Raw genomic sequence first — 57,671 nt, 5'->3', positions numbered from 1 at the left:
GATGGATTTGGAAAAATTAATAATCAGATCATTACGATTGATCCTCAAAATCAATTGATATTTGGTGCTAATGAGGCTGGAAAGTCTACCATTTATCAATTTATTCGTACTATTTTATTTGGTTTTCCTAAAAAACGTGAAATGGTACGTGACTTTACGCCAGTTAATGGAGCCGTTTATGGCGGAAAAATTACTTTTGAGAATCAAATACATGGTCAAGTGGTTGTTGAACGATACAAAGAAAAAAATAAAGGACAAGCAAGTGTTCGATTAGAAGATGGAACTACTGGTTCTGAATCTTTATTAGAACAAATGCTATCTCCTTTAACAAAAGAAACATTTGATCAAATTTTTACGTTCCAACAAGAACAATTAACTGAATTGAATCAGTTAAACGAAACGAAATTACAACATTTATTACTGTCTGTTGGTTTAACAGGTAGTCGAAGATTAACGCGTATGGGAGATAATTTTTTAAAGGAACGTCAAAAATTATTTAAGCCAAGTGGACGTGTTCCAGAAATTAATCAAAAACTACGTCAACTTGAAAAAATTGAAGAACAAATCGCTATTGTTGAAGCTCAAGAAAAAACATATCAACAAAAGCGTCATCAGATGAGTGAATTAACAGAAGAGATTACTGCAATTGAAAAAGAAAAAATATATCAACAAGAATTAGAAAAAACTGTCTTAGAGCAACAAAAACGATTTCCAATGTATATCGAGTGGGAATCGCTTGAAAAAGAATTTTCTGAAGATGGTCATGTTTCTGAAAGAAGACTGGATGAAGTTCGCCAAGAATTGGCTAATTATGACTTCTTATTAAGAAAAGAAAAAGAATTATTAGAAAGTCAAAGTGCTCATTTAGAAACAGAATCACCGGCGTATCAATTTTATTTAGAGAATCAGCGATTATTTGATGACTTATTGGAAGAACAATTGTTAGTAGAGTCTTTAACAGAAAGACGTCAGCTACTAGATCAACAGTTAAAAGAGTATCAAAATAGTAAGCAAACTCTATTTGAGAAATACCGTCTTTCTGAAGAGACATTACCAGTGGAGTTAGCAGAAGATGTAGAACAAGAAATGCTTGCTTTAGCTAAGGAAGAAGAAGAGTTAGTTCGTCAAAAAGTAGTTCTTTCTAATGAAAAAAGCCGTCTAAGCATTCGTCATAAGGACGTTGATTATGCTTTAACAACAGTTGAAAATCAATTAACCCCCTATGAAGGTGGCAAGTCAGAAACAGCTAATATGTCATCTAGTATTAAATGGTTCTCTGGTTTGGCTCTTGCAATTGCTTTGTTATTCTTAATGCTAGCTCTTGTGATTGGGAAGTTTTGGTTATATCTTGTGGTTATTATTTTGGCTGGTGCAGGAGTATACGGTTTTATTTATACTAATAAGTCAAAAAATAACAAAGCACCTTTATCTAAAGAATCGGCTAAAGAAGATTATTTATTACAGCTTAGTATGGCAGATGAAGTTGCCCATTCAATGCATGACATTGATACTCAACTAGCTGAAGTAGATGAAAAAGATGTTCAGCTTCAAGCAAAAAAACAAGACTGGGCGGATCGTTATGGATTCTCAATGAAAGAAACCATGACTTTATGGTTATCTCGTATTCCAATCTATTTACAATTACAGAATATCCAAGAAAAAGAAGAAGAAATGCTTGGTAATTTAGCAGAGATTGACCGTGTCTTGGAGTCGTATAAAGACTCGTTATCTTTTGCTAAACAATGGGTATCTATTGAAAATAAATCAGTTAAAGAGAGTTTCCATGCGCTAAAAGAGTTTGTTAATGAACAACAACGCTATTTAACAGATAAAGCAATGGCTACTAATAACCAACAGTCATTCCAAGAGAAACTTCATGATATTAGAAAAGAAGTAGCTTCTGCTAAGGAAACTGTGTTGTCACTTATCGATTCATCAAAAGTAACCACAGTTGAAGAAGGAAAAGTGTGGCTGAAAAAACAAGAAATGTCAGAGAAAAGTCAAAGTAGAAAAGAAGAACTTGCTTTATCTTTAGAAGATTACTTTGATTTAAATAAACGCTATCAATTAGTTTCTATTAATCAACACTTAATCCGTGTTAAAAATGAAATAGATAGATGTCATGAGAAAATTAACCAAAATCAAGATACCTATCAAGCCTTGAAATACGAACTTCTTCAAATGGAGAAAAATGGTTCTTTAGATCAGCTCTATCAAGAAAAAGAAAATCGTCTATCAGTTATAAAAGACTTATCTGAAAAATGGATGACTTACCGAGTAGCTGAAGAGTTAACGCAGGATGTATTTAGGTATTTGTCAGATCAACAACTACCAGCGTTGCTGGCTACAGTTACTTCTTATTTCAAAATCTTAACAGAAGGTCGTTATATTAAAGTGTTTGTTAGAGAAGGTCAATTAATGGTATTAGATAATAATCAAAGAAAATGGCCGATTATTCAGTTATCTACAGGAACAAAAGATCAACTTTATATTGCCTTTCGTTTAGGTTTTGTTCATCTGCATAACGAAGATTATGATGCGCCGATTATTATTGATGATGGTTGGTTACATTTTGATCACCAAAGAAAAATGGTATTATTCCGCCTCTTAAAAGGATTCAGTCAGCGAACACAAATAATCTGTTTATCTTCGGATGAATCAGTAAGAGCTTACTACGAAGCACAAGATTTATCTTTAGAAAAAATCGGAAAGGACAATCTTGAATGAAAAAATTAAGAGAAATTGCTTTAGATGAAACCTTTGAAATTTTTGTTTTACTAAAAGCAGCCGATGTTAGAGTTGCTAGAAATGGCAAGAAGTTTATTGCTTTTACCTTTCAAGATACTTCTGGAACAATCGATGGCAAGTATTGGGGAGCTTCAGATGACGAAATCGAACGCTTTGTAGCTGGAGAAATTGTTTTATTAGGAGGGAAAAGAGAGGTTTACCAAAACATGCCACAAGTGAAAATTTTAAGTTTGCGTTTGGCTATTGAGGGTGAACCTAATGATCCCACTTTATATATGGAAAAACCTCCTGTTCAAATTGAAGAATTAAAAGAGAAGTTTAATGGTTTTTTATTTGATATTACACAAGCTAAATGGCATCGAATCGTACGTCATATTTTTGGGAAATATCAAAAAGAGTTTTTTGATTTTCCAGCGGCTAAACGGAATCACCATGCATTTGTGGGTGGATTAGCTTATCACACCATTACGATGCTTGAACTAGCCAAAAGTGTTTGTGAGCAATACCCAGAGTTGAATAAATCTCTTCTTTATGCAGGTGTTATCTTACATGATATCGGCAAAGTGAAAGAGTTATCAGGACCGATTGGAACAGAATACACATTGGCTGGTAATTTATTAGGCCATATTGTAATGGTTGATGAAGAAATTACGAAAGCATGTATGGAGTTAAATATTGCTGAAACAGATGAAGAGATTTTGGTGTTAAAACACGTTGTCTTAGCTCATCATGGTTTATTAGAGTATGGTTCTCCTGTTAGACCTAAAATTATGGAAGCAGAGATATTACACCATTTGGATAACCTAGACGCATCTATGCAAATGATGTTAGGTGCTCTTAAACAAGTAGATCCAGGTGAATATACAGAACGAATTTTTGGTTTAGATAATCGAAATTTTTATTTACCTAAAATTTAAAAAAATAAGAGACAATGTTCTCTTATTTTTTTTGCACCAATAACTATATCGTGTTATTGTGTTTGTATAGAGGTGTTTTTATGAACAGAAGGAAGGGTAGGAAGTGAGAGGAAAAAGCATGAAAATAATAGGATTACTAATTATTTGCTATGTTATCTATGTAGCTGTGAGTGTTTACGGATTCAGCTTACACCAAATAAATCAATCAGATAAAGATGTTCAGTCAACAAAGGTAAAATCTTTAGATGACTTATCATCTACTGTTATGATGAATGAGAGTGTTGCTATAACTAGTAAAATAGAAGATGGTTTAGTTTTAAGAGGTGAGTTAATTGATCAGGCTGAAACAACTCTTTCTTTAGCACAATATAAAATATCAGATGATGATAGTGGACTTTACATTATTAAAAAGATTGAAGAAGCAGCTAAGAGAGGCGTTAATGTTCAAATACTAGTTAATGGACTATCCAGTAGCAAACGGCAAATTTCGTATTTAAGTATCTTAGATGAATATGAGAATGTAGAGATAAAAGTAGTTGGTGGTATTAATTTACTTAAACCGTGGGAAATGAATAATGTCCTACATGATAAATTAATACTAGTAGATGACACGTATATGTTGTCTTCAGGACGAAATATTTCTAATCGATTTATGATTCCATCTGACACAGAAAGTGTTACGGAAGATATGGATATTGTCGTTAAAAGTGAAGGGAAACAAACAGAGGACTCATTAATTAGTCAAGGACGAGTCTATTACGATAAGTTGTGGCAAGCTGATTATGCTAAAAATAAGAAGAGATATGATGAATCATCACGTAGTGAAAAACAAAAAATAAAATTAGATAAAATGAACCAAGAAATGATAACCAGTTATGCTGATTTATTGAAAGAGCCTTGTCTAGAAAATATGACTTTTTCTCCTATCTACAATGGTTATATGACATTTAATGAAACTAATTCTATTGTAAAAGAACCGATTGTTTGGAAACAAGTAAGTACTTTAATTAATGAAGCTAATAAGCAAGTGGATTTGATGAGTCCCTATGTTGTTCTTAGTAATAAGATGTTTAATTACTTGGAACCTAATGATAAAAGAGAACTTAATATCATAACAAATTCAGGAGCGAGTAGTCCAAACGTTTTAGCGTTTGGTGGCTACTTAAAACAAAAAAATAAATTATTAAGTCAGGCGAACATTTGGGAATTTCAATCAAAAAACTCGATTCATCAAAAAGCATTACTAGTTGATGAAAAAATTATCGGAGTGGGTTCATTTAATGTTGATTCACGTTCGACTTTCTTTAGTAGTGAGAATATGTTATTAATCAACAGTCCGATGGCAGCTAAGGAATTAGAAAAAGTGATTCATTCATATGAAGACAGGAGTTTAGAAGCAGATAGTTTATTTGGTTATAAAAAATCTGAAAAAAACATTGAAGAACCTTTAAGCACGGCTAAGCGATTATTATTAAAAGTGATAAGTTTCTTTAGTCCTTTTTTTAGAATATTTTTATAAAAAAATAGGCTGCCCTTCTTTAAGGGTAGCCTATTCTTGTTTTAATAATAATTTGTTTGATCCATCTCAAATGCTTCTTGCATATGTTTTGGCGCTTCTTTTCCTTTGACTTCTCGAATAAGTTCTCCTTGAACAATTAAACGGTTAGCTCCTGACACATCACAAGTTACTAAAGTAACCATTTCTTTACCAGGGACGTCATCAATTACCTCTACTCGAGTTGGTTCGACATATTCCTTATAAGTAACTTTGTATTCATAGATGTATTCTAAATCTGTGAGTAGAATACTACTGCCAAGTTCCACATTAACTAAAGGTGCAAATAAAAGACTAGGATCATACATATAGTGACTAGCAAGTGCGTAGTTACCAGTTCCCATACGTTGTTCTTCTTTCATTGTCCCAGCTCCAACAGCTAAAACATAATTGGAGACGCCTTTAAAAATTGGTAGGTTCAATTTGACACTAGGAATGGCAATTCCACCGATAGTATTAAGTCCAGTATCTCGACCTTTAGTTGCCTGTGCAACTAGATTAAAGTCTAATGACTCTACTTGATCAAAATCAAAAGTTGCTTCTTTTTCTTCGTTCTTTTTAACATCTTCTCGTGTGACGTTACTAATAGTATGCTTATTCGTTGTATCTTTAACAAGATAGTTTTTAATTTGATTATTAAAGACGAGAGCTAATCCAATTAGTAGTAGTGCTAGCATTAATAAATTAATAATAAAGTTTTTTATTTTAGTTCCCATACTCTTTTTTTTAGGTCGTCTTTGCTGGGATGATTGGTTCTTCGACTGTCTTTTTTTACTGCTCATAAGAAATCCCTCCTTGTGGCCTTCAAAAATATGATAACATAAAAAAATTGAATATTACATAAGTATGTCTGGAAAACGGTTTAACCTTTAGAAGTGTAATATAAACTTAATTTAAGAAATTGTCTTTTTAGATTCAAAATAATGGAATAAATGGTATAGTTAGAGTAATGAAAAAAATGTTTGTGGATGAGAAAAGAGGTGTGAAGTGTTGCAGGATTATTTGTATGTTCATTTCGATGGGATTAGTAACTCGATTTTAACTAAAGGGATGACCCATGAAGATTATAATCGGTATACAACTAATCGCCCAGAGAATCTTCTTTTGCTAAATCCTTATGAAAAAGAGGGAGAGTACGAACCTCATACTGGATTTCATGTTGTCAGAGGAAGCGAAAACGTGGAGCGATACTTTGCGTTGATGGAAAATAGATCACAAAGTGACATGAAGTGGATTGATTTTAAAGACTATGAGATGTTAAAGCGTTTAACACCTAATGAAATCTCAGAGCTACTTTATTTTGGTCATATGAAAAATCAACTACGTTCACCGTTTTTCTACCAATTACAAAATAGCTTTGCTTTTTTTGAATTAACTAAAAAAACAACTAAAATTTATTATCGTCAAATTGAAGATTTTTATGGTATGTTAGCTAAAAAAATTAGTTTTCTAGCGACACAGCAAGTTAAAGGAAATTCAGGCTTTTTTAAGAAACGTTTGAAAGCTGAAATACCAGAAGTACCTAATGAAATTATCAAGCGACTAAAAGGAACGATGCAAGAAGGTATTGTTTTTAATTTTTCTCAAGTCAATTGGGTAAATGAAGAATATGTTGTTCCAATTCATGTAGTAGAGGATAATTTGAGAAAAGTCGAAAACTACCATTTCAAGCAAGAATATCAAATAGGTACTTTGATTTATTCCAATGTGGCTGGTGTCTGGCGAATTGAAAAAGAAGAATTTGAGTCAATAATGACCTTATAATAAAAAGCCACTTACCTTTTAAATTGACAAGAAGGATGAGTGGTTTTATTATTTTAGAGTAAATAGGTTATTGGTGTTTCTGCTGAAATACAGTATAATAAAGTCTACGAAACTTAGGAGGACTGGGATGAAAGTAACGCTAATTTATGGGGGGAAAAGTGCTGAGCATGATATTTCTATTTTATCGGCCTTTTCAATATTAAAAGCGATTTATTATAATTATTATGAAGTGCAAACTGTTTATATTACTAAAGAGGGTAAATGGCTAAAAGGAAAATTATACAGTCAAGCACCTGAAAATGAAGAAGAATTACACTTAACAATAGAAGATTCAGAAGTCATAGAGCCAAGTGATATTAAGGAAGAAGGAAGTGTTATCTTTCCAGTATTACATGGACCAAATGGGGAAGATGGAACTGTACAAGGATTGTTTGAAGTTCTAAACATGCCTTATGTAGGAGCGGGTGTATTAGCTAGTGCGTGTGCCATGGATAAGATTGTTGCTAAACAATTATTCCAACAAGCTGGTATTCCGCAATTACCATATGTCTCTGTGATTCGAAGAGCTTATCAAGAAGAACCTGAAAAAATTTACTCACAGTGTGAAGGGACGCTTATTTACCCAATGTTTGTTAAACCAGCAAATATGGGTTCAAGTGTTGGTATTAGTAAAGCAGAATCTCGTGCAGAATTAACTAAAGCGATTGAAGAAGCCTTCCGTTATGACCGCCGTGTTATTGTAGAGCAAGGTATTGAAGCACGTGAATTAGAGGTAGCTATTTTAGGAAATGATGAAATTAGAACTACTGAAGCAGGAGAAATCGTTAAAGATGTAGCTTTCTATGACTATGAGTCTAAATACATTGATAATAAAGTAACCTTGCAAGTTCCAGCGATTGTATCTGATGAGTTACATAAAAAAATGCGTGATTATGCTGAAAAAGCCTATATAGCTTTGGATGGCAGTGGGCTAAGTCGTTGTGATTTCTTTGTAACAGCGAATGATGAAATCTTCTTAAATGAAGTTAACACATTACCAGGTTTTACACCTTTTAGTATGTATCCATTGCTGTGGCAACATATGGGAATTAGCTACAGTGATTTGTTAGAAGAGTTAATTCAATTAGCTAAATTTAGATACGATAAAAAGCAACAAATAGAGTTAGGTCAATAAAGTTAAGCTGAACGGATTGTTCAGCTTTTTTATATGATAATGAGAGGATGAAACAAATGAGATTGAAAATAGAAGAAATAGTATCGGCTGTTAATGGTGTTTTACATCAGTTAAAATCAACTAACACAGAAATTACCCAAGTCGAATTTGATACGCGAAAAGTAGTTGAAGGCACTTTATTTGTTCCGTTAAAGGGAAATAGAGATGGCCACGATTTCATTGAAACAGCTTTTGAAAATGGCGCAGCATTAACTTTATCAGACCACATATTAGAAGAAGATGTGCCTTATATATTAGTAGAGGATACACAAAAAGCGTTACAAGATTTAGCTAAATATTACTTAAACAAAATTAATCCTAAAGTAGTTGGTATTACAGGAAGTAACGGGAAAACAACAACAAAAGATATGACAGCAGCAGTTGTGAGTCAGACGTTTAAAACCTATAAAACTCAAGGTAACTATAATAATGAGATAGGTTTACCTTACACTATTTTAAGCATGGATGAAGAGACTGAAGTGGCTGTATTAGAGATGGGAATGGACCGTAAAGGGGATATTGAGCTGTTGTCAAAAATAGGTCAACCAGATATAGCAGCAATTACGATTATTGGGGAATCACATATTGAATACTTAGGCTCTCGTAAGGGAATCGCTGAAGCTAAAATGGAAATTGTTTCAAGTTTGAAAAAAGAAGGAAGTCTGATTGTTCCTAATAATGAACCGTTATTAACACCTTTATTAAAAGATGTGACACAAAAAATTATTCAATTTGGATTGAATGATGAAGCAACTATTAAAGGAACGATTCTGTCTGAATTAAAAACTAAAACAACTTTTGTCACTAATTTATATCCAGATGTTACTTTTAGTATTCCTGTTTTAGGTAAATATAATGTGAATAACGCATTAATTGCTATTTCAGTAGGAAAAGAATTAGGTGTTCCTGTTGAAAAAATTGTATCTGGATTAGCAACTTTTGATTTAACTAAAAATAGAACAGAGTGGTTAGAAACAAAAGAAGGTATGTCAATTTTAAGTGATGTTTATAACGCAAACCCAACAGCGATGAAGTTAGTGCTAGATTCTTTTTCAAAAGTTGAAACAGTTGGTAAGAAAAAGGTAGTTCTTGGAGATATGTTGGAATTAGGTCATGAATCTAACTTGATGCATGAAAGTGTGGCAGCTCATTTAGATCCTAAAAAAATTGCAGATGTTTACTTGTACGGAAGTGAAATGGCGCATTTATATAAAGCGTTAGAAGATAAGTTTGAAAAAGAACATTTACACTTATTTAAAAAGGAAGAAAAAGAATTATTAAAATCAGAATTATCAAATCAATTAGCTGTTACAGATACTGTTTTTCTGAAAGGAAGTAATGGGATGGGATTAAGCGAAATTGTTGAATATTTATTAAATAATCATTAATAAGGCTTGTTCTGTTGAGAATTTATTTATAATATGATAGTATTACACGAATGCTCGTTTTCAATTTTTTTTCATAAATGGCAAATGATGAGAGAGAGTTGATACTGAGGCAGAGTTATTAGGAGGATATCATTTGAAATTTAGTGAATTAAAATTAGACGAAAAATTATTAAAGGCAATTGAAGCAATTGGATTTGAGGAAGCAACCCCTATACAAAGTGAAACAATTCCTTTGGCATTAGAAGGTAAAGACGTTATTGGTCAAGCTCAAACAGGTACTGGTAAAACAGCTGCTTTTGGTTTACCAATGTTAGACAAAATTGACACAACGAAATCGGCAATCCAAGGATTAGTTATTGCTCCAACAAGAGAATTAGCTATTCAAACACAAGAAGAACTTTACCGTTTGGGTAAAGAAAAAAGAATTAAAGTACAAGCTGTTTATGGTGGAGCCGATATTGGTCGTCAGATCAAATCATTAAAAAATAATCCACATATTGTTGTAGGAACACCTGGTAGAATGTTAGATCATATCAACCGTAAAACATTAAAATTAGATAAAGTTGAAACCTTAGTTTTAGATGAAGCAGATGAAATGTTAAACATGGGATTCTTAGAAGATATTGAATCAATTATCTCTAAAGTACCAGAAACAAGACAAACATTATTATTCTCAGCAACTATGCCAGATAGTATTAAACGTATTGGTGTTAAGTTCATGAAAGAACCAGAACACGTTAAAATTAAAGCTCAAGAAATGACAGCTAATTTAATTGATCAATACTTTGTACGTTGTAAAGAATTTGAAAAGTTCGATATTATGACTCGTTTATTCGATGTACAAAATCCAGAACTAACAATTGTATTTGGTCGTACAAAACGTCGTGTTGATGAATTAGCTCGTGGATTAGAGATGCGTGGTTATAAAGCAGAAGGTATTCATGGTGATTTACCTCAACATAAACGTATGAGTATCTTAAAAGCTTTCAAAAATGACGAAATTGATATTTTAGTAGCAACAGACGTAGCTGCTCGTGGATTAGATATTTCAGGAGTTTCTCACGTGTATAACTACGATATCCCTCAAGATCCAGAAAGTTATGTTCACCGTATTGGTCGTACAGGGCGTGCTGGTAAAGAAGGTATGTCAGTAACTTTTGTAACACCAAACGAAATGAGTTACTTAAACGTTATTGAAGATTTAACTAAGAAAAAAATGACACCACTTCGTCCACCTTCTAAAAAAGAAGCAATTGAAGGACAAATTGGGTCAGCTATTACAACAATTAAAGAATCAATGGCTGAAAATGGCTTAGATTCTTATAAAGATGCAGCAAATGAATTATTAGAAACTTATTCAGCAGAAGATTTAGCAGCCTTATTAATTAAGCAAATCGCTAAAGATGATGCGTCAGAAGTTCCTGTAAACATTACACCAGAACGTCCATTACCTAGTCGTGGTGGTAAACGTGGTGGTGGAAACCGTGGCGGAGGTCGCGGAGGAAACCGTGGTGGTAATCGCGGAGGAAACCGTGGCGGTAATCGTGAAGGCAATCGTGGTGGAAACCGTGAAGGCAATCGCGGAGGAAATCGTGAAGGTAACTTCTCTAAAAAAGATAACTACAACAAAAAAAATCGTGATAACAACAAACCAGGTGAAAACCGTAAACGCGGTAATGATAATGGTGGTAAAGATAAATCACGTGGATTCGTTATCCGTAACAACGCAAAATAATAAGTTAAAAGCCAATACGATTCGTATTGGCTTTTTTTATTTATTCATTTTATAATACGAATAAGACATAAAAAGGAGAAAAAAATGATTATTGGAATCGGAATTGATATTGTTGATTTAAGAAGAATAAAAGATATTATAAAAAATAATCCTAAATTTATTGATCGTGTGTTAACAGATAACGAAAAAAAAGTGTTTGAATCATTGGGAGAAAAACGAAAAGTAGAATATTTAGGTGGTCGATTTGCTTGCAAGGAAGCTTTTTCAAAAGCTTATGGAACTGGAATTGGAAAAGTAAGATTACTTGATATTGAGATATTAAATGAGGAAAATGGACGCCCTGTGATTACACAATCACCATTTAATGGGAATGTTCATGTTTCGATTTCACATACAGATGACACAGGGATTGCGCAAATCATTTTAGAAGAGTAAATAAAAAAGTAATGAAATTCAAAGAACTTCATTACTTAAATAGTTGGTTTATGATGATTACTTCGATTATTAACAATCGATATTTTTTTGATGTTTTTTGCTGAAATCATTCGAACTTGGTTATTTTTTTGAAGCTTTATGACAATAGCTTCAGGATTGTTTGCATGTTGATAAATGCGTCCAACCAAAGTTTCAAAACGACTTGTAGCTTTAACTTGAAGATCATCCCTATATTGAATAACCACAATACTTTTTTGTGCTATAGCTTGATTGATTTGTTGAAAAATATGATTAGCTTGTTTTTCTTTCTCAGAATCAGAGTCAATGAAAGAAGATAAAAACCGTTGAGATGATTGAGAAATAAATCGCGTAAATTTCTTGACGCTGTTTTCTGGCTCTGGTTTAATTGATCGGCTGCTACTAACCATGTTTTTGCCTCCCCTTTAATCTTTACTATCTTATTATACGAATGGCTATAGGCATAGTCAAATGATTAATTAAAAAAGTGGTAGTTATTACTTGGATTTTACAAAAAAAGGATGTGAATGACATGTTTAAGGAATTATATCCATCTGATTTTATACAACTTTCCTTTGAAAGGGCTGTTCAAATTTTACCTTTTAAAGTTAATGTGAAGGAAGCAATTGAAGCAATAGGGAAAGATATTATCCTTTTAAAGGATAATGATTATTTTTGTACATGGTCTAATAAAGATAAAGAAAAATATTTATTACATGTTTCAATAGAAGATAATCAACTTCAAGTAAAACAATTTATAGATTTAAAACCAAATAATTTAGAGTTAAAGGGAAGTGAGATATTACTTCAGTTAGCTAAAAAATTTAGAATGACTCAGATTGTTTTAGTAACCAATAAAAAATTTGATGTGGTAGATAAAAAACTGAGGGCTGAAAAATATCGTTATATCTCTGATTTAGGTTATGTTAGACGTGTTGATTACCATACAGGATTAGTTCTAGGTGGTGGAGGTGCTAAAGGAGCTTATCAAATTGGGGTGTGGCGAGCTTTAGAAGAATTATCAATAGAGTATCAGTTAATAAGTGGAACGTCTGTAGGTGCCTTAAATGGAGCTTTGTTACTACAAGGAGATATTGAAGTAGCAGAAGAAATGTGGCGAACGATTACTACTAATAAAATATTAGATGTTCCAGGTATGGAAGAAGGATATTCTATTAATCAATTGATTCAAAATTGGCAAAACTTAACATTGCGAGCTATCCAGAGTGGTGGTGTCGATACTAAACCTTTGTTAGATTTAATTAATAGATTAATGATTCCTGATATTATTTTTGAGAAAAAAACTGATTTTTATCTTGTTGTCACAACAACCCCGAAAATGGAAGAAAAGATAGTTTCTTTAAAAGAGATGACTGTTGATAATCTTCCTTTATGGCTGCTTGCATCTTCTTCTTTTTATCCTGCTATGGCTCCTTGTTTTATTGATGGAAATTACTATATCGATGGTGGTTACCGAAATAATGTACCTAAAGATGTACTGGTTGAGCAGGGGGCAACAGAATTAATAGTAGTTGATGTAAGTGGGCCAGGCTTATCAAAATCCTATAAGTTACCTCAAACTATTGTTGAAACTAAATTGAAAAGTCCATGGAAATTAGGAAGTATGCTTTTATTTGATGGGAATAGAGCGACATGGAATATGGAGCTTGGGTATTTAGAAACTATGAAAGTTTTTGGTCACCTAAAGGGAGTCGAGTATACTTTTTTTAAAACAGCTTTTAAAGAAGACTGTGTTTCTTTAAGTAAAGAGTTTTTTGTCTTTTTGCAAAAAGAACAAATTTTTACTGAGTGGTATAATAAAAAGACGTCATTAAAAATATGGGAATGGTTGATAAAGAATAGTCAAAGACCAGAAACTATTAGCTTATCGCTATTAGAATCATTAGGAAAAGAACTAGGAATCGCACCAACAGAAAGCTATACCTTAGAGAGTTTTTCTGAATTAGTAATAAATAAATGGCATAATAAAGAAGTAGGGGCATTTTCTGATAATATGCTTAAGTCTGTCAGTGAGTGGTTCTCTTTATATTTACAACAAAAGTCCCCTCTTTCAACTAAACAATTGTTAAATTATTATTATGCGTATTTTAAAACTGAGGGCAATAAACACAAAGAAGTTTTCTGGGGAATGATGGAAATTTCTTGGATGACTGGTTTAGAAGCATTGTTTTTAATATTTTTAGAAGAGAGGAATAAATAAAATGGCACAAGAATTTTCATATGAAATTGTAGAAGAAATAGCAGTTTTATCAGAGAACCCAAAAGGATGGACAAAAGAGTTGAATCTGGTTAGTTGGAATGGACGTCCACCTAAATTCGATTTAAGAGATTGGGCTCCAGGACATGAAAAAATGGGTAAGGGAATTACCTTATCAAATGAAGAGTTTGATATTTTAAGAAATACACTAAAACAAATGTAGGTGAAGAAATGAAAAGTATGACTGGATATGGTAAAAGTACTTGTTTAAGAGATAATTATCAGATTGTGGTTGAAATAAAATCAGTGAATCATCGTTTCTTAGATACGGTTATTAGAATGCCAAGAGATTTTAATGCTCTGGAAATGAAGTTGAAAAATTGTGTCAAAACCTATTTAACTCGTGGTCGTGTTGAATGTTTTGTGACAGTAAAAAAAGAAGCAGATGCTTATCAACAAATAGATATTAAGTGGGGCTTGTTAGACCAACTTGTCAAAGAATTAAATGACGCTAAAGATAGTCGTTATTCGGAATTCTCTTTTTCACCAAGTGATATTTTAACTGGTGCTGTTAATCATCCTTCTTTATTTGAAGTAAGTGAAAGTGAAATGACTGATAGTGAGCTTGAAAAAGATTTACTAACGACTTTTGAAGAAGCTGTTATCAATTTAAATGAGAGTCGATTAGAAGAAGGTTCAAAAATTAAAGAGTTATTTGTTACTTATATAGGAGACATCGAATCTGCGGTACAACAGATCTCTCTTCAATCAGAAGTGTTTGAAAAAGAGCATCATGAGAAGTTAGAGAAAAAAGTGATGGACTTAGTTGGAGAAGCAGTAGACGAAACGAGAATACTAACAGAAGTTGCTTTGTTAATTGAACGTGGTGATATCCATGAAGAATTAGATAGATTAGGTATCCATTTAGCTAAAATGGTAACTCTTTTAGCTAAAGAAGATGGAGTTGGGAAGGAAATGGACTTTTTAATTCAAGAGATGAACCGGGAAGTTAATACGATTGGTTCTAAATCAGCAAGTATTAGTATTAAAGAACAAGTTGTTCTCTTAAAAACAATTATCGAAAAAATTAGAGAACAGGTCCAAAATGTTGAATAAAAGAGAATATTTCTTAATATTTTAATCAAAGAGTCCTTGCAAAATTTCTTTCTAGAGTGCATTATAATAGATAAAACTAAAAAAGTATGGAAAGGAAGACACCATGTCAGAACGAGGGTTACTAATCGTATTGTCAGGTCCATCAGGCGTTGGTAAGGGGACAGTGCGTAAAGCAATATTTGAGAGTGAAGGCAATGAGTTTGAATATTCGATTTCAATGACAACTCGAAAAATGAGAGAAGGAGAGCAAGAAGGAGTTGATTACTTCTTTCGTTCAAGAGAGGAATTTGAAGCATTGATTCAAGCGGATAAAATGCTGGAACATGCAGAGTACGTAGGAAATTACTACGGTACACCCTTAGACTATGTCAATCAAACATTAGATGAAGGCAAGGATGTCTTTTTGGAAATAGAAGTTCAGGGAGCAATGAAAGTTAAAGAGAAAGTTCCTGATGGTGTATTCATTTTCTTAACACCACCTGATTTTGATGAATTAAAATCACGTATCGTTAATCGTGGAACAGATGATATGTCAGTTATTGACGAACGAATGAAAGTGGCTCGTGAAGAAGTTGAAATGATGCGTCATTATGATTATGCTGTAGTTAATGATAAAGTAGAACTAGCAGTAGATCGTATCAAAAAAATAATCGAAAGCGAGCATTACCGAGTTGATCGTGTAATCGAACGCTACGAGAAAATGTTAAAGGAGTTTTAATTATGTTACATCCATCAATTGATAAATTATTAGAACAAGTAGATTCAAAATATTCACTAGTTATTTTATCTAGTAAACGTGCTCATGAGTTAGACTTAGGAGCTCAACCAATGATTGAAGAGAACAAGTTTGTCTCTGTAAAAAATGTTGGACGTGGATTAGAAGAAATTGCTAATGGAGATGTGGTAATCGACCCAAATCCAGAATTAAAACGTGAGTTAGCTCGTCGTCAAGAAGAAGAAAAAAAAGCATTAAAACGTCGTGAACACCAAGAATTAGAAGCACGCGTTCAAATGGACCGTAAGATGTAATAAAAAAAGATTGTGGTATGAGTTGAAAACTTATATCGCAATCTTTTTTTTCAAGAATAAAAAGAAATTGTTTCAGAAGTTACGCTATTAAATAATGTTGTAAAGGAGTTAATCCGTTAATAGTTAAAGGTTTATTTTAGTCTATAGTTTAAACTTCTGATATACTGATGATTCATTTAAAAAAAGAGAGTAGGCGAATGTATTGGCTAATGAGCTATTTGATGAATTAGCAAAACGCTATGATTCAGACAAACAAATCTTTTTGGCGAGTATTATTCAAAAAGAAGTTGAAGCAGAGTTAGAAGAGTCACAAGATAAAACATTCTTAGATTATGGGAGTGGCACCGGCTTAGTGAGCCTTGATTTAGCTAGTTATGTGGATGAACTATATTTAGTTGATAGCTCAAAAGAAATGACTGCAATCACAGCGAACAAAATCCAAACCAATCAAATAAAAAACGCAAGTGCTTTATGTCGTGATTTAATAAAAGAAGATTTAACTTTTAAAGTAGACATTATTTTAGTTTCCTTAGTATTGCTACATATTCCAGATACAGATTTTGTCTTAAAACAATTGTATAAACATTTGAATCCAAAAGGGAAATTAATCATTGTTGATTTTGATAAAAATGAAAAGATTACTGACTCTAGAGTTCATAATGGTTTTGACAAACAAGAATTAAAAGAAAAGATGCAAACAACGGGTTTTGTCCATGTTTCCTCAGATACTTTTTATCAAGGTGAAAAGCTATTTATGAAAGAAGATGCTAGTTTGTGTTTAACATTAGGTTATAAATAATAAAACTGAAACATAAGTCTCAAGCTTATGTTTCAGTTTTTTATTGAGAGCTTTTGTGTCAGTAAAAAGTAGTAACAGACAAGACCTCTTTTTTTTAGTACAATTAAGCAGATGAGAAAGGATGAAAGAGATGGCATTTATTGCAGATATTATTGTGGATGTACCAACTATGCAAACGGATCAACCTTTCAGCTACCTTATTCCTGAAGAATTAAAAGAAGTTGTTGCAGTTGGAATGCGTGTAGAAGTTCCTTTTGGAAATGGTAATCGACATATACAAGGGTTTATTGTGGGGTTAAAAGAAGAAACAACAACTCAACCATTAAAACCAATAATCAATGTACTGGATCTTCATCCAGTATTAAATGAAGAATTACTTGAATTAGCTGATGAGATGAAAGAGACAACTTATTCATTTAAAATAACTTGTCTCCAAACTATGTTACCTAGTGTGATGCGTTCTTCCTATAAAAAATTAGTGACCCAAGTTAGTGATGACTTACCTCTTGTTATTAAAGACGATTTATTTTTAGGATTAGGTGAAATCGATTGGGAGGAAGCTAAAGAATCTCCTCATTTTCCAGAACTACTCCGTCTAAGAGCTGAAGGGAAAGTCGATATTCGTTATGAAGTCATGACTAAGAATAAAGTGAAAACAAAACGAGTTATCAAAAAGAACATGATTAATGAGTCTTTACTAATCGAAAAAGAGAGTATACGAAAAAATGCGACACAAAAATTACGTTTAGTAGATTTCTTACTCGAGATTGGGGAAGAAGAGTTTGCTATTTCGGAACTAATAGAGAATTTTGATATTGCTAGAAGCGCTATTAATGATGCTGCTAAAAGTGGTTGGTTAGTGATTGAAGAAAGAGAAGTCTACCGAGACCCTTATGCGTTGAGATCTTTTAAACAAGATTCTGCTTTAGATCTAAACGGAGAGCAAAATGAAGCTTTACAGGCACTTACGGATTCTATGGATGCGGAAGAATCAAAGGTATTTCTTTTAGAAGGTGTAACAGGTAGCGGGAAGACAGAAGTGTACCTACAAGCCATTGCTCATGCCTTAGATAAAAATCAAACGGCTATCATGTTAGTACCAGAAATTTCTTTAACGCCTCAAACAGTAACTAGATTTAAAAAACGTTTTGGAAATGATGTAGCAGTGCTTCATAGTGGGTTGTCTCAAGGTGAAAAATATGATGAATGGCGAAAAATAGAACGTAAAGAAGCTCGAGTAGTTGTTGGAGCAAGATCTGCTATTTTTGCTCCCTTAGATAATATTGGGTTAATTGTGATTGATGAAGAGCATGAAGGTAGTTATAAACAAGACGAGTCTCCAAGATACCATGCTAAAGATTTAGCTATTTGGCGAGGAAACTATCATAATTGTCCTGTATTATTAGGAAGTGCAACACCTTCTTTAGAAGCAAGAGCAAGAGCGCAAAAAAATGTGTATAAGCTGCTAACTTTGAAAGAAAGAGCTGTGGCAAAGGCGAGTTTACCTGATGTTCAAATTATTGATATGAGAGAATCCATGAAGTATTCAACGAGTCAAAATTTTTCACCTCTCCTATTAGAAAAATTACAAGAGAGATTAGTAAAAAAAGAGCAATCTGTTTTAATGTTAAATCGTCGAGGTTATTCTTCTTTTGTCATGTGTCGGGATTGTGGCTTTGTTCTACCTTGTCCAAATTGTGATATTTCACTAACATTACACATGGATACTAAACAAATGAAGTGTCATTATTGTGGTCATGAAGAGCGAATACCGTATCGTTGTTCTGTTTGTGATAGTGATAAGATTAGATATTACGGAACAGGAACTCAAAAAGTTGAGGAAGAGCTACAAACTATTTTACCTGAAGCGCGTGTGATTCGAATGGATGTGGACACCACTAGGCGAAAAGGAAGTCATGAAAAATTACTGACTCAGTTTGGTAGTGGCGAAGCAGATATTTTGTTAGGAACTCAAATGATTGCAAAAGGTCTTGATTTTCCAAATGTGACCTTAGTAGGTGTTTTAAATGCTGATACTGCGTTGAATCTTCCTGATTTTCGTTCAAGTGAAAAAACATTTCAATTATTAACACAAGTAAGTGGACGAGCAGGTCGTGGTGATAAAAAAGGTGAAGTGTTGATTCAGAGTTTTAATCCAAATCATTATGCCATTCAACTGGCCAAGGAACAAAATTTTGAAGGTTTTTATCAACATGAAATGAAATTACGACATAGAGGAAGTTACCCGCCTTATTATTTTACAACACAATTAGTGGTGAGCCATGAAGAAGAACATCAAGCTGCTAAAAAAATGCATGAAATAGTTCACTTTATGAAACAATATTTATCACCTAATGCTATTATGTTAGGTCCAACGCCAAAATCAGTTGCACGAATTAATAAAAGATATTACTATCAAACAGTGATTAAATATAAAAATGAACCGAACTTACCGGAAGCGTTGAAGAGTATCTTAGAAGATTCTCAAAAAGAAATGCGTAATGGTTTAAGAATTAGTATCGACCAAGAACCTCAGCACTTTATATAGAAAGAAGGATAATAATGAGAGAAATAGTGAAGTACCCTCATTTTGCATTACAACAAGCGACTAAAAAAGTAACAGAAATAGATGATGAGTTAATTATTTTATTAGATGAAATGTATGAAATCATTAAACGTGAAGACGCTATAGGTTTAGCGGCTAATCAATTAGGTGTATTAAAACGTGTTTTTGTAGTTGAGTTAGATGAAGAATCTGGATTATTTGAGATGATTAATCCTGAATTAATTAAACACTCAGGTAAATCAATTGATGTAGAAGGCTGTCTAAGTTTTCCAGATGTCTACGGAACAGTAGAAAGATATGAAGAAGTAACGATTCGTTACGTTGACCGTGATGGTTATGAAATGGAAGTTGATGCAACAGGTTATTTAGCCAGAGCCTTCCAACATGAGATGGAGCATCTAGATGGCAAAGTCTTTACAGATAAAATGATTGAAAAAATTGCTCCAGAAAATTTAGCTACTTTTATGGAGGAGAATGGTTATGACTAAAATAATATTTATGGGAACACCAGCTTTTTCAGTTCCAATTTTAAATGGTTTAGTAGAAGAAGGTTATGAAGTATTACGAGTAGTGACACAACCTGACCGCCCAGTGGGACGTAAAAAAGTGTTAACGCCACCTCCTGTAAAGGAAGCTGCTTTAGAGCATGGGATTAAAGTGTTACAACCTGAAAAAATTAGCGGTTCAGAAGAAATGGCTGAGCTTATGAGTTTAGAAGCCGATTTAATTGTAACAGCTGCTTTCGGTCAGTTCTTACCAGAAGCTTTGTTAGAGGCGCCAAAATTGGGTGCTATTAACGTTCATGCGTCTTTATTACCTAAATATCGTGGAGGTGCGCCTGTTCATTATTCTATTATTAATGGTGATGAAAAAACTGGTGTTACTATCATGCGAATGGTCAAAAAAATGGATGCAGGAGATATGTTAGCTCAAGAGAGTTTACCTATTTCAAAAACAGATGATGTAGGAAGTATGTTCGACAAATTAAGCTTATTAGGTAAAGAGATGCTACTAACTATGTTACCAAGCTTTTTAGAAGGTAAGATTGAAGAAATTCCTCAAAATGAAGCTGAAGTGACTTATTCACCTAATATTTCTAGAGAAGAAGAGCAAGTCTTTTGGGAAAAAAGTGCCACTTTAATAGATTGCCAAGTAAGAGGTATGCGTCCTTGGCCGGTTGCTTTTACAACTTATCAAGAAACACGTGTTAAATTATGGGATGTCACTCCTTTATTAGAAGAAGAAACGACTGAAGCGCCAGGAACTATTATTAAAATTAATAAAAAGAACTTCTGGGTTGCAAGTGGTGAGGGAACAGTGCTACAAATTAATGAATTACAACCAGCTGGAAAAGGTCAACTAAAAGCAGTTGAGTATCTGAACGGTGTGGGAAGAAGTATGGAAGTAGGGCAAACTTTTGAATAAAAATCGTAAATTACCTAGAAAAGTATATGAATCACCTAGATTGGCGGCTTTAGAACTACTAACTCAAGTTGCTGAAGAAGGAGCTTACTCTAATTTATTATTAAAAACATATATGACGAATCATCGTCTATCTGATAAAGATGGTCGTTTAATGACAGAGATTGTTTACGGTACAATTAGTCGTCGTATGACATTAGAATACGGGTTAACTGACTTTGTTGAAGATACCTCTAAAATAGAAGTGTGGGTAAGAGAGCTGTTATTATTATCAATGTATCAAATGGAATACTTAGATAAAGTACCTGTTTATAGTGTTATTAGTGAGGCTGTAAATATTGCAAAAGCTAAAGGCAATGATGGAATTGCTCGTTTTGTCAACGGTGTATTACGCAGTGTCCAACGTCAAGGTCCTAGACCAACAGAGGAAATTAAAAATAAACTAAAACGTTTATCTACTGAAATTAGTTTACCGAAATGGTTAACTAAAAAGTTAATTGAAGATATTGGTTATGAGGCCACAGAAGAATTAGGTTATTCTTTATTAGAACCTAGTCGTGTAAGTGCTAGAGTAGACACTAGAAAAATGTCTAGAGAAGAAGCTGTTGATGTACTAATTTCAGAAGGAATTGATGCTAGAGCAAGTATTGTCTCTCCTTTTGGTGTTGTTGCGGATAAAGGTTTTTTAGCAGGAAGTAGCCTATTTAAAGAAGGTGTTTTAACGATACAAGATGAAAGCTCGATGTTAGTAGCTCCAAGTATGCTAGTAGAACCTCACCATAAAGTGTTAGATGCTTGTGCAGCTCCTGGTGGGAAAACAGTCCATATTGCTACTTATTTAGATGAATCAGCAGGTGGAGAAGTAGTAGCTTTAGATATCTATGATCATAAAATTAAATTAATTGAAGAAAATGCTGAACGCTTAGGTGTTTCATCAGTTGTTAAAACAAAGTTATTAGATGCCCGTGAAGTGGAAAGAACATTTGAAAATGACACATTTGACCGTGTATTAGTTGATGCTCCTTGTTCAGGACTTGGTTTATTACGAAGAAAACCAGATATTAAATACAGTAAAAGTAGCCAAGATTTTCTAGAATTACAAGCCATCCAACTTGAAATTTTGGAAAGTGTTGTTACAAAAGTTAAAGAGTGGGGTATAATTACTTATAGTACGTGTACAATTACTTCTGAGGAAAACCAAGAAGTAATCACTAAATTTTTAGAAAAACATCCAAACTTTGAGAAAATTGAATTAGTAGGTGCAGAGAACTTAGACCTGAGTTATGAGGATAAGATGTTACAAATTTATCCACATCATTACCAAACAGACGGCTTTTTCATCTGCGCTTTACAAAGAAAAGCGTAATGGATTAAAAAGGGAGTGACAACATGCAGATTGAATTCCAGACAAATGTCGGACGCAAAAGAAGAAGTAATCAAGATACAGTAGGAGTTTATACGAATAAAGTAGGTATTGTTATTGGGATTGTTGCGGATGGTATGGGAGGACACCAAGCAGGAGACACAGCTAGTAAATTAGCTGTTACAGGATTGGGAACTTCATGGGAACAAACAGCATTAGAAACTCAAGAAGAAGTAGCAAGATGGCTTGTATCAGCTATTCAAAAAGAGAACAAAGAAATTTATGAAGAAGGTAACGCTAATCCAGAGAAATTTGGTATGGGAACAACAGTTGTGGCTGTAGTTATGTTAAAAAATACTATGTTAGTGGCTCATGTTGGGGATAGTCGAGGTTATATTATTAGAGACCAAGCTATCAAGCAGTTAACAAGTGATCATTCCTTAGTCAATGAATTAGTTAAAACTGGAGAAATAACTTCTTCAATGGCACAAAGACATCCGAGGAAAAATGTATTACTTCGTTCAGTGGGCGTTCCAGGAGAAGTAGATGTTGATATTTCAGTTGTTTCTGTCCAAAATAAAGATTATGTTTTATTATGTTCAGACGGTTTAAGTAACATGCTATCAGACCGAGAAATAAGAAGAATTATCTTGCAAGGGAAACCTCTTTCAGAAAAAGTCAATCAGTTAATTGAAGAAGCTAATGAAGCAGGCGGTAGTGATAATATTACTGTTCTATTAATAAAGGTAGAAGAGGAGGTGGAACTAGATGATTAGTATTGGCACAAAAATTGGTCAACGTTATGAAGTAATTGGCAATATTGGTAGTGGAGGTATGGCAAATGTTTATTTAGCGAAGGATTTGATTTTAAATCGTGAAGTGGCCGTTAAGGTTTTGCGATTTGACTTTCAAAATGATCAAGACGCCATTCGTCGTTTTCAACGAGAAGCCTTAGCAGCTACTGAGATGGTCCATCCTAATATTGTAAGTGTTTATGATGTTGGTGAAGAACGAGATATGCAATATATTATTATGGAATACGTTAGAGGAACTGACTTGAAACGCTACATTAAGGAACAACCAGATATTCCATTACCAACAGTTGTTGATATTATGGGTCAAATACTTTCAGCGATTTCACTTGCTCACGAACATCAAATTATTCATAGAGATCTTAAACCTCAAAATGTATTGGTAGATGAAGATGGAACGGTTAAAATTACTGATTTTGGTATTGCTATTGCGTTATCAGAAACCTCTTTAACGCAAACTAATACTTTATTAGGTTCGGTTCATTACCTGTCTCCAGAGCAAGCTAGAGGTGGTATGGCTACTAGACAATCAGATATTTATGCTCTAGGAATCATTCTTTATGAATTATTAACAGGTGGCGTGCCATTTGAAGGAGAATCAGCAGTATCAATTGCTTTAAAACATTTCCAAAATGAGATGCCTTCTGTTAGAGAAAAACATCCTAATATTCCTCAAGCATTGGAAAACGTGGTATTAAAAGCGACTGCTAAAGAAATAGCGGATCGTTATAAAACTGTTAATGAAATGTATGCAGATATTAGAACATCACTAAGTCCTGATAGAGCTAACGAAGCCTTATTTGTTCCTTCTGCAATGTTAGATGAAACGATTTTAATGCAACCGATAGATGATATTTATGTACCAGAAGTTGAAAATACTGGGAAAGTAGCTTTAGTTGATGATGAAGATGATTCTGAATTAGAAGATGTTAAAAAGAAATCAAAACGAGGAATGAAAATATTCTTTGCTTTATTAGCTATTGCTCTACTTGTATCTGGAGGTTTATATTTTATTGGCCAAAAAGATACAGGTGATGTTAGTATTCCTGATATTACAGGAAAAACGAAAACAGAAGCATTAAAAATGCTGAAAGAAAGAGGCATTACTGTAGGTGCTGTTGAAGATATTGCTGATGAAAAGATTGAGGAAGGGTTGGTAGTAAAAACTCAGCCACCAATTGGTACATCAGTGAAAAAAAATAGTGGTGATATTACGGTTTATATCAGTTCGGGTCAAAAAGGAATAAAAATGCCTGACTATGAAGGACAAGATGTTGTTGATGCCACTGAAGACTTGATTAGTCGTGGTTTTAAAGAAGAAAACATCGAAGTTAAAGAAGAAAATTCTGACAAGTATGGTGAGAAAAAAGTACTTAAACAAACACCAAAAGCGGATAGAGATGTAGTCCCTTCAGAAACGAAGGTAACACTTTATGTTAGTAAGGGAGCTGAAACATTTGCTTTAGAGAATATGTATGGTTATTCTAAAACACGCGTTGAAAATTATCTAAATAGCGTCGGTTTGATACTTAATGAAGGCTCTGAGTACAGTGAATCGGTTCCTCAGGGACAAGTCATTTATACATTCCCTGGTGGTGGCGAAGAAGTCAAAAAAGGAAGTAGTGTGACAGTAATCTTTTCAGCTGGGAAAGATCCATCTACTATTCCTTCAAGTAGCTCTTCAGAAGAATCTTATAGTAGTTCATCATCTTCATCTAGTTCCTCAGAAAGTAAGGAAGAATCAAGTGACTCTACTGATGGAACGATAGATACTGAAGAAAAAATAGAAAGTACTAGTTAAATAAATATGTTTTAAGGCTGAGGTTGATACCTTAGCCTTTTCTTTTTTGTGTTACAATATAACTAATATCGGAGTAGTATCAAGGAGGGTCACTATGCCACAAGGGCAAATTAGAAAAGCGTTAAGTGGATTTTATTATGTGGAACATGAAGGAGAAACCTATCAAACAAGAGGTCGAGGGAATTTTCGAAATAGAAACATCACACCTCTTGTAGGAGATTGGGTGGTCTTTGAAAGCAGTAATTTAACAGACGGTTATTTATTAGAAGTCTTGGATAGAAAAAATGAATTGATTCGTCCTCAAGTAGCTAACATTGATTTAGGTGTTGTTGTGACAAGTTGTGTCAAACCGAATTTTTCGTATAATTTATTAGATCGTTTTTTAGTGACTTTAGAATCTAAAAATATTCAACCATTAATTTATATTACGAAATTAGACTTAGCAGAAGAGTCAGTTAAAGAAGAGATGTTACGTATGAGAACCTATTATGAGTCTATTGGTTACCCAGTGTTATTTTCTAGTTCAGATGAGAAAGCGGAGCTGACAGACTTTTTTAAAGATAAACTAACGGTTTTTATGGGTCAATCAGGAGCAGGGAAATCTACGCTTTTAAATAAAATTGCTCCAGAATTAGATTTAGAGGTAGGAGATATATCTGAAGCTTTAGGTCGTGGTCGACATACAACTAGACATGTGGAATTGTTAGAATTACATGGTGGTTTAGTTGCAGATACTCCAGGATTTAGTTCGATTGAATTTTTAGAAATTGAGCTACAAGATTTACCTAAAGAATTCCCAGAATTTGTAGAGGCATCTGATTTCTGTAAATTTAGAGAATGTCAGCATCAAAAAGAACCAAAATGTGAAGTGAAGAATCGTGTTGAATCGGGAGAAATACTGCAAGAAAGATACGATAATTATTTACAATTTTATGAGGAAGTTAAAACGCGTAAGCCGAAATATAATAAAAAGTGAGGAAGATAACAATGGTAAAAATAGCCCCATCAATTTTAAGTGCAGATTTTGCTAATTTAGAAAGAGATATTCGTTTAGTAGATGAAAAAGGAGCTGATTACATCCATGTTGATGTTATGGATGGGCAATTTGTTCCGAATATTACTTTAGGAGCTAATATTGTTTCAGCTATTCGACCTGTGACGGATTTACCTTTAGATGTCCATTTAATGGTTCAAGAGCCAGAACGTTTTATTGAAGATTTTGCTAAAGCAGGTTCTGACATCATAACGGTTCATCAAGAAAGTACTGTCCATATTCATAGAGCAATGCAAATGATTAAAAATGCAGGCGTAAAAGCAGGTGTGGTAATAAATCCAGGAACACCAGTTTCAGCGATTGAACATGTTTTATCTTTAGCAGATTTAGTTTTAATTATGACTGTTAACCCAGGTTTTGGTGGTCAAGCCTTTATTCCAGAGTGTTTGACAAAAGTAGAACAATTAGATGCGTTAAGAAAAGAAAAAGGCTACACTTATGAAATCGAAATTGATGGTGGTGTCGATGATAAAACAGCTCCATTATGCGTAGAAGCAGGAGCAGATGTTTTAGTAGCTGGTTCTTATGTTTATAATTCTCCGGATGTAGGAGAAAGAATTAACAAATTAAAAGAAGTGACAAAATAATGATAACAGACGTTGTAATTATTGGAGGCGGAACGCCTAATGAGTGGCCAGATTTATCTTCATTTAGCAACGAAACAACAGCTTTTATTGGTGTCGATCGTGGTAGTTTATATGGTTTAAAAGCTAGTTTTTCTATTGAACAAGCTGTAGGTGATTTTGATTCTTTATCAGATGAAGAATGGACTTGGTTACAAGATAAAGTACCAGTTATTGAAAGATGTGCAGCTGAAAAAGATGATACAGATATGCAGTTGGGGGTTCTTGCTGCGATGGTTAAGTATCCAGAGGCTAATTATCACTTGATAGGAGCAACAGGAGGTAGATTGGATCATTATCTATCTAATCTATGGCTACCGCTTCAGGAGCGTTTTTTGCCCTTTATAAGTCAAATTTTTATAACGGATAGTCAAAATAGTGTTTCTTATTTTTTACCTGGAGAATATACGATAGTAAAAGAAGAAGATAAGCCATATTTAGCTTATGTTTGCTTAACTGCTGTTAAATCATTAAGCTTGTATGATGCTAAATATCAATTGGATAGAGTAGATTTCAATATACCAACTTCTTTATCAAGTAATGAATTTGTAGGCCAGACCAGTCGTTTTTCATTTTCGGAAGGTATTATGTGTGTCATTCAATCCAAAGATAAAAAGAGGAGCTAAGTGCTCCTCTTTTTTGTGTATATTATGCTTGATAATAAAAGAAAAAGAGTTTAGGAAATATTCCTAAACTCTTGTTTGTTTTTAATTAAACGCGCTCAACTTTTCCTGATTTCAAAGCACGAGCAGAAACCCAAACTTTTTTAGGCTTACCGTCTACTAAGATACGAACTTTTTGTAAGTTAGCACCCCAAGTACGTTTAGATGCGTTCATTGCGTGAGAGCGTGTGTTTCCTGATCTTGCTTTACGCCCAGTTATATAACATTCTTTTGCCATGATATTCCCTCCTTTGCTTTGAATATATCATTTGTACATTAATCACACTAGAATAATTTAACATAGTTCTAAGACTTATGCAATAAAAAAATGAAGAATTATTCGATTAGTTTCGTTAATATAGGAATTTTTCTTTAATAATCTTGTGCTCTATGATAAAATGATGAATGATAATGGGAATATACTGACTATAGGGAGGTAGCAAAATGGCTGTAAAAATTAAAACACAAGCTGGTACCATTGAAATTTCTAATGATGTCATCGCTACTGTTGTCGGCGGTGCTGCAACAGATATCTATGGGATTGTTGGAATGGCAAGTAAAAATCAAATTAAAGATAACTTAAACGATATTTTAGGTAAAGAAAACTACTCACGTGGTGTTGTAGTTCGCCAAGAAGAGAATGGTGTAGCAGTTGATGTTTATATCATGGTAAGTTACGGAACAAAAATTTCTGAAGTAAGTCGAAATGTCCAAGAAAGTGTTAAATACAATCTTGAAACAATGCTAGGCGTTGTAGCTAATTCAGTAAATATTTTTATCCAAGGTGTACGCGTACAATCTGAGAAATAATTGATTGCATTAGACAATCGAATGTATATGTTTTTAAAGAATTGAGGAGGAACATTTTAGTGGAAGTCAAAGCAATCAATGGAGGGCAATTTCAAGCAATGGTTCAGGCAGGTGCTAACCGCCTAAATCAAAACGCTGAGTTTGTCAATTCCTTAAATGTTTTCCCTGTGCCAGATGGTGACACAGGAACAAATATGGATTTATCAATGACAAGTGGCGCTAAAGCTGTCAGAGAAGCAACTAGCGAGCATGTTGGAGAATTAGCAGGGATTTTATCAAAAGGATTATTAATGGGAGCAAGAGGTAACTCTGGAGTTATTTTATCTCAAATATTCCGCGGATTTTCAAAAGAAATTATTGAAAAAGAAACACTTAATGCACAAGATTTAGCTGACGCTTTTAAAAATGGTGTAGAAACAGCTTATAAAGCAGTTATGAAACCTGTTGAAGGAACTATTTTAACAGTTTCACGTGGTGCTGCAATTGGCGCTGAGAAAAAAGCAGCTAAATCAGATGACTGTATCGAAGTAATGGAAGCCGCTTTAAAAGGTGCTAAAAAAGCATTAGCTAAAACACCTGATATGCTACCTGTTTTAAAAGAAGTAGGGGTAGTAGATAGTGGTGGACAAGGTCTTGTATTTGTTTATGAAGGCTTTTTAGAATCTTTATCAGGAAAAATCGTTGAAAGTGAATTACATCAACCAACACCTGGTCAAATGGATGCTATGGTAAATGCTGAACATCATAGAAGCGTTTCTGGTGCTGTTGCAACTGAAGATATTAAATTCGGTTACTGTACAGAAATTATGGTTCGTATTGGTGAAGGTCCAACTGTTGATAGCGAATTTGACTATGATACATTTAGAAATTACCTAAATGACTTAGGGGATTCTTTATTAGTTGTAGCAGACGATGAGATTATCAAAGTTCACGTTCATACAGAACAACCTGGTGAAGTAATGAATTACGGACAAAAATTTGGTTCATTAATTAAAATCAAAGTTGATAACATGCGTGTTCAACATGAAACAATATTAGAGCACGAAGGTGAGAGAAAAGCTGAAACACCTAAAGAACGTGTTCCTTATGGTATTATTTCAGTTGCTGCAGGTGAAGGGATTCAAGAATTATTCCGCAGTATGGGCGTTAACTATGTAATTAGTGGCGGCCAAACAATGAATCCAAGTACCGAAGATATCTTAAAAGCAATTGATGCTGTTCATGCTGAAAAAGTTATTATTTTACCAAATAATAAAAATATCTTTATGGCTGCTGATCAAGCCGCTGAAGTAAGTGAAATTCCAGCTATTGTGATTCCATCAAAAACAATTTCTCAAGGAATGACGGCATTATTAGGTTTCAATGATCAATTATCATTGGATGAAAATGAAGCGGCTATGAGAGATATGCTTGAAGAGGTAGTTAGTGGGCAAATTACAACTGCTGTACGTGATACATCAATTGACGGTGTTGAAATTAAAGAAAATGATTGCTTAGGAATGATTGAAGGTAAGATTGTTATCTCTAATCCAGATCGTTTTGATGTTTCTCTAGCAACATTAAAAAGTATGATTAATGAAGATTCTGAAATTGTGACAATTATTGTCGGAGAAGAAGGATCAACAGAAGAAGCTGAAAAATTAGAACAAGCTTTAGTTGAATGGAATGATGAATTAGAAGTTGAAATTCATCAAGGAGATCAACCAGTTTATCCATACCTTTTCTCAGCTGAATAAAATAATAAATTAGAAGGCTGACCCGTTATTGGTCAGCCTTTTTAAATAATTGATTATAGTAAGGGGGAGGAGACAAAGTGAGTTCATTACAACAATCTGTAGCTGGAATGAAAGGTGTTGGCCCTAAAAGAACTGAAGTTTTAGCTAGTTTAGGCATTCAAACAGTAAACGATTTATTGACGTATTATCCTTTTCGATATGATGATATACAAGAAAAAATGTTAGATGAAATTCAAGATCAAGAAAAAGTTGTATTGAAGGGAACTGTCTTAGCTGAACCTGTTGTGAGCTACTATGGTTTCAAAAAAAGTCGTTTGGTTTTTAGGATGATGACGGATCAAGCAGTGATTAACGTTACCTTCTTCAATCAGCCATTTTTAAAATCTAAAATTAACGCCAATGAAGATGTGGCGATATATGGTAAATGGGATGGTCGGAGAAAAGCTTTATCAGGAATGAAAGTATTAGCGACTCAGGAAGAAGAAGTGGATTTTTCTCCGATTTATCATGTTAATAAAAATATTAGACAAAAAACTTTAGTAGATTTGATTCGTCAAACATGGGAAGATTACGGTCAAGAGATGTCGGAGAACTTGCCTAGCTGGTTAATTGAAAAGTACCGCTTAATGCCAAAACGACAAGCGGCTTATGCTATGCATTTTCCAGAGAATGTAGAAGAGAATAGATTAGCAAAAAGACGTTTAGCATTTGAAGAGTTTTTTTTATTTCAATTAAAAATGCTTCAATTAAAAGAGCAAGAAACAGCTAAAACTTTTGGGAAATCTATTCTCTATGATGTGAAAGCTTTAAAAGGATTTATTCAAACCCTACCTTTTGAATTAACGGATGCTCAAAAAAGAGTGGTTAATGAAATTTGTGCTGATTTAAGAAGTGAAGATCACATGCATCGACTACTTCAAGGTGATGTTGGAAGTGGGAAAACCATTGTAGCAGCTATTGCTCTGTTTGCTGTTGTTAGCCAAGGATTGCAAGGAGCTTTAATGGTGCCTACTGAAATTTTAGCTGAGCAGCATATGGAAAGTTTGACAAGTGTGTTTGAACAAACAAACGTCAAAATAGGGCTTTTAACCAGTTCTACAAAGACAGCTGAAAGACGTCAACTATTAGCTGATTTAGAATCTGGGGAACTAAACATATTGGTTGGAACTCATTCTTTAATTCAAGATGATATTGTCTTTCATGATTTAAGTTTAGTTATCATTGATGAACAGCATCGGTTTGGTGTCAATCAAAGAAAAGCTTTACGAGAAAAAGGAAATAGAGCAGACGTTTTATTTATGACAGCTACTCCTATTCCAAGAACTTTGGCAATTACGGCTTATGGTGAGATGGATGTTTCAGTGATTGATGAACTGCCAGCTGGAAGGATTCCTATAGAAACAAGATGGATTTTACCTAAACAAGTAGATTCAGTTTTGACGTGGCTAAATCGTCAATTAATGGATGGACAGCAAGTATATGTTATTTGTCCTTTAATAGAAGAATCTGAAATGTTAGACGTTAAGAATGCGACTGAAATATATGAGCATCTAAAACAATTTTACGAACCTAACTTTAATGTAGGGTTACTTCATGGAAAAATGAAGGCTGCTGAAAAAGATGAAATTATGACGAGTTTTAAGGAAAATGACATGCAGGTCTTAGTATCAACCACTGTTATTGAAGTTGGAGTGAACGTTCCTAATGCCACAACGATGATGATAATGGATGCTGATCGATTTGGATTAGCTCAATTACACCAATTAAGAGGACGAGTTGGGCGTGGTAGTTTAGCTTCTTATTGTATTTTAGTAGCTAATCCTAAAAGTGATCAGGGAAAAGAACGTATGAAGATTATGACAGAAACAACAGATGGTTTTGTGTTAAGTCAAAAAGATTTAGAAATGCGTGGTCCAGGAGACTTTTTTGGTTCGAAACAATCAGGTTTACCAGATTTTAAAGTAGGAGATATTGTTGCTGATGAGATGATTGTGGAAACGGCTCGTGTAGAAGCAGCCCTTTTATTAACTCAAGAGGGTTGGATGGATAAGGCAGAAAATCAAACCTTAGTAGCAAGTTTGAAAGAACAACAAGAAGAATCGGAGTTTTTTGATTAAGAGCTTTATGATAGAATAAAAGCGTATTAAGAAAAGAGGTAGGAATGTGAGAATAGCAGTAGATGCTATGGGTGGCGACAATGCTCCTCAAGCAATTGTAGAAGGTATAAACCTAGCTAAAAAAGATTTTCCAGAAATAGAATTTTTATTATTTGGAAAAGAAGCAGAAATAAAAAAATATTTAGACAACGAAGTAAATGTAACAATCGTTCATACAGATGAAAAAATCGAAAGTGATGACGAGCCTGTTAAATCAATTCGCAAGAAAAAACAAGCTTCTATGGTTTTAGCAGCTCATGCGGTTAAAAATGGAGAAGCAGATGCTATTTTTTCTGCTGGTAACACAGGTGCTTTATTAGCAGCAGGATTATTTATCATTGGCCGAATTAAAAATGTAGAGCGTCCAGGTTTAATGACAACTATGCCAGTTTTTACAGGTGGCGAGAATGCTGGGTTTGATTTCATTGATATGGGTGCAAATGCTGATAATAAGCCAGAGCATTTATTAACTTATGGTATTCTAGGTTCTTTTTATGCTAAAAAGGTAAGACATATCTCTAATCCAAAAGTTGCTTTACTTAATAACGGAACTGAAGAAACAAAGGGCAGTGAATTAACAAAAGCGGCTTTCGAATTATTATCTAATGAACCAAGTATTAACTTTATTGGTAATATTGAAGCTCGTGACATGTTTGATGGTGGGGCAGATGTTATCGTAACAGATGGTTATACAGGGAATGCTGTATTAAAAGCTGTTGAAGGTACCGCTCAAGCGTTGATGACTGTTTTAAAATCATCTATTAAAGGCAGTGGAGTAAAAGGTAAAATGGGAGCTTTATTACTGAAAGATAGCTTACTTGGTATGAAAGACCAATTAGATTATTCAAGTCATGGTGGGGCTGTTTTATTTGGAGTTAAAGCGCCAGTTGTAAAAACACATGGATCGACAGGACCAGTTGCTGTGAGACACACAATCAGTCAAATTAAAACGATGTTAGAAGCAGATTTGGTTAAAGAACTTCAAACCTTTTTCGAGGAGCCAAAAGCTTAACTTTTTTTGAGATAGACAAATGTTATTTTTACAAGTAAAATTGTAACTAAGAGGGATTAGAAACGCATTAATCAAATATTGGGGGTGCAGTAAATTGAGTCGTGAAGAAGTATTTGGAAAAATCAAAGATATTATCGTGGAGCATTTTGAAATTGACGAAGATAAAGTAACTGAAGCAATTAGCATTAAGGATGATTTAGAAGCAGATTCAATCAGTATTATGGAATTTGTTTTAGAATTAGAAGATGTGTTTGATGCTGAGATTTCAGATGAAGAAGCTGAAAAAATCGAAACAGTCGGTGCGGCAGTCGATTATATTATGGCTAATCAATAGAATAAGTAAGACGAATTAACTAAATTGGAAAACTCCAGTCTATGTTGATTCGTTTTTTTAGTAAATTTTAACTGATATACAGCAAAAAAAGCAGGTTTTTTAGTAAAAAATGTTATAAAAAGAATAAAAAAATAAAAAAAGTTTGTCTTTAAAAAATTCTTTTATCGCATTTTAATCTTTTTTATTATACGAAATTGTTTTAATTTCACGTGAATTTTTTTTAGACGATAAAAGGGATGAAATGGGCATTTTGCGAACGATTATACGAGATTTGAACAATAACATAACGTTAATTATTTAAGAATAATGAGATGAAATAAGGATAAAATGAGCGAGCGCACCTTTTCTTATCATTTTTTTTTAATCGTTTCTTAGTGAATACTATTGATTAATGTTTGTAATTCTAATATAATTAATGGATATCTTGGGATTTTTGTATGAAAATCCATGGACAATAATGAAGAGTTTATGAAATAGATTAAGAAATGAAATCAGTACGGGAATAGAACAGGAAGGAGAATTCTATTGTTTGTTGACAACAAGTTATTAGAAATTAGAAATTTGCACACTGGTTTTCGAATCAAGGATGATTATTATGATGCAGTTGATGACGTATCGCTGACATTAGACAAAAATGAAATTTTAGCAATTGTTGGGGAGTCGGGTTGTGGTAAAAGTACCTTAGCCATGACGATTATGGGATTACAAAACCCAGACCAAACTAGAATTACAGGAGATATCATCTATAACGATTTGAATTTAAATGGTTTATCTGAAACGTTATATAACAAGGTAAGAGGAAATGATATTGGGATGATTTTCCAGGATCCGTTATCTGCGTTAAATCCTTTAATGAGAATTGGTGATCAAATTGCCGAAGCGCTGTTTTATCATACTGATTTAAATGAAGATGAGCGTAATAAGAGAGCTATTGATTTATTAGAACAAGTTGGAATTAGAAATCCAGAACGAGTAGCAAAACAGTATCCTCATGAATTATCAGGAGGTATGAGACAACGTGTTATTATTGCGATTGCTATCTCATGTAAGCCACCTATTATTATTGCGGATGAGCCTACAACAGCTTTAGATGTGACAATCCAAGCACAGATTTTAGATTTATTGAATGATTTACAAAAAGAAACTGAATCAGGCATTATCTTAATTACCCATGATTTAGGGGTTGTTGCCGAAACAGCAGACCGTGTAGCGGTTATGTATGCAGGTCAAATTGTTGAACAAGCACCAGTTGCTGAGTTATTTAAAAATCCAAAGCATCCTTATACAAGATCATTGTTAAACTCTATCCCGCAAGAAGATGCGCATGATAGTGAGTTACATGTGATCGAAGGGGTTGTACCAACTCTTAAAAACATGGAACGTGTTGGTTGTCGTTTTGCTGAACGTATTCCATGGGTAGCAGCTGAAGAACATGAAGCAACTCCAACTTTACATGAAGTAGGGCCTGGACATTTTGTTCGTTGTACATGCTACAAAAACTTTGACTTTAGAGAAGAAGGGGAAGCGTAATGGGATTATTAGAAATTAAAGATTTAAAAGTACACTATCCTATTCGCGGAGGTTTCTTCAATAAAGTTGTAGATTACGTTTATGCGGTAGATGGTGTTAATTTTGAAATTGAAGCTGGAACAACTTACGGTTTAGTTGGTGAGTCTGGTTCTGGTAAGTCAACTATTGGTAAAACAATTGTTGGTTTAGAAAAAGCAACATCTGGAGATATTCTTTTTGAAGGGACTAGCGTCATCAAAAAGAGTGCTCGCAAACAAATTGGTTACAATAAAGATGTTCAAATGATTTTCCAAGATTCAATGTCAAGTTTGAATCCTAAGAAACGTGTATTAGATATCATAGCTGAACCAATTCGTAACTTTGAAAAATTATCTGATCAAGAAGAAAAGAAAAAAGTTCAAGGTTTATTAGATATTGTAGGGATGCCAACAGATGCTCTTTACAAGTACCCACATGAGTTTTCAGGTGGACAAAGACAACGTTTAGGTGTTGCTCGTGCAGTAGCAACTAACCCTAAATTAATCATTGCGGATGAACCAGTATCAGCGCTTGACTTATCTGTTCAAGCACAAGTACTTAACTTTATGAAACGTATTCAAGAAGAATACAACTTAAGTTACCTGTTTATCTCACATGATTTAGGTGTTGTAAAACATATGTGTGATAATATTGCGATTATGAATAAAGGTCGTTTTGTTGAGATTGGAACTAGAGATGATATCTATAACAACCCACAACATATTTATACGAAACGTTTATTATCAGCGATTCCTAAAATTGACGTTGATAACCGTGAAGCTCATAAAGAAAATCGTCGTAAAGTCGAAAGAGAATACGATGAACTTTATAATCAATATTACGATGAAAACGGTCGAGTTTATGACCTACAAACTATTAGTTCAACTCATCAAGCTGCCGTTAAATTGAGCGAAAGAGGGGGAGAATAGTATGTGGAAAACAATACTTCGTCGTGTTCTAGCAATGATTCCTCAAATCATTATTTTAAGTTTGTTTATCTTTATTTTAGCTAAGGCAATGCCAGGGGATCCGTTTACAGGATTAATTAACCCTAACATGGACCCAGCTACTATTGAAAAAATGCGTGAAGCAGCAGGTTTAAACAATCCTTGGTACGTTCAGTATTGGGATTGGGTAACTAATGCTGTACAAGGTGATTTTGGACAAAGTTTCCTATTTAAATTACCTGTAACTGATATTATTGGTCAACGTGTAACGAATACAATTTGGTTATCATTATTAACAGCAATTTTAACTTACTTAATTGCTTTACCTTTAGGTTTATTCTCAGGTAGATACCAAAATTCATTATTTGACAAAACAGTAGTTGTTTACAACTTTGTCAGTTTCGCAGTACCAATCTTTATCTTTGCGTTATTAATGTTATTTATTTTTGGTTACCGTTTAGAGTGGTTCCCAACAACAGGTTCGGTTGGATCTGGTTTAGAGCCAGGAACATTCGCATACTTTGGCAGTAAGTTATATCACATGATCTTACCTGCTATCTCACAAGCATTACTTGCAACAGCAGTTACAATTCAATACTTACGTAATGAAGTAATTGATGCACAACAAATGGACTTTGTTCGTACTGCAAGAGCTAAGGGTGTTCCAACTAATAAAGTATTTACTCGTCACATTTTCAGAAATGCATCATTACCAATTGCTGCACAATTAAGTTATGAAATTTCAGCTTTAATCAGTGGATCAGTTGTTATCGAGCAAACCTTTGCTTATCCTGGTATCGGTAAATTATTTATCGATGCAATCAACGGTCGTGACTACTCAGTTATTACAGCCTTAGTATTAATCTTAGGTATTGTAACGATTGTCGGAAACTTAATTTCTGATATCGTCATGAGTATTGTAGACCCACGTATTCGTATTCAATAACGAAAAGGATAAAGAAAGGAGAATGAACATGAGTAAAGAGAAAAAACAAGAAACAGTCAGTGCACCACCAACAGGTTTTAAAATGATTGTTCGAGAATTTAAAAAAGATAAATTAGCCCTATTTTCATTGGGATTATTAGTAGTATTATTATTAGGTATCTTTATTGGCGCGATGATGTTAGATAAAGATGCGGTTATGAAGGTTAGTATTTTTGATAAATACGGAGAGCCTGGCGTTAACGGGTTCCTATTAGGAGCTGATGAGGGTGGTCGTGATGTATTTGGCCAGTTAATCATCGGTGCTAGAAACTCAGTAGTTATCGGTTTTACAATCACTATCATTACTTCTATTATCGGGGTAGGATTAGGTATTGTAGCAGGTTATTACGGTGGGGTTATTGATACGGTTATTATGAGAATTGTTGACTTTGTTATGATTTTACCAATTACAATGGTTATCATCGTATTCGTTACAATCACACCTAAATACAACGTAACATCTTTTGTATTAATTATGAGTGCCTTTTATTGGGTAGCCAAAGCGCGTTTATTCAGAGGTAAAACATTATCTGAATCTCGTCGTGATTACATTAGTGCTTCTAAAACATTAGGTACAAATGATTTTAAAATTATGTTTGGTGAATTAATGCCAAACTTGAGTTCTTTAATTATTACCAACTTGACAATCAACTTTGCGGCAAACATCGGGATTGAAACAACTCTATCTTATTTAGGGTTTGGTTTGCCACCAGCAACGCCAAGTTTAGGAACTCTAATCGGATTTGCGTCAAACGGTGTCGTATTATCTGAGAAAATTTGGATTTGGGCTCCCGCATCAGCGCTTATTTTAGTAATGATGCTGAGTATAAATTATGTTGGTCAAGCATTTAAGCGTTCAGCTGATGCTCGTCAGCGATTAGGTTAACAAAAGAATAGGGGGAAATGAAGGATGAAGTACAAAAAGTTAGTTAGTGCTATGGCACTAGGAGCTGCAGTAACAGTTGGTTTAGCTGCCTGTGGTGGAAAAAAAGATGATGGAAAGAAATCGGGAAGTACGGACAAACAAGAGGACGTATCACAGTTTCCAGTCGAAGTAAGTAACAAAGAAGAAGCCAAAGAAGGTGGCACTTTAGAAGTTGCTGTTGTTATGGATACTCAATTTGCAGGTCTATTCCAAGAAGAATTCTACGAAAACAACTATGACGCTCAGTTCATGTTACCGTCACATGAATCAATCTTTGTTTCAGATAGTAACTTTGAAACAACTGAAAATGGTTTAGTTAAGAAAGATATTGATGTTGAAAAGAAAACAATCAAATTAACAATTACTAAAGACGCTAAATGGTCTGATGGTGAACCTGTTATTGCTGAAGATTTAATTCAACCATACTTAATTATCGCTCACCCTGACTACGCGGGAATTCGTTACGGTGAAGACTTTACTAACGTTGTTGGTGTTGAAGAGTACCATGATGGAAAAGCTGATTCAATTTCAGGAATCAAAAAAATTGATGACAAATCAATCGAAATTACTTACAAAGAAATGAACCCAGGTATGAAACAAACAAGTGAAACTGTTTGGTCAAGTGCAATGCCTTCTCATATCTTTAAAGATATGCCAGTTAAAGGTATGGAATCAAGTCCAGAAGTTCGTAAGAACCCTGTAACATTTGGACCATACAAAATGGCTAAAATTAACCAAGGTGAATCAGTAGAGTACGTTCCTAACGAACATTACTACGGAGAAAAACCAAAATTAGAAAAAATCATTATGAGAGTTGCTCCATCTAACTCAATTACTGAAGCAATGAAAGCTAAAAAATATGACATGGTATTATCTATGCCAACAGATAACTACCCATCATATAAAGATATTGAAGGCTATGAAATGTTAGGTCGTCCTGAATTAGCTTATACTTATGTTGGATTTAAATTAGGTAAATGGGATGATAAAGAAGGAAAAGTTGTTTATAACCCAGAAGCTAAAATGGCTAACAAAGAATTACGTCAAGCAATGGCTTACGCTGTAGATAACGCTGCTATTGGTGAGAAATTCTACCATGGTTTACGTCAACCAGCTAACTCATTAGTTCCACCAATCTTTGCTGACTTCTCTAATAAAGAATTAGAAGGTTACACAAAACAAGATATTGAAAAAGCTAATAAATTATTAGATGATGCTGGATACAAGAAAAAAGATGGCGAAGAATTCCGTCGTGATCCAAAAGGCGAGAAATTAGAAATTAAATTCGCTTCTATGGCTGGTGGAGAAACTGCTCAACCAATCGCTGAATACTATGTTGACTGTTGGAAAGAAATTGGTTTAGATGTTAAATTAGCAACAGGTCGTCTAATCGAATTCAACTCATTCTACGACAAACTTAAAAACGATGATCCAGAAGTAGATGTATACCAAGCTGCTTGGGGATTAAGTAGTGATCCTTCTCAATCAGGATTATACGCACCAACTGCGTCATTTAACTACACTCGTTTTGAATCAGAGAAAAATACTGAGTTAATGAACAACATTGATTCAGAAAAATCATTTGATACTGAGTACCGTGCAAAAGCCTTTAAAGAATGGCAAGAATATGCAAGTGAAGAAGCATTTGTATTCCCAACATTATTTAGAGATCAAGTTTTACCAATCAGTGAAGATGTAACAGGATTCACTTGGGCATATGATGCACAAGTAAACCCATGGTCAACTATTGGTTTAAGTAAATAATTACAATTTAGCTATCAACTTAAAGGTTTATCCTTTAAGTTGATAGTTTTTGTTTTAAATGATTAAAAAACAACGTATAATAGGAAATGAACATTTTGAATGAGAGGAAGAGCAAAAACATGATAGAAACAAAATTAACAACAGAAATAAAAAATAAATATGATATTGTTTTCAAAGATATTAGTCTATTGGAGCAAGCTTTTACCCATTCATCCTATGTGAATGAGCATCGACATTTGGAATTAACAGATAACGAACGCCTTGAATTTTTAGGGGATGCTGTATTAGAGCTAATTATTTCTGAGTATCTATATCATCATTTCCAAGACATGCCTGAAGGAAAATTAACAAAATTACGTGCGACAATTGTACGTGAAGACAGCCTAGCGATGTTTGCTAAAGATTGTGGCTTTGATGCCTATGTTCGTTTAGGTAAAGGTGAAGAAAATTCAAACGGTAGAAGTCGCTCGTCTCTTTTATGTGATTTATTTGAAGCTTTTTTAGGAGCTTTATTCATTGATCAAGGAAGTCTAAAGGCGAATGAATTTATCTATAAAGTCATTATTCCAAAAATTGAAGCAGGTGCTTTTTCACATGAGATGGATCACAAAACAGCCTTACAAGAGGTATTACAAAAAAATGGGGACATCTTCATTGAATATCGTTTAGTAAAAGAAGAAGGCCCAGCTCATAGCCGTATTTTCCATGTGGAAGTTAATGCAGGCGGAAAACTATTAGGAGTAGGCTCTGGGAAATCTAAAAAAGTAGCAGAACAAAAGGCAGCAGAGGTTGCTTTAACTGATTTAAAGAAAGATAATCAGTGCTAGGAAGGAGACTAAGCTTTAGTGTATTTAAAACGAATTGAAATTGCAGGGTTTAAGTCTTTTGCAGATAGAACAGTTATTGAATTTAATCAAGGGTTAACAGCAGTAGTTGGTCCCAATGGTAGTGGAAAAAGTAATATTACTGAAGCTATTCGTTGGGTGTTGGGAGAGCAGTCAGCAAAAAATTTACGTGGAGGAACTATGCCAGACGTAATTTTTGCTGGCTCTTCTTCACGTCCGGCTCTAAATTTAGCAGAAGTGACTCTTGTTTTAGACAATGAAGAGCGTTTTTTACCAATTGATTTTAGTGAAGTGAGTGTCACAAGACGATTAACTAGAAGCGGTGATAGTGATTTCTTTATTAATAAACAAAGTTGTCGCCTAAAAGATATTGTTAATCTATTTATGGATTCTGGTTTAGGAAAAGAATCTTTTTCGATTATTTCCCAAGGTAAAGTAGAATCTATTTTTAATAGTAAACCAGAAGATAGACGTGGTATTTTTGAAGAAGCAGCTGGAGTGTTAAAATATAAAACAAGAAAAAAAGAAGCTGAAAAAAGATTGTTTGAGACAGAAGATAATCTAAATCGTGTACAAGATATTATTTATGAGCTAGAGGCACAGTTACATCCTTTAAGAGAGCAAAGTGAGATAGCAGCTAAATACTTAGTGTATAAAGAGCAATTAACCGCAGTTGATGTAAATGTGACGATTCAAGAAATTGAGTCTCACAAGAAGGTCTGGGAAGAACAAGATAAAGTACTAAAAATTATCACTGCTAACATTGAGGATAAAAAGAGAAGTCTATTTTTACAAGAAGAAACGCAAAAGAAATTAAAAGAAAAACGAGAAGAATTAGAAACTACGATTGATTCTCATCAAAGAAAATTATTAGAAACAACCACTAATTTTGAAAAATTAGAAGGTCGAAAAAATGTTTTAGAAGAAAGACAACGTTTTTCAGTTCAAAATAAAACAGCTTATGAAGAAGATTTAAAAGAAGTTTTTGATAAAGAAAAAGAATTACAAGAAGAGCTAGTTAAGTTAAAAGAGGAAGAAATAAAGTTAAGCACTCTAAAAAAAGAACTAAGTGAAGAAGTTGGGACATTAAGTGCTGAAGTAGAGCGTTTTAGTAAATCGACTAAAGAGCAACTAGAGGAACTTAGAAGTGACTATGTTGATGTGATGCAACAACAAACAAATATTAATAATGACTTAAAGCATTTAGAAAAACAACATCAACAAGAAATGGCTCGAAATCAAAAAGACGTTACCACCTATGAAACGCTTTTGTTAGAAGAAAAAGAAACTAAAATTAGCTTTGAAAAAACTAACAAAGAATTAGTGAAGCAAAAAGAGAAAGTTGCTAAGCTATTGGAATCTTTTGGTCTAGTTCAACAAGAAGTTCTAGGATTAAAATCTAAAGCTAGTAACACTGAGAAACAAATGTATGAAGCTTTAAAGATATTGCAACAAGGACAAGCTAAAGAAAAAAGTTTACAAGAATTAAAAGCTAACTATGCAGGATTTTATCAAGGAGTCCGTTCTGTGTTAAAAGAACGTGATTCTTTAGGTGGAATTGTTGGAGCTGTTGCTGAATTAATTACAGTACCAAAAGAAATTAGTCTAGCCATAGAAACGGCATTAGGGGCTTCAGCCCAACATGTGATAACAGATAATGAGGGAAGTGCTAGAAAAGCTATTTCCTACTTAAAACAAAAACGTGTTGGTCGTGCCACTTTTTTACCGTTAACAACGATTAAACCACGTCAACTAAATAGTGGAATAAAAGCCAGAGTAGCAACACATCCAGGTTTTGTAGGTGTTGCTAGTGAGTTAGTAGAGTATGATAAGAGTATTTCTCAAGTCATTGAAAATATACTAGGCCTAACAATAGTGGCAAAAGACTTACAAACAGCCAATGAATTGGCTAAAAGTATTAATTTCCAATACCGTGTTGTTTCCTTAGAAGGAGATGTAATGAATCCAGGTGGTTCAATGACTGGTGGAGCAAGTAAACAAGGTCAAAACAATCAACTGTTTTCTCAAGGGCAAGAGCTAAAAGAATTAGAAGTTCAAGTTGCTCAAATGACACGTTTGTATCAAACAAAAGAATTAGAAGTAAAAAGCTTAAAAGAGCAACTACAAAAAGCAGAAGAACAGTTAGATAGTGTTCGCCGTGAAGGTGAAGAAGCTAGAATGTTAGAACAAAGTCTAACTAATGAGTTAGAAAAATATGAACAACGAGTAAGTCGTCAAGAAAAAGAGCGCCGTGCTTTTGAGTATGAAAAACGTGAATTACAACGCTTCTTGGAAGATTATCAAGAAGAAAAAGAGCAATTATTAGAAGCTCAGGAAAAATTAATTCAGAAAAAAGACGAACTGGATAGATTGTTGAAGGAGACGAATGAGTTAGAGGAAGAAGTGACTCAGAAAAAAGAAGAGGCTCAGCAAAAATTAACTGTTAAACAAGCAGAATTAGCTGGAGTTGCTGAAAAAAATGTCTATCTTAAACAACGAGTAAAAGAAAAACAATTAGCAGTTGATGAGTTAATGAACCGAAAAAGTCATTTGAGTAATCAATTAGACTCGGAATCAACAGAACATATGACTCATGGTGAAGTAAGCGAACAAATTCAAGAAACAATGAGTCAGTTGAAACAAGAAAAAGAAATGTTGTTAAATGAATTAGATGAGTTAAAACAAGAACGGGAAGAATTGTATAAACAAATTTCTGAAGGTGACGAAAAAGTTGTTCAAATGAATCAAGTTATTCAAGAACAAATGAATGAAAAAACAACAATGGAAGTAGCTAAAAATAGTGCTAATATTGGTTTAGATCAAGGTCTTACGTATTTACAAGAAGAGTATGGTTTAACCTTTGAAGCAGGAAAAGCTAGTTATCCAGATGTAGAGGATTTTGATTTAGGCAAACAACAAATTAAGGAACTAAAAGAAGCGATTCAACAACTTGGAATTGTGAATCTGAATGCCATTGATCAATATCAAGAAGTCAACGAACGTCATCAATTCTTAGTGACACAACAAGCTGATTTAGTATTAGCTAAAGATGAATTGTTCGAAACCATGAATGAAATGGATGAGTTAGTCATCAAAAAATTCCATGATGTTTTTTGTGATATAAGGGAAGAGTTTAGAAATGTCTTTCCAAATATGTTTGGAGGAGGTCATGCAGATTTAATTTTAACAGACCCAACAGACTTACTTCATACAGGAATAGATATCGTAGCTCAACCACCTGGGAAAAAATTACAAAATTTAAGCCTGTTATCTGGTGGAGAAAAAGCTCTAACAGCTATCGCTTTATTATTTGCGATTATTCAAGCTAGACCTGTGCCGTTCTGTATTCTTGACGAGGTAGAGGCAGCATTAGATGATGCCAATGTAACAAGGTATGGAAATTATTTACGCAGATTTGGCGAAGATACACAATTTATTGTAATTACGCATCGTAAGGGAACAATGGAATCTGCCAATATGCTTTACGGGGTAACAATGCAAGAATCGGGAGTATCTAAAATTGTTTCGGTTCACTTAGAAGAGTTGGAGAATCAAGAAAATTTGGAAATGATGTAAAGGGAGAAGTCAGATGATTAAATTAATTGCTATCGATTTAGATGGAACGTTATTAAGAGATGATAAGACTATTTCTGAAGGAAATAAAGTAGCATTAACAAAAGCGAAAGAACAAGGTGTGAAAGTTGTTCTTTGTACAGGTCGTCCACTTTTAGCAGTGGAATCTTATTTAGACCGTTTAGAGTTAAGAGATGAAGGCGACTATAGTATTACCTTCAATGGAGGTTCCATTCAAAAGAATGATACTGGAGAAGAGTTATTATCATATTCATTGTCATTAGAAGAAGTTAAGTCTGTTGCTGAGGTAATGACTGAGCTTGATTTACCTTTAGATATCATTACAACAGATACTTGTATCCATTTAACAACATCAACTAGTAAGGAATCGATTTATCCTAGCTTAAATCCCTTATTAAAAACAGTAACTAAATCAGTCAGTGAATTAGATGATAAGACTGTTTATAATAAAATGGTGGTTGGAACAGACCCAGCTTACTTAGATGAAAAATTAAAAGAATTATCTCCAGAATGGTATGAAACATTTAATATTATGAAATCACGAGATTGTTTACTTGAAATTATTCATAAAGAAGTTAGTAAAGCTAATGGAATTGATTTATTAGCAAAAGAGCTCGGAATCAAGCAATCTGAAGTTATGGCTATTGGTGATGAGGAAAATGATGTTTCTATGATAGAATATGCTGGTATGGGTGTTGTTATGGAAAATGGAAACTCAGAATTAAAAAAGATAGCACAATTTATTACAAAAACAAATCAAGAAGACGGTGTAGCTCACGCTGTTGAAACATTTGTTTTAGTAGATTAGGGGGACGACATGGGATTTTTTGATAAGATAAAAAAGGCTGTTTTAGGTGAAAAAGTCGTTGAAGAAGAAAAAAAAGAACTTGCAGTAGAAGAAGTAGAATCCTCTGAAGTACCAGTTGTTGAAGTAGAGGAACAGATGGAAGTGACAGAAGAAATACCTTCTGAAGAAACAGTGGTTGAATTTGAAGAAGAAGTAGTAGAGGAACCAAAAGAAGACCCAATAGAAGAAGTAGAGGTTCCAGTTGTAAATGAAGTGAAAACATCTGAGCCAGTTATTGAAACACCTTCTAAACAAGAAGAAACGATTGAAAAGTATGACAAAGGATTAGAAAAATCACGTAAAACATTTGGACAATTCATGAACAACTTATTTGCCAATTTCCGTATGGTAGATGATGAATTCTTTGAAGAGTTAGAAGAATCGTTAATTAGTGCGGATGTTGGTTTTGAAACAGCTATGAGAATTTCTGATGAGCTACAAGAAGAAGTCAGATTAAAAAATGTTAAAAAACAATCTGACGTACAAAACACTATTATTGAAAAACTAGTAGAGATTTATGAAACTGAAGGTGCTGAGGAAGATAACAGTTTAAACATTCAGCCGGACGGACCGACTATCATTTTATTTGTAGGGGTTAATGGTGTTGGTAAGACAACAAGTATTGGTAAATTAGCTCATCGTTACAAACAAGAAGGTAAAAAAGTTCTTTTAGCAGCTGCTGATACCTTTAGAGCTGGAGCAATTGATCAATTAGTTGTTTGGGGAGAGCGTGCTGGTGTAGATGTGGTGAAACATAGCGCTGGTAGTGATCCGGCAGCTGTGGTATTTGATGCCGTTGAAAAAACTAAAAAAGAAAACTATGATATTCTTTTAGTTGATACAGCAGGTCGTTTACAAAATAAAGTGAACTTAATGAAAGAGTTAGAGAAAATGAAACGCGTTATTGAACGTGAATACCCATCAGCTCCTCATGAGGTTTTACTAGTTGTTGATGCGACAACAGGTCAAAATGCAATGATTCAAGCCAAAGAGTTTAAAGATACAACGGATGTGACTGGAATTGTTTTATCTAAACTAGATGGCACAGCTAAAGGTGGGATGGTTCTTGCGATTCGCAATGAGTTACACTTACCAGTTAAATTAGTTGGTTTAGGTGAAAGAATAACTGACTTAGAAGATTTTGATCCAAATCAATTTGTTTATGGTTTATTTAAAGATTTAATGGAAATGTATGAGAATTAAAAAAATGGAAAGGTTGACTGAAAAAGTCAGCCTTTTCTTTTTCCTTTAAATTCCTTCAAAAACTACCAAAAATATGAATGTTTTTGATTGAAAAAGAAAGAGAATGATAGTATTATAACAGTATGAGGTGATGAAAGTGCTAACAGAAGAGAGACAACAAAAAATCTTAGAACTATTAAGAGAAAAAGAAATCCTTAAAACAAGGGATTTAATGTCACTGTTTGATGTATCAGAATCAACGATTAGAAGAGATTTACAAGAGATGGAAGAAGCTGGTTGGTTACGCCGTGTTCATGGTGGCGCTCAAAAAATAATCAAGTTAGAAACAGAAATGAGTATGATTGAAAAATCATCCAAAAACGTTCAAGAAAAGAAAAAAATAGCAAAATATGCTGCATCATTAGTTTTACCAGGAGAATTTATTTATTTAGATGCAGGAACAACAACTTATGAAATGTTACCTTTCTTAAAAGATAAAAAGGTTCATGTGATTACTAATGCTGTAGATCATGCTAGTTTAAGTCTAGATTTAGGTTTGCAAACAACTATGCTAGGTGGAAGTATTCGTTTAACAACCAAAGCAGCTGTTAGCAATCAAGCGATTGAACAAATTAAAACCTGTTATTTCGATAAAGCTTTTATGGGAACTAATGGTATTCATGAAAGATATGGCTATACAACAGCAGACACCGAAGAAGCTGCGACTAAAAAAGCGGCAATGGGACAAGCACAACATGTTTTTATATTAGCTGATGAGACTAAATTTAACAAAGTTAATTTTTCAAAGATGGGGAATCTTGAAGAAGCTATCGTAATTACTAATAAAATTGGGGAAAATATTATTAGTGATGAGATTAAGAGTCAAACAACGATTAAGGAGGTCGACTTATGATTTATACAGTAACGCTAAATCCAGCAATTGATTATGTTATTCAAGTAGCAGATTTTAATGAAGGGCAACTTAATGTAACTGATACAGAGCATAAGTTTCCAGGGGGAAAAGGAATTAATGTTTCTCGAGTATTAAAACAATTAGAAGTTCCGTCAACTAATGTGGGATTTATTGGCGGCTTTACAGGTGATTTTATTAGAGAAAAGCTTCAAGAAGAAGGTTTAATGACTGATTTTATCGAAGTACAAGGCGATACGAGAATTAACATCAAATTAAGAAGTCAGGTCGAAACTGAAATAAATGGCAGAGGACCTATTATTGAAGCAGAGGACCTAGCAAAACTAAAAGAAACATTATACTCACTGACTAGTGATGATTTAGTCGTCTTTTCTGGAAGTATTCCTAAAGGGTTATCAACAGGTATTTACTTAGAATTGGTTAAGGAAATGAATCAACGTCACATTCCATTTGTTGTGGATATTAGTAGTCAGGAATTATTAGATATTCTTCCTTTTAAACCTGTATTGGTAAAACCAAATCATCATGAGTTAGCAGCTATATTTGAAACAACATTTGAGACAATAGAAGAAATGTTGCCATATGGGGAAAAATTATTACATGGTGGCGCTCAAAATGTTTTAATCTCAATGGGAAAAGATGGAGCTATATTGTTTAGTGAGACTGGTATTTTCCGTGTAGAGGGCTTAACAGGTGAATTGAAAAATTCAGTTGGAGCTGGAGATTCAATGGTTGCAGGTTTTATAAGTAGATGGGTTCAAAATAAAGAGATTACAGAATGTTTAACTTATGGTGTGGCATCAGGCAGTGCTACAGCTTTTAGTGATGATTTAGGTTCAAAAGAAACGATATCGGGTTTAGTTGATCAAGTAAAAATAGAAATAATAAAAACATATTAGGGGGAGATGTAAATGAAAATTGTTGATTTATTAGCTGTAGATGCAATGGTAATGTCACTAAAAGCAACTGGTAAAAATGAAGCAGTTCATGAGATGGTTGAAAAGTTAGCAGAGACAGGAAGAATTAATGATACTGATGTATTTGAAGCAGGCATTTTAGCTAGAGAAGCTCAAACTTCAACAGGTTTAGGTGATGGTTTAGCGATGCCACATGCTAAGAATAAAGCTGTTGTTCAACCAACTGTGTTATTTGCTAAAAGTAATCAAGGCGTTGACTATGAAGCATTAGATGGCCAACGGACTTATTTATTCTTCATGATAGCTGCACCTGAAGGAGCAAATGACACTCATTTACAAGCTTTAGCAAGTTTATCAAGATTACTATTAAATCCTGATTTAATTAGAGACTTAAAAAAGGCTGAAAAACCAGAAGAAGTCATTGCTTTATTTGAAGAAGCACAACGCGTATACGATGAAAAAGAGCAAGCAGAGTCATTACAAGAAGCGACAGTAGAAGAAAATAGACCGTTTGTTATCGCTGTAACAGCTTGTCCAACAGGGATTGCACATACGTATATGGCTGAGGACGCACTTAAAAATAAAGCAAAAGAATTAGGCGTAGATATTAAAGTAGAAACAAATGGTTCTGAAGGAATTAAGCATGCTTTAACAGAAGAAGATATTAAAAGAGCATCTGGAGTTATTATTGCAGCAGATAAAAATGTTGAGATGGCACGCTTTGAAGGAAAACCATTAGTTAACCGTCCTGTAAGTGATGGAATCAAAAAATCAGCAGAACTAATTGATTTAGCAGTGAGTGGTAAATCAAGTGTTTATCACCATACTGGTTCTAGTGATAGTGATGAGCAAGAGACAAGTTCTGGTAGTGTAGGCTCACAAATCTACAAACACTTAATGAATGGTGTTAGTCACATGTTACCTTTTGTTATAGGTGGTGGGATTGCCATTGCTTTAGCCTTTCTAATTGATCAAATGATAGGTGTTCCAACTGATTCATTAAGTTCATTAGGCTCATATAACCAATTAGCAGCTTACTTTAATACAATAGGTGGTACAGCCTTTTCATTTATGTTACCTGTTTTAGCTGGATTTATAGCTTCAAGTATAGCTGATAGACCTGGCTTAATTGTTGGGTTTGCAGCGGGAGCGATGGCAGCATCTGGAGTAGCTATTGGACAACTAGAAAATCCAATGCCTTCAGGATTTTTAGGTGCTTTAGTTGGTGGTTTCTTAGCAGGTTATGTCATTTTATTCTTGAAAAAAGTATTTTCAAATTTACCGAAAAGCTTAGATGGTATTAAAGTGATTTTATTTTATCCAGTGTTTGGCTTGTTAATTACAGGTGCTTTGATGTTGTTAATTAATATCCCGATGTCAGCTATTAATACAGGATTAAATAACTTTTTAAACAATCTATCAGGTGGAAATGCAGCTATTTTAGGCGCATTACTAGGTGGTATGATGGCAGTAGATTTAGGTGGTCCTATTAACAAAGCGGCATATGTATTTGGTACAGGAACATTAGCAGCATCAGTTGCGACAGGAGGTAGTGTTGTAATGGCTGCTGTAATGGCAGGTGGAATGGTGCCGCCATTAGCGATTGCAATTGCTACATTAATCTTTAAAAATGAATTTTCTAAAAAAGATCAAGAAGCTGGTGTAACGAACTTGATTATGGGATTCTCATTTATTACAGAAGGAGCTATTCCATTTGCAGCATCAGATCCATTGCGTATGATTCCAAGTTTCATAGCAGGTTCAGCTTTAGCAGGTGGTTTAGTAGGTGCATTAGGAATTAAATTAATGGCTCCTCATGGTGGTATATTTGTTATCATGCTAGTTAGTCAGCCGATTCTTTATTTAGTGTTCATATTAGTTGGCTCTATTGTAAGTGCCTTGATTTTAGGGTTCCTTTTAAAACAAAAAAATAATAACAAGAAATAATGATTAAAGAAACAAAATCTTTTTATGATTTTGTTTCTTTTTTTTATTTTACGTAGGTAATTCAATAGATACTACATTAAATTTATAAAAGATTCCTTATAAAACTAAATGTTGTAATTCCACAAAAAAAACATAGAAGTAGCTTTTTTGTGGTTTATAACGTGGTTAATGTTGTTAAAAAGCACAAAAAAACACAAATAATTTGTATTTATGTGTTGATAGCGGATTCAAAATGGTGTATAGTACAGATTATCAAAAGTAAACAAGGAGTGTATGAATAATGAAAATTGGTTTAGAAACAGAAAGTTATCATTTACAGTTTATTACAGGGAAAATGGATGTTTTTGGGTTTATTCAAAAAACAGCAGAATTAGGTTTAGAAGGAGTTATGTTAAATATTATCCCTTGGCCAGGTCGTGAGCATATTAAAGTTCTCGAATCTTTTGAACCAGAGTATCTAGCAAAAGTAAAAGCAGAAATTGATAAATATAATTTATTTGCCGAAATTGATACCTGTGGAACAGATGTAGAACATTTAACAGAGATTGTAAAAGTAGCTCACTCTATTGGAGCTGATGTTATTAGAACTTACATCCCATTTGATGAATTTGATAATTCAGTATTTCCAACTGTCGTATCAGATTTAAAAGAATTAGTTCCGGTATTAAAAAAATATCGTGTAAAAATTGCTCTTGAAAACCATGAATTTGAAACATCGAATGAAGTGATTGGGATGATTGAAGAAGTAGATAGTATTTGGGTGAAGGCTCACTGCGATATCGGTAACGGAATGATGGCTTGGGAAGATCCAGTCGAAGCTGTTAGAAACTTAGCACCATATGCTTATACAACACATTTTAAAGATCATATTATTGTTCAAGATGGTGATGACTATCGTGTATGTGGCGTGCCAGTTGGAACAGGGAATATCGATTTAGATGAGTGTTTCAAAATTTTAGTAGAAGAATCACCACTAACTCGTATTAACATTGAAATGTGTTTCCCTTATTGCACGAAATTTAGAAGAGAACCTGGAGCTGGCGGAATTGATAAAGTTGGTGAGGGAGCGTTTAAAGTAGAACAACCACCATATGATTATGATGTCATTAAACCACTAGATTATTACTATCCACCAGCTGAATTGATGGATCAAATGATTGAAGATCAAGCAAAAGGTGTCGAGCAATGTGCTAAATATACACTAGCTTTAAGAGATAAATACTGTAGATAATTAGTTTCATCAAAATAGCTTATAAGGGAGTATGGAATGGATACAAAGAGTGCAAATTTTAAGAAATGGTTCACTTTTACAATTCTTGTTTTAGGGGCAGGAACAATTTATAAAGTTGCCAGTCTACAATCGACATTTTATGTGCCTATGCAAGAATTTATGGGGTTATCACATACACAGTTAGGGACTGTAGTAGGTACTTGGTCAACAATAGCAAGTTTTGGTTTTATTTTCTCAGTCTATATATCAGATAAGTTTTCCAAAAAAATAATGTTACCATTAGCATTAATTTTAACAGGATTGCTAAGTTTATGGTTAGCAACATTTCCGAGTTATGGTGTGATTCTTTTCATCTATGCAATGTTTGGAATTACATGTGACATGCTTTATTGGCCGATTCTTTTAAAATCAATAAAGTCTCTTGGAACAGATCAAGAGCAAGGGAGATTATTTGGATTTTTAGAAGGTGGACGTGGAGTAGTTGATACAGTAGTGGCGTTCATTAGTTTAGGTATTTTTACATGGGTAGGAAGTAACGCAGTAGGATTAAAAGCTTCTATCACATTTTTTGCAGTAGCTATGATTGTTATTGGTATTATTTCGTACTTCTGTTTAGAACATGATGAAAAAGTAGTGAAGGTAAAAACAGAAAAAGGTAAAAATGATACGTTAGCAACAGTAAAAGCTACATTAAAAATGCCAGAAGTTTGGTTAGTTTCTATGACAATCTTTTGTGTATATGGTATGTATTGTGGCTTGGTTTATTTCTTACCATTTTTAGAGCAAATATATGCATTACCAATTGCTTTAGTTGGTGTTTATGGAATTATTAATCAATATGGATTAAAAATATTAAGTGGTCCAGTAGGTGGTGTATTAGCAGATAAGAAATTTAAATCACCATCAAAATTCTTAAGATTTTCATTTCTTGTAGGAGTAGTTATTTTGGGGATATTTACTTTTTTACCTCATGAATCATTAGGGGTATATACAGGGATGATTTTAACATTAGTTGTTGGAGCGGTTGTCTTTGCAATGAGGTCAGTATTTTTTGCTCCTATGGGAGAGATAAAAATCCCAAATGAAATGACTGGAGCAGCGATGTCTATCGGAAGTTTTGTAGGGTATGCACCTGGTATTTTTGCCTATAGATTGTATGGTAGCATTTTGGATACATTTCCTGGATTAAAAGGATTTCAAATTGTCTTTTTAATTATGTGTGGTTTTGGATTAGCCGGATTTTTTATAAGTAACGTATTAGTTAAAAAAATAAAAACAAAAAAATAAAGATAGTAGCAAAAGAAAATTAACTATAGGAGAATGTAGCTTCTATAGTTATTTTTCGTTATAATCGAATCGTTGAACAGGTCTATTTAGATTAGGAAGAATGGGGAATTAGTTGTGGAAAAATTAGAACATTTTTTTACTAGCTTGTCACATATTATTTGGGGAAATTGGTTGGTAGCGCTCTTAATTGGAACAGGGTTATACTTGGGATGGTTAATGCGTTTCTTCTACATCAGGAAACTGCCACAGATTCTGAAAGAAACGATTATTAAACCTATTATCAATAAGGAATCTACTTCAGGAGAAGGCAACGTAACTTCATTTCAAGCACTATGTACGGCGCTTGGAAGTTGTGTTGGAAATGGAAATATTGTAGGTGTTGCCACAGCTGTAGTTGCCGGGGGTCCTGGAAGTGTTATTTGGATGTGGATAGCTGCCATGATAGGTATGGCGACTAAATACAGTGAGATATTATTGGGTATGGAATACAGAGAGAAGCTTGAAGATGGTAGTTTTATTAGTGGACCTATGTATTATATTTCAAAAGGACTTCATTTACCTAAAATAGCAATTTTATACGCTGTTCTATTATTATTACAAAATGCTGGTGGTACGATGATTCAAGCCAATGCTATCACAGCTAATATGCAGTCAATGTTTAGTGTACCTCCCATAATGACAATAATTGGCGTTATTGTTCTAATAAGTTTGATGATTGCAGGAGGTATGAAAAGAATAGGATCTATTTCCCAACGAGTTGTTCCCTTTATGGCCGCATTTTATGTCATTGGTGGTATAATAGTTATTTGTATGAATATATCAAGTTTACCAACTGTTTTTGTAACGATGTTTCAGAGTGCTTTTTCATTTGAAGCCGGTGTAGGTGGTGTACTAGGATATTCTATTCGTGAAAGTATGAGGTACGGGGTAGCTAGAGGGTTATACTCTAATGAAGCTGGCGAAGGAACTGCAGCTGTATTACATGCCTCGGCTAAAGTAGATCATATTGGTAAACAAGCAATATTTGGTGTGACTGAAGTATTTGTAGACACTATTGTTATTTGCTCGATTAGTGCTATAGTCATTTTAACGACAGGTGTTTTAGATACGGGGGCATCACCAGCAGTATTAGTAAGTATGGCTTATGGAACAGTTCATCCAATGTTTGAGTACATTGTAGGTCTAACGACAGTAGTCTTCGGATTCTTATCAATGGTAGCTCAGTGGTATCTTGGAAACACAGCGATTGAGTATATTATAGGAAATAAAAAAAGTGTTTTTTATAAGTATATCTTTATAGTATTGATTATCTTTGGTGGTTGGGTGAATTTATCACTAGTATGGAGTATTCAAGACAGTATTTTAGGTATCCTAATTATTCCTAATATTATTGCTTTGATATTGTTAAGAAAAAAAATTAAAGAACGAACAGATGAATATTTAACGTTAGTAAATCATTTGAAATAATGAATTCAGAAACTAATTAGAATAACGAGGAGGTAATTTTTTGTTAGCAACAGATAGAAGAAATGAAATTTTAAAAACTCTTTCTATAGAAGGAAGTGTCAAAGTATCAAAATTAACGCGTGAATTTGATGTCTCTGTTGAGACAATTAGACGAGATTTAGAAATTTTAGAAAAAAAAGAATTACTCAAGAGAGTACACGGAGGGGCTATTCTTAAAGGGAATAAACCAGGTAAATTAAATTATTCTAAAAGAAAAGACGAATTTATTAATGAAAAAATTGAGATAGCTAAAAAAGCTGTTACACATATTGAAGAAGGTTCATTAATTGTTTTGAATAATAGTACAACCAACTTAGAAATAGCGAAAGAAATTAAGCGTCATTTTGAAGATTTAACGATTATTACGAATTCATTAATGATTGTTAATGAACTAGCGGATAAAGAAAACTTTACTCTTATCTTATTAGGTGGTGTCTTGAACAGCAAAGAATACTCTTTTGATGGTCAATTTGTTGAAGGCATGCTTTCTAATTTTATAGCACATAAAGCCTTTTTAAGTGTCGGGGGAGTGTCATTGTTAAGAGGAGTAACAGACTACTTAATGAGTGAAATTCATATTCAAAAACAATTTATGGAAATTGCGCAAGAAGTTATCATACTCGTAACGAGTAATAATATTGATAATGAATCCTTAGTGAAAATAGCAGACATTGAGGATATTAATTTAATTATTACTGATTCCAATCTAAATCCAGATATACTGAAAAAATATACAGAATACGGCGTTGAAATACAATAGAATTACACGAAAAAACACAAAAAGCGTCAGTTTTATGTTGTGGATGACCGTTTGTTTAGATATAATAAATGTAGTTACAACAAAAATAATAAAGTAGAGAGGAAATGAGATAATGACATTAAAACCAATCCATACAGAAAAAGCACCTGGAGCAATTGGACCTTATTCACAAGCTATTCAAGTGGGAGAATTAGTTTATACTTCTGGGCAACTTCCAGTAAATCCTGAAACAGGAGCTATTTCTGAAGACGTGAAAGAGCAAGCTAAGCAGTCTTTAGAAAATGTCAAAGCTATTTTAGAAGAAGCAGGGACATCAATGGACAAAGTATTTAAAACAACAGTTTTCATTAAAGAGATGAATGATTTTGCTGCTATTAATGAAGTATATGGAGAATTTTTTGCTGAACCATTTCCAGCAAGAAGTTGTGTTGAAGTAGCTAGACTTCCAAAAGATGCAAAAGTAGAAATTGAAGTAATCGCAACAAAATAATCATTTAAATTTGAACAATATACGAAACAACATCTAAGTCCATCATTAGGTGTTGTTTTTTTTTTGAATAGAATGTTGCTTATTTTTTGTAATCATATATTTAGAGAAAGTATTCACTGAATGATATAATAGGTGCGTATAAAACATGTTGAAAAAGTATAAGGTGGAAATTTAATGAAGACAATTAAACAGATGTTACAATCTGAAGAAATTAAAGCTTATTTTAAAGAATTTCGAATTGGTTTAGAAAAGGAAAGCCAACGAATTACTCCTGAGGGAGATTTAGCGACAACAGATCATCCACAACAAGTCGCTTCTCGTGATATTCATCCTTATATCCAAACTGATTTTAGTGAAACTCAAATGGAACTTATTACACCAGTTTTTGATTCTAGTGAAGAAACGCTTCGTTTTTTAGGGGCTTTACATGATGTATCCTTACGTTCTTTAGAGAACCAAGAGAGATTTTGGCCTATGAGTATGCCACCAGTTTTACCTAAAGACGACAGAGATATTATGATTGCTAAATTAAGTGATCAAGGAGATGTAAATTACCGTCGCTATTTAGCCAAAGTTTATGGTAAAAGAAAACAAATGGTTAGTGGTATTCACTATAATTTTGAATTTTCTCATGAATTTTTAGAAAAATTATTTAAAAAACAAACAGAATATACTGATTTTGAGGCTTTTAGAACAGCTAGTTACATGAAAGTATCCCGTCACTATTTACGTTATCGTTGGTTAGTAACGTATTTATACGGTGCTAGTCCTTATGCTGAAGAGGGATATTTCTTTAAAGAACCAGTTAGTGAGCCAGTGAGAAGTTTTAGAAATAGTCATTTTGGTTATACAAATCGACCAGAAATTAATGTCTCATATGAGTCGATTGAGCAATATGTTTCAGATATTAATCGCTTAGTGGATAACGGTGACTTAATCGAAGCAAAAGAATTTTATTCTGCTGTTCGTTTAAGAGGAACAGACAAGATTGATGACTTATTGACTGATGGCGTGTCTTATATTGAGTTACGTAATATTGATTTAAATCCATTTGCTGAGTATGGTATTACTATTGAAACATTAAACTTTTTACATTTATTTATGATGACGATGCTTTGGATTGATGAATCTGATGAAACTTCAGAAAAAATGTTAAAAGAAGGTTCAATAAAAAATGAACATGTTTCATTAGAACACCCTAACGAAGTAACTAAAAATAGTGAAGAAGGTTTTTGGGTTTTAGCAGAAATGAAAGAGATGGCACAAGTATTAGGACTATCAAAAGATTATTTAGCCGTAATTAATCAAGTTGAATCAGCTCTAAAAGAACCCAAACATACTTTGGCAGCTCAAATAGTAGAGTCAATGTCTGACATGAATGGAACTCATAAAGATTTTGCAGTTTCTCTTGGAGAGTCATATTATCAAAGAGCTTTTGATAAACCTTACCAGCTATCTGGTTATCGACACATGGAGTTATCTACTCAAATTATGCTATTTGACGCCATTCAACATGGTGTGAAAGTAGAAGTTCTTGATGAAAATGATCAATTCTTGAAGTTAAACTACTTAGGAAAAGTTGAGTATGTTAAAAATGCCAACATGACAAGTAAAGATTCTTATATTGTGCCATTACTGATGGAAAACAAAACAGTTACTAAAAAAGTGTTAGCTAAAGCAGGTTTTAGAGTACCATTAGGAAAAGAATTTTCAACAATGGAAAAAGCTCAGGAATCCTATGATTTATTTGCTAATAAAGGATTTGTTGTCAAACCTAAATCTACCAATTACGGATTAGGTATTTCGATTTTTAAAGAAGGAGCTTCTTTTGAAGATTATCAAAAAGCTTTAGAAATCGCCTTTAAAGAAGATTCTGACTTATTAGTAGAAGAATTCTTACCTGGAACAGAATACCGATTCTTCGTTTTAGATGGGAAAACACGAGCTATTATGTTGCGAGTTCCAGCAAACGTTAAAGGAAACGGTAAAGATACTGTTAAAGAATTAGTAGCAGAAAAAAATAAAGACAGTTTACGTGGAACGAATCACCGGTCACCATTGGAATTAATTCAATTAGGTGATTTGGAACAATTAATGTTAAAAGAACAAGGCTTAACTATTGATAGTATTCCAGAAGTAGATCAAATTGTTTATTTAAGAGAAAATTCCAATGTTAGTACAGGTGGCGATTCAATAGACGTGACAGATGAGATGGATGAGAGCTATAAAAAAATTGCTGAAGAAGCAGTTGAAGCTTTAGGGGCTAAAATCTGTGGAATTGATTTAATTATTCCGGATAAGACAATCCCAGGTGAAAAAGGTAGCTTAACTTATGGCATTATTGAAGGGAACTTTAATCCAGCGATGCACATGCACATTTATCCATTTGCAGGACCAAGTCGCCGCTTAACAATGAATGTTTTAGAGTTACTCTATCCAGAAATTAGAAAGAATATAATAAACAAACACTAGAAAATAGGCTTTATATTAACTCCGGTTGATGTACAGGAGTATTGGTAATAACAAGTCATAGTGCTTAATATGATTAAATGAAGAGGCTGTGACATAAGTAGTTACAGTTCTTAAATAAAAGAATCGAAATTCGAAAATCTTAAAAAGATTTTTGGATTCCGATTCTTTTTTGTTATCTATTGGTTTATTTTTCTGATTTACAGCCAA

General features: G+C 33.6%; 50 protein-coding genes (1 of these 50 running past the window's edge). 46 read left to right on the top strand and 4 right to left on the bottom strand.

Annotated elements, in window-relative coordinates:
* The 3 genes from ACODH8_RS11185 to ACODH8_RS11175 all read left to right on the top strand — a co-directional run.
* Positions 1-2,727: the 3' portion of an ATP-binding protein gene (locus ACODH8_RS11185; protein WP_332466497.1), read on the top strand. 24 nt of this gene lie to the left of the window's left edge; the window shows 2,727 of its 2,751 coding nt (coding positions 25-2,751); the start codon falls outside the window, past its left edge; the stop codon is at positions 2,725-2,727.
* On the top strand, positions 2,724-3,665 hold the full coding sequence (locus ACODH8_RS11180) for a 3'-5' exoribonuclease YhaM family protein (RefSeq protein ID WP_332466498.1): 942 nt from the start codon (positions 2,724-2,726) through the stop codon (positions 3,663-3,665). The genes ACODH8_RS11185 and ACODH8_RS11180 overlap by 4 nt, the downstream gene beginning before the upstream one ends.
* 118 nt (positions 3,666-3,783) lie before the next feature.
* A complete protein-coding gene (locus ACODH8_RS11175) occupies positions 3,784-5,184 on the top strand; it encodes a phospholipase D-like domain-containing protein (protein WP_332466499.1) in 1,401 nt (466 codons plus the stop codon).
* 41 nt (positions 5,185-5,225) lie between these two features.
* On the opposite strand, the gene ACODH8_RS11170 is transcribed toward ACODH8_RS11175, so the two are convergent.
* On the bottom strand, positions 5,226-6,002 hold the full coding sequence (locus ACODH8_RS11170; protein ID WP_332466500.1) for a class A sortase: 777 nt from the start codon (positions 6,000-6,002) through the stop codon (positions 5,226-5,228).
* A gap of 205 nt (positions 6,003-6,207) precedes the next feature.
* On the opposite strand from ACODH8_RS11170, the gene ACODH8_RS11165 reads away from it, so the two are divergent.
* The 5 genes from ACODH8_RS11165 (at position 6,208) to acpS (ending at position 11,755) form a co-directional block, all read left to right on the top strand.
* Positions 6,208-6,984 carry a hypothetical protein gene (locus ACODH8_RS11165; protein ID WP_332466501.1) on the top strand — a complete coding sequence of 259 codons (777 nt, stop codon included), beginning with the start codon at positions 6,208-6,210 and terminating at the stop codon, positions 6,982-6,984.
* Positions 6,985-7,111: 127 nt separating this feature from the next.
* Positions 7,112-8,158, top strand: coding sequence for a D-alanine--D-alanine ligase (locus ACODH8_RS11160; protein WP_332466502.1), 1,047 nt, complete (start codon positions 7,112-7,114; stop codon positions 8,156-8,158).
* A 56-nt stretch (positions 8,159-8,214) separates the two neighbouring features.
* A complete protein-coding gene (locus tag ACODH8_RS11155) occupies positions 8,215-9,585 on the top strand; it encodes a UDP-N-acetylmuramoyl-tripeptide--D-alanyl-D-alanine ligase (RefSeq protein ID WP_332466503.1) in 1,371 nt (456 codons plus the stop codon).
* Between the two features lie 133 nt (positions 9,586-9,718).
* Positions 9,719-11,320 carry a DEAD/DEAH box helicase gene (locus ACODH8_RS11150; RefSeq protein ID WP_420504259.1) on the top strand — a complete coding sequence of 534 codons (1,602 nt, stop codon included), beginning with the start codon at positions 9,719-9,721 and terminating at the stop codon, positions 11,318-11,320.
* An 84-nt stretch (positions 11,321-11,404) separates the two neighbouring features.
* The gene (gene acpS, locus ACODH8_RS11145) at positions 11,405-11,755 is read left to right on the top strand and encodes a holo-ACP synthase (protein ID WP_420517734.1); all 351 of its coding nucleotides are present in this window, start codon (positions 11,405-11,407) and stop codon (positions 11,753-11,755) included.
* Positions 11,756-11,790: 35 nt separating this feature from the next.
* Here acpS and ACODH8_RS11140 read toward each other — a convergent pair whose 3' ends face one another.
* Positions 11,791-12,183, bottom strand: coding sequence for a hypothetical protein (locus tag ACODH8_RS11140; RefSeq protein ID WP_332466507.1), 393 nt, complete (start codon positions 12,181-12,183; stop codon positions 11,791-11,793).
* Positions 12,184-12,305: 122 nt separating this feature from the next.
* On the opposite strand from ACODH8_RS11140, the gene ACODH8_RS11135 reads away from it, so the two are divergent.
* The 15 genes from ACODH8_RS11135 to ACODH8_RS11065 all read left to right on the top strand — a co-directional run bounded on the left by ACODH8_RS11135 (position 12,306) and on the right by ACODH8_RS11065 (position 27,202).
* Positions 12,306-13,994 (top strand): patatin-like phospholipase family protein, encoded by a 1,689-nt coding sequence (locus ACODH8_RS11135; RefSeq protein ID WP_332466508.1) that lies wholly within the window; start codon positions 12,306-12,308, stop codon positions 13,992-13,994.
* Between the two features lies 1 nt (position 13,995).
* Entirely contained in the window at positions 13,996-14,214 is a 219-nt protein-coding gene (locus tag ACODH8_RS11130; RefSeq protein ID WP_086340958.1) for a YdbC family protein, read from the top strand.
* Positions 14,215-14,222: 8 nt separating this feature from the next.
* Positions 14,223-15,107, top strand: a complete 885-nt coding sequence (locus ACODH8_RS11125; RefSeq protein WP_332466509.1) for a YicC/YloC family endoribonuclease — start codon at positions 14,223-14,225, stop codon at positions 15,105-15,107.
* A 103-nt stretch (positions 15,108-15,210) separates the two neighbouring features.
* A complete protein-coding gene (gene gmk, locus ACODH8_RS11120) occupies positions 15,211-15,825 on the top strand; it encodes a guanylate kinase (RefSeq protein ID WP_332466510.1) in 615 nt (204 codons plus the stop codon).
* Positions 15,825-16,136: a DNA-directed RNA polymerase subunit omega gene (gene rpoZ / locus ACODH8_RS11115; protein ID WP_332466542.1), complete on the top strand. Its 312-nt coding sequence runs from the start codon at positions 15,825-15,827 to the stop codon at positions 16,134-16,136. Before gmk ends, rpoZ begins: the two co-directional genes overlap by 1 nt.
* Before the next feature lie 202 nt (positions 16,137-16,338).
* Positions 16,339-16,935 (top strand): class I SAM-dependent methyltransferase, encoded by a 597-nt coding sequence (locus ACODH8_RS11110; protein WP_332466511.1) that lies wholly within the window; start codon positions 16,339-16,341, stop codon positions 16,933-16,935.
* Positions 16,936-17,065: 130 nt separating this feature from the next.
* Complete coding sequence (priA, locus tag ACODH8_RS11105) at positions 17,066-19,483, top strand: primosomal protein N' (RefSeq protein WP_332466512.1); 2,418 nt, start codon at positions 17,066-17,068, stop codon at positions 19,481-19,483.
* Positions 19,484-19,497: 14 nt separating this feature from the next.
* A complete protein-coding gene (gene def / locus ACODH8_RS11100) occupies positions 19,498-19,989 on the top strand; it encodes a peptide deformylase (RefSeq protein WP_332466513.1) in 492 nt (163 codons plus the stop codon).
* On the top strand, positions 19,982-20,926 hold the full coding sequence (gene fmt, locus ACODH8_RS11095) for a methionyl-tRNA formyltransferase (protein WP_332466514.1): 945 nt from the start codon (positions 19,982-19,984) through the stop codon (positions 20,924-20,926). The genes def and fmt overlap by 8 nt, the downstream gene beginning before the upstream one ends.
* Positions 20,919-22,289 (top strand): 16S rRNA (cytosine(967)-C(5))-methyltransferase RsmB, encoded by a 1,371-nt coding sequence (gene rsmB, locus ACODH8_RS11090; RefSeq protein ID WP_332466515.1) that lies wholly within the window; start codon positions 20,919-20,921, stop codon positions 22,287-22,289. The genes fmt and rsmB overlap by 8 nt, the downstream gene beginning before the upstream one ends.
* Positions 22,290-22,312: 23 nt before the next feature.
* Positions 22,313-23,062: a Stp1/IreP family PP2C-type Ser/Thr phosphatase gene (locus ACODH8_RS11085; RefSeq protein ID WP_332466516.1), complete on the top strand. Its 750-nt coding sequence runs from the start codon at positions 22,313-22,315 to the stop codon at positions 23,060-23,062.
* Positions 23,055-24,899, top strand: coding sequence for a Stk1 family PASTA domain-containing Ser/Thr kinase (pknB, locus tag ACODH8_RS11080; protein ID WP_332466517.1), 1,845 nt, complete (start codon positions 23,055-23,057; stop codon positions 24,897-24,899). The genes ACODH8_RS11085 and pknB overlap by 8 nt, the downstream gene beginning before the upstream one ends.
* Positions 24,900-24,993: 94 nt before the next feature.
* Complete coding sequence (rsgA, locus tag ACODH8_RS11075) at positions 24,994-25,875, top strand: ribosome small subunit-dependent GTPase A (RefSeq protein ID WP_332466518.1); 882 nt, start codon at positions 24,994-24,996, stop codon at positions 25,873-25,875.
* Positions 25,876-25,886: 11 nt separating this feature from the next.
* Positions 25,887-26,540, top strand: a complete 654-nt coding sequence (rpe, locus tag ACODH8_RS11070; RefSeq protein ID WP_332466519.1) for a ribulose-phosphate 3-epimerase — start codon at positions 25,887-25,889, stop codon at positions 26,538-26,540.
* Positions 26,540-27,202 carry a thiamine diphosphokinase gene (locus ACODH8_RS11065; RefSeq protein WP_332466520.1) on the top strand — a complete coding sequence of 221 codons (663 nt, stop codon included), beginning with the start codon at positions 26,540-26,542 and terminating at the stop codon, positions 27,200-27,202. The genes rpe and ACODH8_RS11065 overlap by 1 nt, the downstream gene beginning before the upstream one ends.
* A gap of 85 nt (positions 27,203-27,287) precedes the next feature.
* On the opposite strand, the gene rpmB is transcribed toward ACODH8_RS11065, so the two are convergent.
* Positions 27,288-27,476 (bottom strand): 50S ribosomal protein L28, encoded by a 189-nt coding sequence (gene rpmB, locus ACODH8_RS11060; protein WP_126793526.1) that lies wholly within the window; start codon positions 27,474-27,476, stop codon positions 27,288-27,290.
* A gap of 206 nt (positions 27,477-27,682) precedes the next feature.
* Between rpmB and ACODH8_RS11055 the strand changes: the two genes are divergently transcribed.
* From ACODH8_RS11055 to gshAB, 23 genes are all read left to right on the top strand, one after another.
* Entirely contained in the window at positions 27,683-28,048 is a 366-nt protein-coding gene (locus ACODH8_RS11055; RefSeq protein ID WP_086340983.1) for an Asp23/Gls24 family envelope stress response protein, read from the top strand.
* Positions 28,049-28,146: 98 nt separating this feature from the next.
* Positions 28,147-29,784: a DAK2 domain-containing protein gene (locus ACODH8_RS11050; RefSeq protein WP_332466543.1), complete on the top strand. Its 1,638-nt coding sequence runs from the start codon at positions 28,147-28,149 to the stop codon at positions 29,782-29,784.
* A 77-nt stretch (positions 29,785-29,861) separates the two neighbouring features.
* Positions 29,862-31,901, top strand: a complete 2,040-nt coding sequence (gene recG / locus ACODH8_RS11045) for an ATP-dependent DNA helicase RecG (protein WP_332466521.1) — start codon at positions 29,862-29,864, stop codon at positions 31,899-31,901.
* A gap of 46 nt (positions 31,902-31,947) precedes the next feature.
* Positions 31,948-32,952 (top strand): phosphate acyltransferase PlsX, encoded by a 1,005-nt coding sequence (plsX, locus tag ACODH8_RS11040; protein ID WP_332466522.1) that lies wholly within the window; start codon positions 31,948-31,950, stop codon positions 32,950-32,952.
* Between the two features lie 94 nt (positions 32,953-33,046).
* A complete protein-coding gene (gene acpP / locus ACODH8_RS11035; RefSeq protein ID WP_332466523.1) occupies positions 33,047-33,286 on the top strand; it encodes an acyl carrier protein in 240 nt (79 codons plus the stop codon).
* Positions 33,287-33,811: 525 nt separating this feature from the next.
* The gene (locus tag ACODH8_RS11030; RefSeq protein ID WP_332466524.1) at positions 33,812-34,816 is read left to right on the top strand and encodes an ABC transporter ATP-binding protein; all 1,005 of its coding nucleotides are present in this window, start codon (positions 33,812-33,814) and stop codon (positions 34,814-34,816) included.
* On the top strand, positions 34,816-35,763 hold the full coding sequence (locus tag ACODH8_RS11025; protein ID WP_332466525.1) for an ATP-binding cassette domain-containing protein: 948 nt from the start codon (positions 34,816-34,818) through the stop codon (positions 35,761-35,763). Before ACODH8_RS11030 ends, ACODH8_RS11025 begins: the two co-directional genes overlap by 1 nt.
* A gap of 1 nt (position 35,764) precedes the next feature.
* Entirely contained in the window at positions 35,765-36,727 is a 963-nt protein-coding gene (gene opp4B / locus ACODH8_RS11020; RefSeq protein WP_332466526.1) for an oligopeptide ABC transporter permease, read from the top strand.
* A 28-nt stretch (positions 36,728-36,755) separates the two neighbouring features.
* Positions 36,756-37,652: an ABC transporter permease gene (locus ACODH8_RS11015; protein WP_420504270.1), complete on the top strand. Its 897-nt coding sequence runs from the start codon at positions 36,756-36,758 to the stop codon at positions 37,650-37,652.
* Positions 37,653-37,676: 24 nt separating this feature from the next.
* Entirely contained in the window at positions 37,677-39,455 is a 1,779-nt protein-coding gene (locus ACODH8_RS11010; RefSeq protein ID WP_332466528.1) for an oligopeptide ABC transporter substrate-binding protein, read from the top strand.
* Positions 39,456-39,574: 119 nt separating this feature from the next.
* Positions 39,575-40,282 carry a ribonuclease III gene (gene rnc, locus ACODH8_RS11005; protein ID WP_420504271.1) on the top strand — a complete coding sequence of 236 codons (708 nt, stop codon included), beginning with the start codon at positions 39,575-39,577 and terminating at the stop codon, positions 40,280-40,282.
* An 18-nt stretch (positions 40,283-40,300) separates the two neighbouring features.
* The gene (gene smc, locus ACODH8_RS11000; protein ID WP_332466529.1) at positions 40,301-43,876 is read left to right on the top strand and encodes a chromosome segregation protein SMC; all 3,576 of its coding nucleotides are present in this window, start codon (positions 40,301-40,303) and stop codon (positions 43,874-43,876) included.
* Positions 43,877-43,889: 13 nt separating this feature from the next.
* Positions 43,890-44,702 carry a Cof-type HAD-IIB family hydrolase gene (locus ACODH8_RS10995; RefSeq protein WP_332466530.1) on the top strand — a complete coding sequence of 271 codons (813 nt, stop codon included), beginning with the start codon at positions 43,890-43,892 and terminating at the stop codon, positions 44,700-44,702.
* 9 nt (positions 44,703-44,711) lie between these two features.
* Positions 44,712-45,944 (top strand): signal recognition particle-docking protein FtsY, encoded by a 1,233-nt coding sequence (gene ftsY / locus ACODH8_RS10990; protein ID WP_332466531.1) that lies wholly within the window; start codon positions 44,712-44,714, stop codon positions 45,942-45,944.
* Positions 45,945-46,080: 136 nt separating this feature from the next.
* Positions 46,081-46,836, top strand: a complete 756-nt coding sequence (locus tag ACODH8_RS10985; RefSeq protein WP_332525823.1) for a DeoR/GlpR family DNA-binding transcription regulator — start codon at positions 46,081-46,083, stop codon at positions 46,834-46,836.
* Entirely contained in the window at positions 46,833-47,753 is a 921-nt protein-coding gene (gene pfkB / locus ACODH8_RS10980; RefSeq protein ID WP_332466533.1) for a 1-phosphofructokinase, read from the top strand. The genes ACODH8_RS10985 and pfkB overlap by 4 nt, the downstream gene beginning before the upstream one ends.
* 12 nt (positions 47,754-47,765) lie before the next feature.
* Positions 47,766-49,718, top strand: coding sequence for a fructose-specific PTS transporter subunit EIIC (locus tag ACODH8_RS10975; protein ID WP_332466534.1), 1,953 nt, complete (start codon positions 47,766-47,768; stop codon positions 49,716-49,718).
* A gap of 280 nt (positions 49,719-49,998) precedes the next feature.
* Positions 49,999-50,949 carry a sugar phosphate isomerase/epimerase family protein gene (locus ACODH8_RS10970; protein ID WP_332466535.1) on the top strand — a complete coding sequence of 317 codons (951 nt, stop codon included), beginning with the start codon at positions 49,999-50,001 and terminating at the stop codon, positions 50,947-50,949.
* 36 nt (positions 50,950-50,985) lie between these two features.
* The gene (locus ACODH8_RS10965) at positions 50,986-52,236 is read left to right on the top strand and encodes an MFS transporter (protein ID WP_332466536.1); all 1,251 of its coding nucleotides are present in this window, start codon (positions 50,986-50,988) and stop codon (positions 52,234-52,236) included.
* Between the two features lie 114 nt (positions 52,237-52,350).
* A complete protein-coding gene (locus tag ACODH8_RS10960) occupies positions 52,351-53,703 on the top strand; it encodes a sodium:alanine symporter family protein (RefSeq protein ID WP_332466537.1) in 1,353 nt (450 codons plus the stop codon).
* 40 nt (positions 53,704-53,743) lie between these two features.
* Complete coding sequence (locus ACODH8_RS10955; RefSeq protein WP_332466538.1) at positions 53,744-54,502, top strand: DeoR/GlpR family DNA-binding transcription regulator; 759 nt, start codon at positions 53,744-53,746, stop codon at positions 54,500-54,502.
* A gap of 112 nt (positions 54,503-54,614) precedes the next feature.
* Entirely contained in the window at positions 54,615-54,992 is a 378-nt protein-coding gene (locus ACODH8_RS10950) for a RidA family protein (protein ID WP_332466539.1), read from the top strand.
* A gap of 174 nt (positions 54,993-55,166) precedes the next feature.
* Positions 55,167-57,464: a bifunctional glutamate--cysteine ligase GshA/glutathione synthetase GshB gene (gene gshAB, locus ACODH8_RS10945; RefSeq protein ID WP_332466540.1), complete on the top strand. Its 2,298-nt coding sequence runs from the start codon at positions 55,167-55,169 to the stop codon at positions 57,462-57,464.
* 15 nt (positions 57,465-57,479) lie between these two features.
* On the opposite strand, the gene ACODH8_RS10940 is transcribed toward gshAB, so the two are convergent.
* The coding region (locus tag ACODH8_RS10940; RefSeq protein WP_420517733.1) for a hypothetical protein at positions 57,480-57,671 on the bottom strand (192 nt) is incomplete at its 5' end.

Origin of the sequence: Vagococcus fluvialis, assembly GCF_048815235.1 — a bacterium.
Classification (GTDB): Bacteria; Bacillota; Bacilli; order Lactobacillales; family Vagococcaceae; genus Vagococcus.
This window is presented reverse-complemented; position numbering and strand designations above follow the sequence as displayed.

Coding starts and splice junctions, on each gene's coding strand:
- rsgA (WP_332466518.1), top strand. CDS start 24,994: ATGCCACAAGGGCAAATTAGAAAAGCGTTAAGTGGATTTTATTATGTG.
- ACODH8_RS11055 (WP_086340983.1), top strand. CDS start 27,683: ATGGCTGTAAAAATTAAAACACAAGCTGGTACCATTGAAATTTCTAAT.
- rnc (WP_420504271.1), top strand. CDS start 39,575: ATGATAGAAACAAAATTAACAACAGAAATAAAAAATAAATATGATATT.
- ACODH8_RS11065 (WP_332466520.1), top strand. CDS start 26,540: ATGATAACAGACGTTGTAATTATTGGAGGCGGAACGCCTAATGAGTGG.
- gshAB (WP_332466540.1), top strand. CDS start 55,167: ATGAAGACAATTAAACAGATGTTACAATCTGAAGAAATTAAAGCTTAT.
- rpe (WP_332466519.1), top strand. CDS start 25,887: ATGGTAAAAATAGCCCCATCAATTTTAAGTGCAGATTTTGCTAATTTA.
- ACODH8_RS11140 (WP_332466507.1), bottom strand. CDS start 12,183: ATGGTTAGTAGCAGCCGATCAATTAAACCAGAGCCAGAAAACAGCGTC.
- pknB (WP_332466517.1), top strand. CDS start 23,055: ATGATTAGTATTGGCACAAAAATTGGTCAACGTTATGAAGTAATTGGC.
- rpmB (WP_126793526.1), bottom strand. CDS start 27,476: ATGGCAAAAGAATGTTATATAACTGGGCGTAAAGCAAGATCAGGAAAC.
- ACODH8_RS11130 (WP_086340958.1), top strand. CDS start 13,996: ATGGCACAAGAATTTTCATATGAAATTGTAGAAGAAATAGCAGTTTTA.
- ACODH8_RS11160 (WP_332466502.1), top strand. CDS start 7,112: ATGAAAGTAACGCTAATTTATGGGGGGAAAAGTGCTGAGCATGATATT.
- def (WP_332466513.1), top strand. CDS start 19,498: ATGAGAGAAATAGTGAAGTACCCTCATTTTGCATTACAACAAGCGACT.
- ACODH8_RS11135 (WP_332466508.1), top strand. CDS start 12,306: ATGTTTAAGGAATTATATCCATCTGATTTTATACAACTTTCCTTTGAA.
- ACODH8_RS11015 (WP_420504270.1), top strand. CDS start 36,756: ATGAGTAAAGAGAAAAAACAAGAAACAGTCAGTGCACCACCAACAGGT.
- ACODH8_RS10970 (WP_332466535.1), top strand. CDS start 49,999: ATGAAAATTGGTTTAGAAACAGAAAGTTATCATTTACAGTTTATTACA.
- ACODH8_RS11170 (WP_332466500.1), bottom strand. CDS start 6,002: ATGAGCAGTAAAAAAAGACAGTCGAAGAACCAATCATCCCAGCAAAGA.
- ACODH8_RS10965 (WP_332466536.1), top strand. CDS start 50,986: ATGGATACAAAGAGTGCAAATTTTAAGAAATGGTTCACTTTTACAATT.
- pfkB (WP_332466533.1), top strand. CDS start 46,833: ATGATTTATACAGTAACGCTAAATCCAGCAATTGATTATGTTATTCAA.
- ACODH8_RS11125 (WP_332466509.1), top strand. CDS start 14,223: ATGAAAAGTATGACTGGATATGGTAAAAGTACTTGTTTAAGAGATAAT.
- fmt (WP_332466514.1), top strand. CDS start 19,982: ATGACTAAAATAATATTTATGGGAACACCAGCTTTTTCAGTTCCAATT.
- ACODH8_RS11085 (WP_332466516.1), top strand. CDS start 22,313: ATGCAGATTGAATTCCAGACAAATGTCGGACGCAAAAGAAGAAGTAAT.
- ACODH8_RS11175 (WP_332466499.1), top strand. CDS start 3,784: ATGAAAATAATAGGATTACTAATTATTTGCTATGTTATCTATGTAGCT.
- ACODH8_RS10975 (WP_332466534.1), top strand. CDS start 47,766: ATGAAAATTGTTGATTTATTAGCTGTAGATGCAATGGTAATGTCACTA.
- acpS (WP_420517734.1), top strand. CDS start 11,405: ATGATTATTGGAATCGGAATTGATATTGTTGATTTAAGAAGAATAAAA.
- ACODH8_RS11155 (WP_332466503.1), top strand. CDS start 8,215: ATGAGATTGAAAATAGAAGAAATAGTATCGGCTGTTAATGGTGTTTTA.
- ACODH8_RS11050 (WP_332466543.1), top strand. CDS start 28,147: ATGGTTCAGGCAGGTGCTAACCGCCTAAATCAAAACGCTGAGTTTGTC.
- ACODH8_RS11180 (WP_332466498.1), top strand. CDS start 2,724: ATGAAAAAATTAAGAGAAATTGCTTTAGATGAAACCTTTGAAATTTTT.
- ACODH8_RS11010 (WP_332466528.1), top strand. CDS start 37,677: ATGAAGTACAAAAAGTTAGTTAGTGCTATGGCACTAGGAGCTGCAGTA.
- opp4B (WP_332466526.1), top strand. CDS start 35,765: ATGTGGAAAACAATACTTCGTCGTGTTCTAGCAATGATTCCTCAAATC.
- ACODH8_RS11025 (WP_332466525.1), top strand. CDS start 34,816: ATGGGATTATTAGAAATTAAAGATTTAAAAGTACACTATCCTATTCGC.
- ACODH8_RS10995 (WP_332466530.1), top strand. CDS start 43,890: ATGATTAAATTAATTGCTATCGATTTAGATGGAACGTTATTAAGAGAT.
- ACODH8_RS10950 (WP_332466539.1), top strand. CDS start 54,615: ATGACATTAAAACCAATCCATACAGAAAAAGCACCTGGAGCAATTGGA.
- ftsY (WP_332466531.1), top strand. CDS start 44,712: ATGGGATTTTTTGATAAGATAAAAAAGGCTGTTTTAGGTGAAAAAGTC.
- gmk (WP_332466510.1), top strand. CDS start 15,211: ATGTCAGAACGAGGGTTACTAATCGTATTGTCAGGTCCATCAGGCGTT.
- priA (WP_332466512.1), top strand. CDS start 17,066: ATGGCATTTATTGCAGATATTATTGTGGATGTACCAACTATGCAAACG.